Genomic DNA, 43,549 nt, shown 5'->3' with positions numbered 1-43,549 from the left:
TACTACAATCACGACCGTATCAAGCTCAAGCTGAAAGGCCTGAGCCCGGTGCAATACCGAGCCCAGGCCTTCGGGCTTTAGTTGACCGTCCAACTTCTGGGGGTCAGTTCAATGTGCCGGGATTTTTTTGCCTGTGCAAATGGGCGCCGAGGCGTTACCCGCAAATTCTTCCGCGTTATGCTGCAAGCTTCTGACAGGAGTACTCCACCATGTTGCTGCAAGCTTCCGATTCCACGTTGCTCATCGTCGACATGCAGGGCCGCCTGATGCCCGTGATCCACGACGGCGATGCGGTGCTGGCTACGGCGCACAAGCTGGCGCAGGCGGCTCGCCTGCTCGAGGTGCCGGTGGTGGCGACCGAGCATCACAGCAAGATGCTCGGCGTGACCGTGGCGCCGCTGAACGAGCTGGTGCAGTCCACGTTCCAGAAGATGCATTTCTCTTCCACGCGCGAGCGCGGCTTTGACGCCTGGCTGCCGGCTGCGCGCAAGACCGTGCTGGTGGCGGGCTGCGAGGCCCACATCTGCGTGTTGCAGACCGTCATCGGTTTGATCGATGCGGGTTACAAGGCGGTGCTGGTGTCGGATGCGGCAGGCTCGCGCAAGCCGTCCGACCACCACGCCGCGCTGCGCCGGGCACGTGCCCATGGCGCCGAGATCGTCACTTCGGAAATGGCCATTTTCGAATGGATGGACACCTGCGAGCATCCGCGCTTCCGCGACGTGTTACGTCTGGTCAAATAGTGCGCAAGCCCTGCAACACGGCCCAGGGGAACCGCAAAGATTCCCTCGCCCTTTGACACAATTCCTGGGCAAACCTCACACCGTCCCCCGGGATATTTTGCGATCCTGAAGGCTCCAAACCCATAGGGGTGTCGTGCGCTCGCGTCTTGTTCAGGGGCGGCCCCGGGTACAAGAATAGGAGCCTCATCATGAAGATCGCATCTGTTTCCAAAATCTGTGTCGCTGTTGCCATGGCTGCCACGATGGCAGGTTGCTCGTCCTGGGACAGCATGAGCCATCGCCAGAAGAGCACGGTGGGCGGTGCGGCGCTGGGTGGTGTGGCGGGCGCCGTCATCACCAACGGCGGCATCCTGGGTACCGTGGGTGGCGCAGCCATCGGCGGTGTCATCGGCGACCAGGTCGGCAAGCACTAAGCCCGCTGCGGCAAGGGCACGCCGGCCCTGGGTGGGCCGGTGCCCGGGGCAGGTATCCATGCCTGCTGCCGCCCGCGCTGAGTGTTTCGCCCATGAAAAAACCCTCGGGAAACCGAGGGTTTTTCGTTTGTGCGCGAACGTGCCGCGGGCCGCGCAGAACGTCTGCGCGGCGCGTGCGTCAGGCTTCGCTTTGCGGCATTTCGATCTTCACTTCCAACACTTCGAGGGTGTCCTGGCGTTCCAGGTGCACCTTGATGTCTTCGGGGTTGATCTTCACGTACTTGGAAATGACCGCGATGAGTTCCTGCTGCAGCTGCGGCAGGTAGTCGGGCGAGTCGCCGCGGCCCCGCTCGTGGGCCAGGATGATCTGCAACCGCTCCTTGGCGACGGAAGCGGACGATTTCTTTTGACCAAGCAGAAACGACAGGAAGGACATTGCTTACTTGCCTCCGAACAGGCGTTTCAGGAAACCCGGCTTCTCGTAGTCGGTAAAGCGCAGGGCCTTGTCTTCGCCAAGGTAACGGGCCACGACGTCCTTGTAGGCTTCGGAAACGTCGGTCTCTTTCAGGTGAATGGCGGGCAGGCCTTGGTTGGACGCCTGCAGCACGGCTTCGGATTCGGGAATGACGCCGATGAGCTTGATGCGCAGGATGTCTTCGATGTCGCCCAGCGACAGCATTTCGCCGTCGACCACGCGCTTGGGGTTGTAGCGCGTGAGCAGCAGGAATTCCTTGACCGGCTCGCCGCCGTCGACCGCGCGCTTGGACTTGGCCGCCAGGATGCCCAGGATGCGGTCAGAGTCGCGAACGGACGAGACTTCGGGGTTGGTCACCACCAGCGCGTCGTCGGCGAAGTAGGCGGCCATCAGGGCACCCGTTTCGATGCCGGCGGGCGAATCGCAGACGATGTAGTCGAAGCCCATTTCCTTCAGGTCGTTGATGACCTTTTCCACGCCTTCCTGCGTCAGCGCGTCTTTGTCGCGCGTTTGCGAGGCGGGCAGGATGAACAGGTTTTCAAGCTGCTTGTCCTTGATCAGCGCCTGGTTGAGCGTGGCTTCGCCTTGGATCACATTGACGAAGTCGTACACCACGCGACGCTCGCAGCCCATGATGAGGTCGAGATTGCGCAGGCCGACATCGAAGTCGATGACAGCGGTCTTGTGGCCCCGCATCGCGAGGCCCGCGGAAAAACTGGCGCTCGTCGTGGTTTTACCCACGCCGCCTTTGCCGGAAGTCACCACAACAATGCGTGTCATGACGATCAAACCCTTATGTTCGAATAAATCGCGTTATCGTAAAGCAAAAAGCCCATGTAAGGCTTCTTACAGAATGTGTTGCCGTCAGGCCTTGAGCGCCTCGATGCGCAGCGTGTCGCCATCCAGCCGCACCAGTGCCGGTTGGTTCTGCAGCGACTTGTCGAGCTTGTCTTCCACCACACGGTACACTCCGGCCACGGCCAGCAGCTCCGCATCCAGGTGCGTGGTGAAGATGCGCGCCGACGTATCGCCGCGCGCGCCGGCCATGGCCTTGCCGCGCAGCGGTCCGTACACGTGCACGTTGCCGTCGGCGATGACTTCGGCGCCCTGGCTGACCATGCCGATGACGACCAGGTCGGTGTGGCGCGCATAGACGCGCTGGCCGGACCGCAGGGGCTTGGTGATGACGAGCGCCGACGACGATTGCGGCGCGGCCGGCGTCGGGCTGGGCGCCGACGTGGTACTGCTGGCGGCGCGCTCGGGCAGGGGCTCGGCGGACTTGGCGGCCGCGGTGTCGGCGGACTTCTCGGCGGGCTTGTCCGCGGGCGTGTCGGCCGGCGTGGGCGCGGAGGCGATCTCGACCGCGGCGGCAGGCACCGACGGCACCGGCGTGGCGACGTCGTTGGGCGGCGCGGTGTCCACCACCGGCATCGGGCGGGCTGCGGGCGTGGACAGTTCCACGGGCGTCAGGCCCGCGGCGCGCGCAGCGGCCAGGTTGGCGCCTTCGGCGACCACGCCGATGGGGGGCAGGTTATGCCCGCGCAGCGCCGCGACCAGCGCGGTCCAATCGATTTTTTCCTCGACGCGGCTGGCGTCGATGACGACGGGTTCGTTCTCGAAGAAGCTGCCCGCATCGGCCATGCGCTTGGCCAGCGCGGCGTTCAGGCGTTCGGGGTCGGCGCTGTGCAGGACCACCCGGATGGCATAAAGGGTGGCGCTCTTGAAGTCCAGGGCTAGGGATTCAGTGTTCATCTTGAGTGGGGCTGGCGGTTCTGTGCGCCCGAAAGGGGCGCATGCGACCGGCTGCGCAATGTCGGGGATGATAACCCGCCCCGGGGCCGTTCAATCGTTCGGCCAAGGGTAAAAACCGCCCAGTTTGCGGGTGGCATCCGCCGCGGCGGCCACCACCAGCGCCGCGTGGTCGCGTTGCAGGCGCGGCGTGGGCATGGTCAGCGTGACCGCTCCGGCCAATTCACCCGTGGCATTGAAGACCGGCGCCGAGATGCCCGACAGCTCGGGCATGCGGTCGCCTTCCAGTACCACCACGCCGCTCTGGCGGATGGATTCGTAGGGCTCGCCCGGCGCGCCCCCGAACGCCGTCAGCACGCGGCCGCCCGCGCCCCGGTCCAGGGGCAGCAGGTCGCCGGCCTTGATGTGGTCGCGCACCGGCTGCGGCGAATCGACCCGGTACAGGCACAGGCGGTGTTCGCCCTGGCGCACGTGGAACGCGGCGCTTTCGCGGGTGAGGCGCGCCAGTTCCTGCAGCACCGGCATGACCACGGCTTCCAGCGAGAACGAGGCCGCGTAGACCCCATGCAAGCGTGCGATCTCGGCGCCCAGGGCGTAGTGGCCGTCGGCCGTGCGCTGCACCAGGCGGCCGTGTTCCAGCGAGGCCAGCAAGCGCAGCACCGTGCTTTTGTAGAGCTGGGTGCGTTCGGCCAGTTCGGCCAGGGTCAGTGACCGGTCGCCCGTGCGGAAAGCGGACAGCACCGACAGGGCGCGGTCCACCGCGGCGGCGCCGCCGGGCGCTGCGTGCTGGTCGGCTAACGAGGGTTGGCTGGCTTTTCTGGGCATGGCAAAGCGGCCTTTCGGGCAGGCAGGGTTGACACCCGGAATCCGGATGGGGAATAATTTATAGAACGTCGTTCTATCTTATAGAACACTAAGGAGAAAGTCAATGCCCCAGATTCTAGTCAGCGAGGTCGGCCCCCGGGATGGGTTGCAGAGCATCGCCGCCGTCATGTCCACGCCCGCCAAGCTGCGCTGGATCACCGCGCTGGCCGCGGCCGGCCTGCGCGAAATCGAGGTCTGCTCGTTCGTGCCGCCCAAGTTGCTGCCGCAGATGGCGGACGCGGCCGATGTGGTGGCGGGCGCCCGGCAACTGCCCGGCCTGGCCGTGGCGGCGCTGGCCCCGAACCTGCGCGGCGCCCGCGCGGCCTTCGAGGCGGGCGCGGTCAAGGTCACGCTGCCCGTGTCGGTCAGCGAGGCCCATTCCCTGGCCAACGTGCGCAAGACCCACGCGCAGATGCGCGACGAAGTGGCCGCCGTGGTGGCCCTGCGCAATGCGCAATTCCCCAACGTGAAACTGGAAGCCGGCCTGTCCACCGCGTTTGGCTGCACGCTGGCCGGCCAGGTGCCGCAAGCCGACACGCTGCGCCTGGCCGTCGCGATGGCGCAACTGGGCGTGGACGAAGTGGGGCTGTCCGACACCACCGGCTACGCCAACCCCGCGCAGGTCAAGCGCCTGTTCAAGGCCCTGCGCGCCGAACTCGGCGCACGCGCGGGCGGCGCCCACTTTCACAACACCCGCGGCCAGGGGCTGGCCAATGTGGTGGCCGCGCTGGAGGCCGACGTCGACACGTTCGACGCCAGCCAGGGCGGCCTTGGCGGCTGCCCGTACGCGCCCGGCGCCACCGGCAACATCGTCACCGAAGACCTGGTGTTCCTGCTCGAGTCGATGGGCCTGGATACCGGCATCGACATGAACGGCCTCCTGGCCGCGCGCGACGCGCTGCAAGAGGGGCTGCCCGGCGAACCGCTGTACGGCCACGTGCCCGACGCCGGCCTGCCCAAGGGCTTCATCTACGCGCGGGAGGCCGCATGAATCCGCAATCGCACGACGCCGCCGCACAAACCGCCACCCAAACTGGCGAGGCGCCGCTGCCGCTGGCCGGCATCCGGGTGGTGGAATTCACCCACATGGTCATGGGCCCCACCTGCGGCATGATGCTGGCCGACCTGGGCGCCGAGGTCATCAAGATCGAACCGGTGCAGGGCGACAACACGCGCCGCCTGAAGGGCTCGGGTGCGGGCTTTTTCGCCATGTTCAACCGCAACAAGAAAAGCCTGCCGGTCAACCTGCAGGACCCGCGCGGCATCGAGCTGGTGCTCAAGCTGATCGCCAGCGCCGACATCGTCAGCGAAAACTTCAAGGCCGGCACCATGGCCCGGCTGGGGCTGGACTACGCCACCCTGTCCAGGCTGAACGAACGCCTGATCTACGTCTCGCACAAAGGCTTCCTGCCCGGCCCCTACCAGCACCGCACCGCGCTGGACGAAGTGGTGCAGATGATGGGCGGCCTGGCCTACATGACCGGCCCCGAAGGCCGGCCCTTGCGTGCCGGCGCCGCGGTCAACGACATCATGGGCGGCATGTTCGGCGCCATGGGCGCCATGGCCGCGCTGCTGGAACGCGCCCGCACCGGCCGCGGCCAGGAAGTGCAAAGCGCGCTGTTCGAGAACAACGTGTTCCTGGTCGGCCATCACATGATGCAGTACGCCGTCACCGGCAAGCCCGCCGCCCCCATGCCCAGCCGCATCTCGGCCTGGGCCGTGTATGACGTCTTCACCGTCAAGGACGGCGAACAGATCTTCCTGGCCGTGGTGTCCGACACCCAATGGAAATTGTTCTGCGAGGCCTTCGGTTTCGCCGACCTGGCCCAGGATGCGCGCCTGGCCGGCAACAACGACCGCGTCGAAGCCCGTTCGTGGCTCATGCCCATGCTGCGCGAACGCATGGCGCCGCTGGCCGCCGCCGACATCGCCGCTCGCTTCGAGGCCCAGGGCCTGCCCTACGCGCCGATTGCCAAGCCGCAGGACCTGTTCGACGACCCGCACCTGACCGCCACCGGCGGCCTGGCCGACATCACCTTGCCGCAAGACGGTGCGGGCAGCGGTGCGGGCAGCGGCGGGGCAGGCAATGGTGCGGCTGGCAAACACGCCAAGGTGCCGCTGCTGCCCATCACGCTGGGCGGCCGCCGCCCCGGCGTGCGTACCGATCCCCCGGCACTGGGCGCGCAGGGCGCCCAGTTGCTGGAAACCCTGGGGCTGAGCGCGACGCAGATCGCGGCCCTGACCGAAGCCGGCGTCGTAGGGCCGGTGAACTGACCGCGACCGCCCCGGCCGCCACCAAGAATCCTTCTGGAGACAACCGCATGAATCCCTTCCCGCGCCTTCTTCCGCGCTGCCTTGCCGCGGCCGTCCTGGCCGCCGCCACCCTGGCCGGCGCCGCGCCCGCCACCGCCGCCGCCTATCCCGAGCGCCCCATCAACCTGGTCGTGCCCATGCCCCCGGGCGGCGGCACCGACGTCGTCAGCCGCCTGCTGGCCGAACGCCTGGGCGTGGCCACCGGCTGGAGCCTGGTGGTGCAGAACAAGCCCGGCGCCACCGGCAACATCGGCATGGACTACGTGGCCCGCGCCCAGCCCGACGGCTACACCGTCGGCATGGGCCAGGCCGCCAACCTCGCGATCAACCCGGCGCTCTATCCCAAGATGCCGTTCGACCCCAAGAAGGACTTCACCCTGGTCGGCCTGATCGCCGCCCAGCCCGTCGTCCTGGTCGTGCGTGCCGATTCGCCCTACAAGACCCTGGCCGACCTGGTCGACGACGCCAAGAAAAAGCCCGCCTCGTCCCTGCGCCTGGCCTCGGCCGGCAACGGCACCATCGGCCACATGTCCGGCGTCATGCTTGCCCGCCGCGCCGGCATCGAGTTCCTGCACGTCCCCTACAAAGGCGCCGGCCCCGCCGTCACGGACCTGGTAGGCGGCCAGACCGACCTCTACTTCATCACCCCCCAGACCGCCTTCCCCCTGCTCGCCGCCAACAAACTGCGCGCCCTGGCCGTCACCTCCAACACCCGCCTGGCCGCCTTGCCCGACGTCCCCACCGTCGCCGAATCCGGCTACCCCGGCTTCGAAGCCTCCGCCTGGACCGGCCTGGTCGGCCCCGCCCACATGCCCCCCGACATGGTCACCCAACTCAACGCCCGCATACAGACCGTCCTGAAAGAACCCGACCTGATCAAACGCCTGGAAGCCGAAGGCAGCCAACCCCTGGGCGGCACCCCCGCCGACTTCGAGGCCTACATGAAATCAGAAACCACCAAATGGGCCGACGTAGTCAAGGCCGCCAACATCAAGATGGACTAGGCAGGGCAACAGCAATAAGGCAGGGCGCCCGCGCTAAGCGCAGTCGAACAGACAGGGCCCCTGCCGACACACGCAAAAGCGACCCGCACACCCGCCAACGGGCCACCCCAACAAGGCGCGCTGCGCGCAAGCGCTCCGCGCACACCGCCACGACGCACGAAACCGCGTAAGTCCCGGCAAGGCCGCCCGCGCGGCCGTCCGGGACGGGCCCCGCAAACTCCCCCCTCCCACTCCGGCCCAGCAGCGCCCCAACCCTCGCAACCCGTAGCCCCTCGTGCCGGGGATCTGTGGGGCGAGCAACCTCGATGCGCCCAAGGGAATCCGTAGGGAGCCGCAGGCGGACGAGGATGACGCAGGGGCAGTCCGGAGCGAAGGCTCCGGACCGCAATCGTGGGCGCTCGCCCCACAGATCCCCGGCGCGAGGGGCGACCTACGAAGAAACAACCCTGCAACCCAACCCCCCCCAATAAAGGCCGCGCCCCGTCGCACGCCGCGACATCCCATTCCCCCGGACGACCCACAAAAAAAAAGCGCCCCACAAAGAGGCGCCTTTCTCAAAAAGAAGATCTCAGACAGAGACCCAGGCAGCAACTCAACCCTGCCCCCAGGAATCCCGCAACGTAACCACCCGATTCAACACCGGCTTCTCCACAGAAGACTCCTTCAAGTCCGCAGTGAAATACCCCAACCGCTCAAACTGCCAGGTCGCCCCAGGAACCGCCAAGGTCCCCGGCTCCAGCCACGCAGTGACGGTCTGCTTCGAATTCGGATTCAGGCAAGCCAGGAAATCCTTGTCCCCGCCATCCGGCCGCGCATCCGCAAACAACCGGTCGTACAGGTGGATCTGCGCCGGCACCGCATGCGCCGCGCTCACCCAGGTGATATTGCCCTTGACCTTCACGCTGTCCGCGCCCGGCGTACCGCTCTTGGTCTCCGGCAGGTACTCGGCCTGCACCTCGACCACCTCGCCCGCCTCGTTCTTCGTGAAGCCCGTGCAGCGCACCACGTAGCCGTACTTCAGGCGCACCGTATTGCCCGGGAACAGGCGGAAATACTTCTTCGGCGCTTCCTCGCGGAAGTCGTCACGCTCGATCCACAGCTCGCGCGACAGCGGGAATTCGCGCACGCCCGCTTCCGGATCGTGCGGATTGCGCGGCGCCGTGCAGACTTCGGTCTGGCCTTCCGGGTAATTCGTGATCACCAGCTTGATCGGGTCCAGCACCGCCACCGAACGCGCAGCGATCGGGTCCAGGTCGTCGCGCACCGCTTGTTCCAGCAGGCTGTAGTCGATACGCGAATCCGACTTCGACACCGCCGTGCGGTCGCAGAACAGGCGGATCGAGGCCGGCGTGTAGCCGCGGCGGCGCAGGCCGAAAATGGTCGGCATGCGCGGGTCGTCCCAGCCGTCCACGTGGCCTTCGCGCACCAGTTGCAGCAGCTTGCGCTTGCTGGTGACCACGTAGCTCAGGTTCAGGCGGGCGAATTCGTACTGGTGCGGCAGCGGCTGGGCCAGCTTGCCCAGCTCGGCCAGGCGCGTCAGGATCCAGTCGTAGAACGGGCGCTGGTCTTCGAACTCCAGCGTGCACACGCTGTGCGTGATGCCTTCCAGCGCGTCTTCCACCGGGTGCGCCCAGCTGTACATCGGGTAGATGCACCACTGGTTGCCCGTGCGGTGGTGGGTCGCATGGCGCACGCGGTACATGACCGGGTCGCGCAGGTTGATGTTGGGCGACGCCATGTTGATCTTGGCGCGCAGCACCAGGCTGCCGTCCGGGTGCTTGCCGTCGCGCATCTCGCGCAGCAGCGTGATCGACTCGGCGGCCGGGCGGTTGCGCCAGGGCGAGTCGGTGCCGGGTTCGGTCAGCGTGCCGCGGTTGGCGCGGATCTCTTCGGGGCTTTGCTCGTCGACATAGGCGTGGCCGGCCTCGACCAGCGCCTCGGCGAACTCATACATATAGCCGAAGTAGTCGCTGGCGAAATACAGGTTGTCGCGGCCGTCGGCCTTCCAGTCGAAACCCAGCCAGTGCACGGCCTCGATGATGGCGTCGACGTATTCCTGGTCTTCTTTCTCGGGGTTCGTGTCGTCGAAACGCAGGTGACAGACGCCGCCGAAATCGCGGGCCAGCCCGAAATTCACGCAGATGCTCTTGGCGTGGCCGATGTGCAGGTAGCCGTTGGGCTCCGGCGGAAAGCGCGTGCGGATGCGGGCCGGATCGGGCTCACCCTGCTGCTGCACGGCCGCCGGGCCAGGCTTGCCCGCCCAACGCTTGCCCTGGAAGCGGTTGGCTTGCAGGTCGTCTTCGACGATGTTGAGCAGGAAATTGGATGCAGCGGGGGTCGGCGTCGTGGCGGAGGTCATTCTTGAAAGAATAGGAAAAAGCAGCGACAAAGCGTCAATTTTGCCACGTTCCTGAGAAGGGCCATTTCCAGGGGGGCCGCAAGCGGTTTCAAACTGTCCCCCATCGTCATGTAACTGGCTCTACACTACGGGCCATCATGGATATTTCCACCCTATCTTTGGCCCGCGCGCAATTCGTGGCCAGCCTGAGCTTCCTGGCGCTGTTCCTGGCCGTGGCCCTGGCGCTTGCCTGGGTTCTGCTGTTCTTCAAGATTCGCGCCCGCGTGTCCGGGCAGGGCGGCTGGACGGCCGCCTACCGCTTCTGGGTCCGCATCTTCGCCCTGTCTTTCGTCCTCACCCTGGCCGCCTGCGTGCCGGTACTGATCCAGCTGGGCAGCCTGTGGGCGGGCCTGATGGACAAGATCGGCAACATCGCCGGCCCCTTGCTGGGCTACGGCATCCTGTCCGTCTTCATCCTCAAGTCCTGCTTCCTGGGCGTCATGCTGTTCGGCCAGCGCCGCGTGTCCGACGGCGCCCACACCCTGGCGGTGCTGATGGTGGCGGTGGGCCAGCTGGTCGCGCTGTTCTGGGTGCTGGCCTTGCAATCCTGGATGCAGACGCCTGACGGCGCCGTGCTGGTCGACGGCCGCTACCAGGTCTACGACTGGGTGGCCGTGGTGCTGAACCCATCCGTCGGCTGGCGCATGGGGGTGGTGGTCGTGGGGTCGGCGCTGGCGGCGGCCTTCCTGATGATGGGCGTGACCGCGCTGCAAGCGCTGCGCCGCCCGCTGGACGACGGCGAACGCTGCACCTTCAAGACCGGCCTGGCCATCGCGGCCCTGGCTGCCGTGCTGCAAGTGCCGGTGGCCACGGGCGCCGGGCAGATGGTGGCTCAATACCAGCCCGCCAAGGCGGCCGCCGCGGCCGGCTACTGGGAAAGCGGCACCGAGCCGCGCCTGGTGCTGTTCGGCTGGCCGGATGCCCGCGCCCATACCAACGTGGCCGACTGGACCCTGCGCAATGCCGGCGGCATGTGGCTGCACCGCAATGAAGACGGCACCTACCAGGGCCTGGACAAGTATTCCGGCATGCTGCCGCCGGTGGCGCTGACCTTCTGGTCGCTGCGGGTGGCGGCTGGCCTGGGCCTGCTGATGCTGGCCGTGTCCTGGATCACTTTCCTCTGGACCTGGCGCCGGGGCCTGGACGTGGCCGTCCTGCCGCAATGGTGGCAGCGGGTGCTGTGCGGCATGATGTTCTCGGGCGGCATCGCCGTCGTGGCCAGCTGGTGGGTGTCCGTCATCGGCCTGCAACCCTTTGCCGTGAACGGCACCGTCACGCAGTCCGAAGTACTGGGCGCGGTGTCCTCCAGCACCGTGCTGTACGGCCTGGTGGGCTACGGCCTGCTCTACGCGCTGCTGCTGGCGGCCTTTGCCGGCATGCTGTTCCACGCCGCGCGCTACGGCGTGGTGCCGGTGCGCAAACTCGCCGGAGGCACGCCATGATCGCCATGCTGGCCGCGTCGCAAGGCCTCAGCCCCGAAGATCCTTCCTTCTGGATGCCGCTGGCGTTCATGGGCCTGCTGTTCGTCGTCATTGCCGCCGGCATGGTGCTGGACGGCTTCGACCTGGGCGTGGGCATCCTGCTGCAACTGGCGCCCGAGCAAGAGCGCGGCCGCATGATGAGCCTGCTCAGCCCCTGGCGCGATGCCAACGAATTCTGGCTGCTGCTGGGCATGGGCCTGTTCGCCTCGGCGTTTCCATTCGCCTGGGGCGCGGTGCTGGGCAAGCTGTACGGGCCGCTCACCTTCATGGTGTTGGGCGTGGTGCTGCGCAGCGTGGCGTTCGAATTCCGCATCCGCGCCCGCACCGAGGCCAAGCCGCGCTGGATCTTCGCATTCTGGGCCGGGTCGCTGATCACCGCGTTCGGCCAGGGCATGCTGCTGGGGCGCATCGCCACTGGCTACCAGTCCGACGCCGGCTATGGCTGGTTCGCAATGTTCGTCGGCCTGTGCGCGGTGGCGGCCTATGTGCTGCTGGGCGCCTCGTGGCTGGTGATGCGGGTCGATGGCGACCTGCAACGCCGCGCCGCCAACTGGGCGCGCCACGCGATCCGCTGGACCGCGGTCGGCATGGTCGCCATCGCCGTCACGCTGGGCCTGGCCAACGCCGGCATCTTCTATAAATGGAGCAACATCGCCCATCTGAGCCTGGCGGCCACGGTCTGGGTGCTGATGCTGGCCGGCTTCGTGGCGGCCGAAATGCTGCTGGCCCGCCTGCCGGGCCGCGCCGACCGCTTCAGCTGGTTGCCGTTCGTGCTGTGCGTGGCGCTGTTCCTGTTGATGCTCAGCGGTCTGGCCTACAGCCTGTTCCCCTACCTGATCCTGGACGACATGACGCTGTGGGACGGCGCCGGCGCGCTCGGCTCGATGCGTCTGGTGATGGCGGGCGCGGTGGTGGGCATTCCGGTGGTGCTGGTGTTCAACATCCTGGCCTACCGCTCGGTGTTCGGCAAAGAGCGTGCGCCCGTGCCGCTGCTGCCGCCGCCGTCACCCTGACGGGCGCCGCACGCGCTACAGCACCGGCCGCGCCACCCGCTGCAGGATTTCTTCGCCGTAGGCTTCCAGCTTGCGCGCGCCCACGCCGCTGATGTGGCTCAGCGCATCCATCGATTCAGGCTGGGCCAGCGCGATTTCCCGCAGCGTGGCGTCGTGGAAGATCACGTAGGCGGGCACGCCGTGGCTCTTGGCCACTTCGCCGCGCCAGGCGCGCAGCGCCTCGAACACCGGTTGCAGCTCGGCCGGCAGGTCCACCGCCGCGGCCTTGGCCCGGGTGCCGCCGGTCTTGCTGGAACGGGCCTTCTTTTCGGATTCGCGCCGCAGCATCAACTGGCGTTCGCCCTTGAGCACTGCGCGGCTGCCTTCGGTCAGGGCCAAGGTGCCGAACCCTTCGCTGTCCACCGTCAGCAGCCCTTGCGCCAGCAATTGGCGCAGCACGCCGCGCCAGGCGGTGTCGCTCAGGTCTTCGCCCACGCCGAACACGCTCAGCGTTTCGTGGCCGTGCTGGCGGGTGCGGTCGGTGACCTTGCCGCGCAGGATGTCGATGATGTGGCCGGCGCCATAGCGCTGGCCGCGTTCTTTCCACAGGCGGTACACGGCCGACAGCACTTTTTGCGCGGCCACGGTGCCGTCCCAGGCCTGGGGCGGGTCCAGGCAGACGTCGCAGTTGCCGCAGGCGGTGATCTGCTGGCCGAAATACGCCAGTAGCCGCACCCGGCGGCATTCCACCGTTTCGCACAGGCCCAGCATGGCGTCCAGCTGCTGGCCCAGGCGGCGGCGGTAGGATTCATCGCCGGGGGATTCATCGATCATGCGGCGCTGCTGCACCACGTCTTGCAGGCCGTAGGCCAGCCAGGCCGTGGCGGGCAGGCCGTCGCGGCCGGCGCGGCCGGTTTCCTGGTAGTAGCCCTCGACCGACTTGGGCAGGTCGATGTGGGCCACGAAGCGCACGTCGGGTTTGTCGATGCCCATGCCGAACGCGATCGTGGCGACCATCACCACGCCGTCTTCGCGCAGGAAACGCGACTGGTTGGCCGCCCGCACCTGGGCGCTGAGCCCCGCGTGGTAAGGCATGGCGTCGATGCCCTGGTTGCACAGGAATTCCGCGGTTTCCTCGACCCGGGCGCGCGACAGGGCGTACACCACGCCGGATTCGCCCTCGTGCTCGGTGCGGATCATGTCCAGCAGCTGCTTGCGCACTTCGTTCTTTTCAACGATGCGGTAGCGGATGTTGGGGCGGTCGAAGCTGGAAACGAAGTGGTGCGCGTCGTCCAGCGACAGGCGGTGGGCGATCTCGGTGCGGGTCTCGGCCGTGGCGGTCGCGGTCAGGGCGATGCGCGGCACGTTGGGCCAGCGCTCGTGCAGCATCGACAGGCCCAGGTATTCCGGCCGGAAATCGTGGCCCCATTGCGATACGCAGTGGGCTTCGTCGATGGCGAACAGCGCGATGTTGCCGCGGTCGAGCAATTGCAGGCAGCGGTCGGTCAGGAGCCGTTCGGGGGCGACGTACAGCATGTCGAGTTCGCCGGCCACGAAGGCTTCTTCGACGTCGCGCGCCACCCGCCATTCCTGCGTGGAATTCAGGAACGCGGCGCGCACGCCCAGTTCGGTCAGGGCGTCGACCTGGTCCTGCATCAGGGCAATCAGCGGCGACACGATGATGCCGGTGCCTTCGCGCACCAGGGACGGAATCTGATAACAGAGCGACTTGCCGCCGCCCGTGGGCATCAGGACCAGCGCGTCGCCGCCGTCGATGACTTGCTGGACAATGGCTTCTTGGTCGCCGCGGAAGGATTCGTAACCGAAAACGCGCTGCAGGACACCTAGGGCGCGCGCGTCAGACATGGGGATAGGCCGTGAGCATCATGGCGGGGATTTTAAGCCGCAAATCCGGATGGCCGGTCCGAGGGGGATATTTCCGTCCGCCGGGCGGGCCGCGTCACCAGCTGAGCCAGGTGCCGCGCATGAAGGTATCGACCGGCATGCTGAGGTTGGCGCGCCACTCGTAATTGCCGGAAATGATGTCGCGGTCGGCGCCGACGGCCAGCTTGACCTTGGGCGCCACGAACATGCTGTGCGACAGCCCGACGCGCTGTTCGGCCAGCGCCGAGCCTTCGTGCAGCCCCGAATAGGTGCCGCTGAGCGTGCCCCAGCCGGTGATGGGCACGCCGGCCGACAGCGTATTGCGCGTCTGCGGCGCCGCGGCCACGCCGCCCGAATAATTGGACAGGTCGCCGTAGCCGGCGCCGATCTGCTCGTTGGTGTAGCCCAGGTTGACAGCATCGGCCACGTCTACGTTGTAGCCAAAGCGGTAGCGCCAGGCGCTGGACGCGTCGTACGAGCTTTGGGTGGCGCCGGCCTGGAACGTGCCGTAGTCGCCGGCCGCGTAGGTGGTGCCCATGCCGCGGGTGGTCAGGGACGGGGCGCTTTGCATCTGGCCCTCAAGCGTCAGCACGGGCGTCAAGCCATAGCGCACGGTGCCGCTGCCGACCGAGGCGCCATAGTCCACCGCGCCGGACGTGGCGGACGGGTCCATGCGGTTCAGCTTGCCCAACGACGACGAATAACCGAAGCCGCCGGCGGGCAGAGTGCTGCCCGCGCCGAGCGAATTGGAAATCTGCAGCCCGCCCACCGGGGCACTGCTGCCCCAGGCCGGGGCATTGGCGCTGATGTTGCCCACGGCCACCGTCGGGCCGCTGGTGTTGTTGTAGACCCAGTTGCGGTCGCCGCCGTAGCGCAGGCCGTCCTGTCCGCTGACCGAGGCGAACCAGGGACGGCTGGGGCGCGAAACGCCGGACACCACGACGACGGGGCCGCTGGGTATGTCCCCGCTTTGCAGGTCGAAGGTGTATTCGGGAGGATCGGCGGTGGCCTGTGCCGGGGTGCAGCCCAGCGCGGCGGTCGTGTCCTCGCCCGTCAGCGTCGAGCCCGTCCCCGGTATCAAGTCCGTGTCGGCGGCGCCGACCACGCTGGTGTCCATGGCGGGTTCGGCCGATTGCAGGTCGCAGGGGGTCGGGTCCAGCGGCACCGCCCGGGATTCGATCGACGGCGCAGGGCGCACGGGCATCGGCTGCACCGGCGAGAGCACGCCGATACCGCGCGCCACGTAGGCGGGAACCGGGGGGGAGGAGGCTGCGGACGGGCCGCCGAACGCCGGGATGAGCGGGCAGGCCAGGCCTGCCGTCAACGCCGCGTGCAACAGCCGTCTGCGCCAGATTGCAGGGGCGACCATAACGACAGTGTAGAAAGGGGACGCTGCCGCAGCTGTAAACGATCTTTAGTAAACCGGACCAGGGAATGCGGGCAGTGCCGATCATTTTAGGGCCAGTTGCCGCCGGTCCGCCATGCCTGCGCCAAGTGGGCGCCAACGCCGGCAAACATCGTGCAACAGGTATATTTCAGATGATTTCTTGCCCCTTGCCCCGGGGCGCGGACGGCTCCACTATGGCAACCATGGACACTCACCACACCAAGCTGCTGGTCGTCGACGACGACCCGGCCCTGCGTCAGTTGCTGGCCGACTACCTGAACCGCCACGGCTACGACACCCTTTTGGCGCCCGACGCCAGCGACCTGCCGTCGCGCATCACCCGCTATGCCCCTGACCTGCTGGTGCTGGACCGCATGCTGCCCGGCGGCGATGGTGCCGACGCCTGTCGCCGCCTGCGCGAACAGGGCGAAGACATCCCCGTCATCCTCTTGACCGCCCGCGACGAAGCCGTCGACCGCATCATCGGCCTGGAAGCCGGCGCCGACGACTACGTCGGCAAGCCCTTCGATCCGCGCGAGCTGCTGGCCCGCATCGAAGCCGTGCTGCGGCGCAAGCGCGGCCCGTCGGCCCTGACCAAGGACGCGCCCGTGTCGTTCGGCCCGTTCCTGTTCGATCCGTCCACCCGGCAGTTGTCGCGCGAGGGCACCGTGGTCAAGCTCACCGGCGGCGAAATCAACCTGCTCGAAGCCCTGGTGCGCAACGCCGGCAAGCCGCTGTCGCGTGAACGCCTGCTGGCGCTGGCCCGTGACGACGATGCCGGCGAGCGCAACGACCGCGCCATCGACATCGCGATCCTGCGCCTGCGCCGCGTCATCGAAGACGATCCCAAGCAACCCCGCTGGATCCAGACCGTCTGGGGCATCGGCTACCGGTTCTCGCCCTGATGCGCCTGTCCCCCGGTTTCCTGGTGCCGCGGTCGCTGCGCGCGCGGCTGATCCTGCTGATCCTCGGGTCCGTGCTGCTGACGCAGGCGGCCACGCTGGTCACGGTGTCCTACTTCCGCCACAAGTTCATGGAAGATGTGGCCATCGGCTACATCACCACCACCATCCGTACCCTGCGCGCCGCCGTGTCGCAGGTGCCCGCCGAAGACCGGGCCGATTTCGTGCGCGCCGCCTCGCAGAACCAGTGGCGCCTGTGGTCCCGGGTGTTGCCCGCCGAAGCCAAGCTGCAGCGCTTCAACGGCCGCCGGCCGCCGCCGCATTCGTCGCAGCGTCCGCCTCCGCCGCCGCCCCCGCCATCGTCCACGCAATTCCAGGGGCCGCCGCCTCCGCCCGACATGCGCGTCGACGAACGCGAGGTCGAAAACGGCCACGAACAGCGCGAACGCGAGCGTGAACGCGAAGAACACGTGCGCCGCTACAAACCCGAGCCCGACGACGTGCGCCGCGACCTGCGAGCGCTGGTGCAGCAGCTGAACGAACGCCTGAACGACGGCACCCGGGTGGCGCTGTCGCGCGGCCCGACGCCGGAAATCTTCATCTCGCTGGCGCCCAACCCGGCCAGCGAAGACGCGCCGCGCCTGCGCGAATGGCTGGTCATCCCGCTGGACCGCCTGGACCCGCCAGTGGCCACCCCCTTCATCGCCGCCTGGCTGGGCGGGCTGGGCCTGTTGCTGTTGCTGGCGGTGGGTTTCTCTTGGCACATCACCCGGCCCATCACCCGCCTGGCCGACGCCGCCGACCGCCTGGCCGCCGGCCAGCCGCAGCGGGTGGAACCCTCCGGCCCTCACGAAACCCGGGTGCTGGGCGAACGTTTCAATGCCATGCTCGACGCGTTGGCCGAGTCCGACTCGGTGCGACGCACGCTGCTGTCCGGCCTGCCGCACGACCTGAAGGGGCCGCTGTCGCGCATGTGGCTGCGCATCGAGCTGGCCGACGATTCCGCCCTGAAGGAAGGGCTGCGCACCGACCTGCAGGACATGCAGCACATGGTCGACCAGTTCATCGGCTTCGTGCGCGGTACCGACCCCGCGGCCTACCGCTACGCCTCGATGGTGCTGCCCGACTGGCTGACCGAACGCGTCAACGCCTGGCAGGGCGCCGGCACCGACATCCACCTCAAGACCACGGGCGACGACGCCGCGCTGGTGGTGCAGGGCGATGCCGTGGCGCTGGGCCGCCTGCTGGACAACCTGATCGGCAATGCCCTGAACCACGGCGCACCGCCCGTGGACGTCTGCCTGCGGCGCGAGGGCGCGTTCGCGGTGCTGGACGTGTCCGATCATGGCCCCGGCATCGTGCCCGAACGCCGCCTGGAAGCCCTGCGGCCCTTCAGCCGCCTGGACGACGCCCGTACCCGTACCGGCAGCGTCGGCCTGGGCCTGGCCCTGGCCGAGGCCATCGCCCGCGCCCACGGCGGTTCGCTCGAGCTGCTGCAGGCCGAATCCGGCGGGCTGTGCGTGCGGGTCAAGCTGCCGGTGGCCGAAGGGGTCTAGGGCCGGCCGCGGGCGACGGCCCTGTTTTCGAGACAGGCCGGTCCCGCGCGCGGCCATTACGGTACGATGCAGCATCCTGCTTCGCATCCCGTTTTTCCGCACCATGGCCATCCAGTCCGATTCGCTCTCTTCCCGACCCGACGCTCCCCGCATCGTGGCGCCCCAACCGGTGTCGCCCAACGAGGAATCGATCGAGCGCGCCCTGCGGCCCAAGGCGCTGCAAGAGTACGTCGGCCAGCAGCGCGCCCGCGAACAGCTCGAAATCTTCATTGCCGCCGCCCGCAAGCGCGGCGAAGCCCTGGACCACGTGCTGCTGTTCGGCCCGCCGGGCCTGGGCAAGACCACGCTCGCTCACATCATTGCGCATGAAATGGGCGTGCAGCTGCGCCAGACCTCCGGCCCGGTGCTGGAACGCCCCGGCGACCTGGCCGCGCTCCTGACCAACCTGGAAAAGAACGACGTTCTGTTCATCGACGAGATCCACCGCCTGTCGCCCGTGGTCGAGGAAATCCTCTACCCCGCGCTGGAAGATTTCCAGATCGACATCCTGATCGGCGAAGGTCCGGCCGCGCGCAGCGTCAAGCTGGACCTGCAACCCTTCACGCTGGTCGGCGCCACCACGCGCGCCGGCATGCTGACCAACCCGCTGCGCGACCGCTTCGGCATCGTCTCGCGGCTCGAGTTCTACAACGCCACCGACCTGGGCCACATCGTGACCCGCAGCGCCGGCCTGCTCAACGCGGGCATCACGCCCGATGGCGCCGCCGAAGTCGCGCGCCGCGCCCGCGGCACGCCGCGTATTGCCAACCGGTTGCTTCGCCGTGTGCGCGACTACGCCGAGGTCAAGGCCAGCGGAACCATCGACGCCGACGTCGCCGGCCGCGCGCTGGCCATGCTCGAAGTCGACCCGCAGGGCCTGGACCTGATGGACCGCAAGCTGCTCGAAGCCATCATCCACAAGTTCGACGGCGGCCCTGTCGGCGTGGACAGCCTGGCCGCCGCCATCGGAGAAGAGCGCGACACGATCGAAGACGTGATCGAACCCTACCTGATCCAGCATGGTTACCTGCAGCGCACGCCGCGCGGCCGCACCGCCACGCTGACCACCTGGCGCCACCTGGGCCTGACCCCGCCGGCCGGCGCGGCCAGCGGCAGCGGCGAGTTGTTCGGCAAGTAAGCGGGCGGGCAGGCAGGGCGGCGGCGCGAATACCGCCGCGGGTTTATGATCCGAGGGTTTCGATTCCGACTCTCTCCGCGATCAAAGGACCGTTTCCATGCTGCCCGAACTGCCCTCTTTCGACGATGTCGTCCGCGCCAGCGAACGCCTGGCCGGCAATGCGCACCGCACGCCCGTGCTCACTTCGACCACGGCCGACGCCATCGCCGGCGCCTCGCTGTTCTTCAAGTGCGAGAATTTCCAGCGCATGGGGGCGTTCAAGTTCCGAGGCGGCTTCAACGCGATCGCGCGCCTGACGCCGGAACAGCGCGCCGCTGGCGTGGTCACGTTCTCGTCGGGCAACCACGCGCAGGCGATTGCGCTGGCTTCCAAGCTGCAGGGCGTCAAGGCCACCATCATCATGCCGCTGGACGCCCCCGCGGCCAAGCGCGCCGCCACCGAAGGCTACGGCGGCCATATCGTCACCTACGACCGCTACACCGAAGACCGCGAAGACATCGCCCGCCGCATCCAGACCGAGACCGGCGCCACGCTGATCCCGCCCTACGACCACGAGGACGTCATCGCCGGCCAGGGCACGGCCGCGAAGGAACTGTTCGAGGAAGTCGGCGAACTGGACTACCTGTTCGTCTGCCTGGGCGGGGGCGGCCTGCTGTCCGGCTCGGCCCTGTCGGCATTCGCGCTCAGCCCGCGCTGCCTGGTCTACGGCGTCGAGCCCGAAGCCGGCAACGATGGCCAGCAATCGCTGCGCAAAGGTGAAATCGTCCGAATTCCGGCGCCCAAGACGCTGGCCGACGGCGCCGCGACCACCCACCTGGGCCACCTGACCTTCCCCCTCATCCAGAAGTACGTGCGCGATATCGTGACCGTCACGGACGACCAGTTGGTGACCACCATGAAATTCTTCGCCGAGCGCATGAAGATGGTGGTCGAACCCACGGGCTGCCTGGCGGCCGCGGCCGTGTTGCAGAACGTCGTGCCGGTGCGCGGGGCGCGCGTCGGCGTCATCATCAGCGGCGGCAACGTCGACCTTCCGGCCTACGGCAAGTTGCTGGCGGGCTGAGCCTGCCCGCGGCGCCGGGGCGCCGAATCGCCCCGGCACGGCCGCCTGCGTGCTTGCGGCCAACGCCCGTGCAGGGCAGAATCGGGCTTGAATCCTGAAGAACAGGGGCTGCTCCATGCGTATCCTTGTCATCGGCGGCACCGGCTTCATCGGCCGTCACCTCATCGCCCGGCTGTCCGGCGCGCAGCACCAGATCCTGGTGCCCACCCGCCGCTACGGCCAGGGGCGAGACCTCCAGCTTCTACCGACCGTCACCTTGCTTGACCGCGACGTGCACGACGATGCCGCGCTCGATGACCTGGCGCGCGGCTGTGACGCGGTGGTGAACCTGGTGGGCATTCTGCACGGCAAATCCGGCCGTCCGTACAGGTCGGATTTCGCCCAGGCGCACGTGCTCCTGCCCCAACGCATCGCACGGGCTTGCCGCCGCCAGGGCGTGCGCCGCCTGTTGCATGTCAGCGCCCTGGGCGCCGATTCCGCCGGCGCCAGCATGTATCAGCGCTCCAAGGGCGACGGCGAAGCCGCCATCCAGAAAGAACTGGCCGACTGGCGCGAGGGCGGCTGGACGATATTCCGCCCGTCCGTGGTGTTCGGACCCGACGACAATTTCACCAATATGTTCGCGCGGCTGGCGCGCTGGCTGCCGGTGCTGCCGCTGGCCGGTGCGCAGGCGCGCATGCAGCCGGTGTACGTGGGCGACGTGGTGTCGGCCATGGTCACCGCGCTGGGCGATTCGCACACCTGCGGCAAAGCCTACGAACTGGGCGGCCCGCAGGTCTACACCATGGGCGAGATCGCCCGCCTGTGTGCGGCCTGGGGCGGCCATCCGCGCCCGGTGATCGGCGTGCCGATGGGCGTGGGGCGCTTGCAGGCGATGCTGTTCGAATGCCTGCCCGGCAGGCCGCTGATGTCGCGCGACAACCTGGATTCCCTGCGCCGCGACAATATCTGCCTGGGGCCGATCGCCCCTGAACTGAACGTGGTGCCCACCGGCCTGGAAGCGGTGGCGCCGGGTTACCTGGCGCCCGTGCGCTAGCGGGCGGCGCGACCGGTCCGCTTGACGCCGTTCAGCGCACCAGCGACTTCAAGGCCTGCTTGATACCGTCCGACACGCCCACGCCTTCGGGCAGCGTCTTCAGGGCGGCCAGCGATTCTTTCTCGGAATAGCCCAGCGCCAACAGCGCGTTCAGGATGTCGGACTGATTGTCCGGCGTAGCGTGCGAGGCGGCGCCGATGTCCGCGCCCAGCTTGCCGCGCATTTCCAGCAGCAGGCGTTCGGCGGTTTTCTTGCCGATGCCCGGCACGCGGGTCAGGCGGCCCGATTCCTGCAAGGTAATAGCCTGGGCCAGGTCGGCCACCGACAGGCCCGACAGCACCGACAACGCCGTGCGCGCGCCGATGCCGCTGACCTTGATCAGCTCGCGGAAGGCGCTGCGTTCGCCGGCCGTGGCGAAGCCGTAGAGGATGTGGGCGTCTTCGCGCACCGTCAGGTGCGTGTACAGCGTGACGCGCGCGCCGGTTTCCGGCAGCGAGTACAGCGTGCTCATGGGCACGTCGATGTCATAGCCCAGACCGTTGACGTCCACACAGACGGTGGGCGGCAGTTTTTCGATCAGGGTTCCGGTAATGCGTCCGATCATGGGGCGATGGCCTGGCAGAAGAGGGGGCCGCGAAAGCCGCGGCGAATGCCGGGATTCTATACGGGTCCGTACGGCGCGTGGGCGCCGGGGGGGCTCAGCCAATCAGGCGGCCGTTGCGGATGCGCGTCTTGCCGCTCATGCGCAGGCTGGTGCCCAGGCGTTCGAGCTTGTCCTGCAGCGGACCCACGTGGGCGTGGCAGATGGCGCAGGCCAGCGCATCGGCCGAGTCGGGGGCGGGGGTGCCGTCCAGCGCCAGCAGGTGCTGCACCATCATCTGCACCTGTTCCTTGGCCGCGCGCCCGGTGCCCACCACCGCCTTCTTGATCTGCAATGCGGTGTATTCGTGCACCGCCAGCGAGCTGTCGGCCAGCGCGCATAGCGCCGCGCCGCGGGCCTGGCCCAGCAGCAGGGTCGAGGCGGGGTTGGTGTTCAGGAAGACGATTTCCAGCGCGGCCACGTCCGGTTGCGTGTCGCGGGCCACCTGGCGCAGGTTGTCCAGGATGACCTTCAGGCGTTCGGACAGCGTCAGCGCCGGCGGGACCACGATGGTCCCGCTGGCCACATAGCGCAGCCGCGAGCCGTCGGCATCGATCACACCGAAGCCGGTGCGGCGCAGGCCGGGATCGATGCCGAGGACGCGCATCAGTGGCGGAAGTGGCGGGTGCCGGTCAGCACCATGGCGATGCCGTGCTCGTCGGCCGCGGCGATGACTTCATCGTCACGCATGCTGCCGCCGGGCTGGATCACGCAGGTCGCGCCTGCCGCCACCACCACGTCCAGGCCGTCGCGGAACGGGAAGAACGCGTCCGACGCCACGGCCGAGCCCTTCAGGGTCAGGCCGGCGTTTTCCGCCTTGATCGACGCGATGCGGGCCGAGTCGATGCGGCTCATCTGGCCGGCGCCCACGCCCAGGGTCATGCCGCCGCCGACGAACACGATGGCGTTGGACTTGACGTACTTGGCGACCTTCCAGGCGAACGCCAGGTCGCTCATTTCCTGTTCGGTGGGCTGGCGCTTGGACACGACCTTCAGCGCTTCGCGCGGCACGTTGTAGGCGTCCGGGCTTTGCACCAGCCAGCCGCCGCCCACGCGCTTGACGTCGAAGGCGTTCTGGCCCGTGCCCATCGGCACTTCCAGCACGCGCACGTTCTTCTTGGCGGCCAGGATGGCCAGCGCGGCGCCGTCATAGGCCGGCGCCAGCAGCACTTCCAGGAACTGCGCGCTGACGGCTTCGGCCGTGGCGGCGTCCACCGGACGGTTGAAGGCGATGATGCCGCCGAAGGCCGACGTCGGGTCGGTCTTGAACGCCTGCTGGTACGCGCCCAGCGTGTTGGCCGCCACGGCTACGCCGCAGGGGTTGGCGTGCTTGACGATGACGCAGGCGGGCGCTTCGAAGCTGCGCGCGCATTCCCAGGCGGCATCGGCATCGGCGATGTTGTTGTACGAGAGTTCCTTGCCTTGCAGCTGGCGGTAGTTGCCCAGGAGGCCGGCCGAACGCTGCGCGTCGACGTAGAACGCGGCGGTCTGGTGGGGGTTCTCGCCATAGCGCAGCGCCTGTTCCTGCTTGACCTGCAGGGTCAGCGTGCCCGGCCATTCCTGGCGGGCCGGCACGGCGTCCTGCGCGGGCTCGGCTTCGGTCAGGCTGGTCAGGTAGGCGGCGATGGCGCCGTCATAGGCCGCGGTGTGGGCGTAGACCTTGGCGGCCAGCGCCAGGCGCAGGCCGTACGAGGTAGCGCCGCCGTTGTCCATTTCGGACAGCACGCGCGAGTAGTCGACCGGGTCGATCACGACCGTCACGCCACCGGCTTCGGTGCCGTGGTTCTTGGCGGCGGCGCGCAGCATCGCCGGGCCGCCGATGTCGATGTTCTCGACCGCGTCGGCGAACGTGCAGTCAGGCTTGGCGACCGTTTCACGGAACGGATACAGGTTGACCACCAGCATGTCGATGCGATCGATGCCCGCCGCCTTGATGGTGTCCATGTGCTCGGCGCTGTCGCGGCGAGCCAGGAGGCCGCCGTGAATCTTCGGGTGCAGCGTCTTGACGCGGCCGTCCAGGATCTCGGGCGAGCCGGTGTGGGCGGCCACTTCGGTGACGGTCAGGCCGGACTCGGCCAGCAGCTTGGCGGTGCCGCCGGTCGACAGCAGGCGCACGCCACGCGCGGCCAGCGCGCGGGCAAATTCAACGATGCCGGTCTTGTCGGACACCGAAAGCAGGGCGGTTTCGATTTTCATGGTGAGGGACGGGAGTGGGGCGCGTACGCCTTTCTCGCTTCAGGTCGGGATGGAAAAACGGGGAAGGGACGGGCCGGCGGGCCCGGCCTCAAGGCAACGCTATACCTGGATGTTATGAGCCAGCAGCTTCTTGCGCAGGGTGTTGCGCGTGATGCCCAGCATTTCGGATGCCCGCGACTGGTTGCCGCCCGACCGTTCCAACGCCACTTCAAGCACCGGGCGCTCCACGCAGCGCATCACCATGTCCCACATATCGTGGGGCTCGGATTCACCCAAGTCTTCGAAATAGCGCTCCAGGCTGGCGCGCACGCATTCTTCCAGGACATCTTTCTTGCTCATTTGAGTACAGATATTTTTATGTTGGTGTTGAGGCGGTTATGCCGCCAGCAGGGCTTTCGCGACAGGCGCCGGGTTGTTGCCGTCGCGAGAAATAGTGAGAAACCAGTCCGACACCGCCCGCCACTGGTCGCGGGTGTTGTCGATGAGGTTCATGCGGTCGCGGAACGAGTCCGCATCCGGCAGGCCGTCCAGATACCATCCTATGTGCTTGCGCGCCGTGCGTACGCCGGTGTGTTCGCCATAGAAGCGGTAGTGGTCGTCGAGATGTTCGAGCAGCAGTTCGCGCATTTCCCCATAGCTGGGAGGGGCCAGTGTTTCGCCCGTGCGCAGGTAGTGGTCGACTTCGCGGAAGATCCAGGGACGGCCCTGGGCCGCCCGGCCGATCATGACCGCGTCGGCGCCAGTGTAATCCAGGACGCGTTTGGCTTTTTCCGGCGAGTCGATGTCGCCGTTTGCGATCAACGGAATCTTCAGCTCGGCGCGGACGGCGCGGATAGTGTCATATTCCGCCTCTCCCGTATAGAGGTCGGCGCGCGTTCGTCCGTGCAGTGTCAGGGCGGCGATGCCGGCGTTTTCGGCCATCCGGGCCACGCGCAGGGCATTGCGGCTGTCGCGGTCCCAGCCGGTGCGGGTCTTCAGGGTGACCGGCACGCCCAGCGGCGCGCAGGCCTCGACCACGGCGTCCAGGATGCGGGCGATCAGGTCTTCGTGGCGCAGCAGGGCCGAGCCCGAAGCCACGTTGCAGACCTTTTTCACCGGGCAACCCATGTTGATGTCAATGATGCGCGCGCCCTTGTTGGCGTTGAACACCGCCGCCTCGGCCATCATGGCCGGGTCGGCGCCGGCGATCTGCACCGACACCGGGGCGATCTCGCCGTCGTGGTTCAGGCGGCGCGAGGTCTTGACGCTATCCCACAGCTTGGGGTTGCTGGCGGCCATTTCCGAGACGGCATAACCCGCCCCCAATTTCTTGCAGAGCTGTCGGAAAGGACGGTCCGTCACGCCCGCCATGGGCGCGACAAGAACGTTGTTGGGAAGGGTCCACGGGCCTATGCGCATGCTCACATTTTAACCGGCTCGATCGAACCCTCTTTTTCGTCCTGCAACAGCTTGGTAACAAGTGGACGAAAAACAGGGGCGATCAGGCGCGGAAACCCGTCAGCAGATGTTGCGCCAGCGGCGCCCGCAGGGGCGCGGCCAGGTCCAGCCCCAGCAGGGCCAGGCCACAGGCGTGCTCGACCGGCGCCAGGCCGGTGGCGAAGATGCGCGGCATCAGGTCGGTCAGGCCGGCCGTCACCACGCGGTCGAACTGGCGTGCGCGGCCGAAATCGGCCAGCGCGGCGGTGGGGCTGGCGTTCGGCTGGGCCAGCCAGCCGCCCAGCGCCTGGGCCAGCCGTGCGGCGTCGCGCAGCCCCAGGTTCAGACCCTGGCCGGCCACGGGGTGCAGCGTCTGCGCCGCATTGCCGATGGCCGCCACGCGGCCTTGTACCAGCGCGCGACGGGCGCTGAGCGCCAGGGGAAAGACGTGGCGCGGCGCGTGGCACGACAGGCGTCCCAGGCGGTCGCCGAAAGCGGCGGACAGCGCCTGCGAGAACGCGGCGTTGTCCAGCGCAGCGAGTTCGGCAGCGCGTTCGGGCGCGCTGCACCAGACCACGGAATAGGCGTCGGGAAGTTGCGGGTGCGGCAGCAGCGCCAGCGGGCCCTCGGCGGTAAAGCGTTCCCATGCCCAGCCGCGGCGCGGCAGGGTGGCGTGGGCGGTGGTGAGCAGGGCGTGCTGGCCGTAGTCGCGCCGCAGGTCGCTGGCACCGGCGCCGTCGGACTGCACGGCGATGCGGCAACTGAGCGCAGTGTCGCCCTGGCTGATGCGCACGCCGTCGCCGTCCTGGCCGTCGATCTGGGCCGGGGGGCCGGACAGCAGCGTCACGCCGCTGGCGGCCACGCGTTCTTCCAGCCTGGCGTGCAGCGCCGAATACGCGACCACGCAGCCCAGTTGGGGCACGTCGAAATCGGTGTGCTGGATGACGCTGCGGCCCAGGCGGCCGCGCTGCGACACATGAATATTGAGGATGTCCGCCGCCTTCGCGGGCCAGGCGTTCAGGGATTCCAGCAGCACCCGGCTGCCGTGGTTCATGGCCAGCACGCGGGGATCGGCCGCGGGGATGGCGGCGTCGGGCGTGACCGGTGCCGGCGATGCGCCGGCCAGCAGCGCGATGCGGGCCGGGTCCGGCGCCACGCGTGCCAGCATCAGCGCCAGCACCCGGCCCACCGGGCCGGCGCCAAGAATCGCAATATCGAAGGCGGAGATAGTCATGCCCGGATTTTACCCGTCCACTACAATCCGGGGCAGCCGGCGCGGCTTGGCGCCAGGGACCTTTCTACCGGTTGAACGACATGACGCAGCTCGAGGCTTCTTCTTCGATTTCCGCCGCCATCGCCCGCCGTCCGCGCGGCAAGGTCGCCGTCGGCCTCTTGGCCTGCCTGTTCGGCTGGCTGGGGGCGCACTGGTGGTACCTGGGCCGCCGCCACGCCTGGCTGGTGACGGCCGTGGCGCTGGTCAGCCTGTTCTGTGCGTTCCGCTACTACCCGGTCTGGTGGGACAACCCCGCCTTCTTCGTGCTGTTCATCCCCATGATCGACGGCTTCATCGAAAGCGCGGTGTTCTCGCTGATGCCCGACGAGAAATTCGACCGTCTCTACAATCCGGGCCTGCCGCCGTCCAGCAAGACGGGCTGGGGCCCGGTGCTGGTGGCGATCCTGGCCTGCCTGATCGGGGCGACGGTGTCCATGTTCGCCATCGCCATGGTGGTGGTGTACGTGTGGGTGGCCATGGGCTGGCTGGATGGCCTGACGCTCTGACGTTCTGCCGTCGCGATCCCGGCCGGCCCTATTCGCGCATCAGCGCCTCGATCTCGCTGGCCTGCACCGGCACGCCGCGCGTGATCAGCTCGCAGCCTTCGTCCGTCACCAGCGCATCGTCCTCGGTGCGGATGCCGATATTCCAGTAGGCCTCGGGCACGTCGTCGGCCGGGCGCACATAGATGCCCGGCTCGATCGTCAGCATCATGCCGGCCTGCAGCGTGCGCCAGGGGCGGTCGGCGCCATGTCCGGCGCCCGGCTCGCGGTAGTCGCCCACGTCGTGCACGTCCAGGCCCAGCCAGTGGCCGGTGCGGTGCATGTAGAAGCGGCTGTAGTCCCCCGATTCGATCACGCCATCCAGCGAGCCCTTGAGCAGTTTCAGGTCCAGCATGCCCTGCGCCAGCACGCGCACCGCGGCCTCGTGACCGTCGTTCCAGCCGCGCCCGGGCGCGGTGGCCTGCGCCGCGGCCTCTTGTGCGGCCACGGTCAGGTCGTACAGCGCGCGCTGCGGTCCGCTGTAGCGGCCGTTCACGGGAAAGGTGCGGGTGATGTCGCTGGCGTAGCTGTCGACCTCGCAGCCGGCGTCGATCAGCACCAGGTCGCCATCGCGCAGGACGGCTTCGCCGGCAGGGTAGTGCAGCACGCACGCATTGGCGCCCGCGGCCACGATGCTGTTGTAGGCCACCGCCTGCGCGCCGTGGCGGCGAAATTCATACAGCAGTTCCGCTTCCAGTTCGTATTCGCGCATGCCGGTTCGCGCCACGCGCATGGCGCGGGCGTGGGCGCCGGCCGAAATCTTGGCCGCCCGGCGCATCGCGGCGATTTCCGAGGGGTCCTTGATCAGCCGCATCTCGGCCAGGATGGGGCGGATGTCCTGTTGCCGCTGCGGCGGCGTGTGGCCGCCGCGGCTGGCCTCGCGTGCAGCGGCCAGCCAGCGGTGCAGGCGGCCGTCGGTGCGCTTGTCACCGGCCAGCGGCGCATACAGCGTCGGCTGGTCCAGCAGCAGCTTGGGCATCAGTTCGTCCAGGGCGTCCAGCGGCTGGGCGTCGTCGAACCCGAAATGCTCGGCCGCCGCCTCAGGGCCGAAGCGGTGGCCTTCCCAGATTTCATGTTCGATGTGGCGCGGGCGGCAGAAAAGCAGGGCGCGGTCGGTGGCGCCGGCCACCAGCACCAGCCAGGCGCCGGGTTCGGTGAAGCCGGTCAGGTAGAAAAAGTCGCTGTCGTGGCGATACGGGTATTCGGCGTCGCGGTTGCGGATGGCTTCGGGCGCGGTGGCCAGGATGGCGATGCCGCCTCCGTCCGCGCGCATCCGGTCCATCAGGCGCTGGCGCCGGGCGGCGAAGGGGGCGATGTCGTCGGGAGGCAGGCTCATGGGTAATGGGCGCAGGGCGCCGGCGGGAAGCTGGAATGCCATTTACTTTACTCGCCGTGCCGCCGATGCGACAGTGCGGCCGCATTCCCGCCCGCGGCGCGCGGATTCACTGGACTGTCATGCGGGCGCTGCTACAATCGCGGCTCTGTCATTGGGGAGTAGCCATCCTTTGTCCCCAAAGGAGTTAGCGTCAACAGACTTGGTGGTTCGGTACCGCGTAGCGGTTGCCAGAACTCCATGGCGCTAACGGTCTTCGTGTCGCGGCCCGCCCGCGCACGAATCAGCCAGGCGAGACCTTTGGCCGCGTAGCGTTCACCCTAGCCGGGCGAGCCGTTGCGTCGCGCCAATTGGTTTCCGCTCGTCCGGCTGCGTCTATATGTTGCTCACCCTTTTCCTGTTTTTCCTGTCCGCGGCAGTGATCTATTTCGCCTGCGAATTCTTCGTCAATGGCGTCGAATGGGTCGGACATCGCTTCCATCTGGGCGCCACCGCCACCGGCACCGTGCTGGCAGCCTTTGGCACCGCCTTGCCCGAAAGCGCCGTGACCTTCATGGCCGTGGTCTTCGGCGACACCCCCGAACAGAAAGACATCGGCGTCGGCGCCGCCATGGGCGGCCCGCTGGTGCTGGCGACCCTGGCCTACGCCGTCGTCGGCTTTGCCCTGTGGCGCGCGCGCCGCGGCCAACCCGCACAGGCCAACTGTATCAACGCGGACCAGCGCCGGCTGGCCCGCGACCAGGCCTGGTTCATGGGCATCTTCGTCTTCAAGGTCGGGCTGGGCCTGTTGGCCTTTGCCTGGAAGCCCTGGCTGGGCATCCTGTTCCTGGCCACCTACGGCCTGTACATCAAGCGCGAACTGAGCAACGACGAGGAAACCATCGACAGCGAAGACCTGGAGCCGCTCAAGCTGCGTCCGCGTGATGACAATCCGTCCATGTTCTGGGCGGCCACCCAGACCATCCTGGCGCTGGTCGTGATCGCGGGCGCCTCGCACGTGTTCGTCAACCAGATCGAATTGCTGGGCGTGGCCATGGGCGCGTCGCCGCACGTGGCGGCCTTGCTGCTGGCGCCCGTCGCCACCGAACTGCCCGAGATCATGAATGCGCTGATCTGGGTGCGCCAGGGCAAGGAACGCCTGGCGCTGGCCAACATTTCCGGCGCCATGATGATCCAGGCCACCATTCCCAGCGCGCTGGGCATCTTCATGACGCCCTGGCTGCTGGATGGCCCGCTGTTGGCGGCCGGCCTGTTCACCATGCTGTCCATCAGTCTCTTGTGGCTGCGTTTCCGCCGTTCGGTCATGAGCGTGCCGGCGCTGTCCGCGGTGGGCGGTTTCTACGCCTTGTTCGCGGCCTACCTGGGCTGGCATTTCTACGCCTGACGCAAGGTCTTGGTGCAGGGGGGATTGCAGGCCGCAAGCGGTCTGCGTCCTTTTTCACACAAAGCGGGCCTTTTCTATCCCTAAACCTTGTCCATCAGTGGAAACCCGCGTAAAATTCCGCTGTTATCCATCTCAGGAGCAGTCTTCGTGAATACCGATTCCGGCGAAAGTAGTCGATCTTGCATCGACGTCGCTGTTTAACAGGTCCACGCAGAACTCCGTCTGCCGCAGCCTGTTGAACAGGTTGCGGTTGTATCCCAAGCCCCAGGCAGCATCCGGGGCGGCAGCGCAAGCCCACGGCTTGCCGGGATTCTCCCCCAACATCATCCGCCAGAACCGCCGCTAGTCGCAGCGCCAGCGTTCGCGCACGTCTTTTTCGTGCCCGCCCGCCCAGCGCCGTGCGTGTGTGCGCGCGTATCCACGATACCGCTCCCCATTTTGCAATGGAGGTCGTTATGCGTTTCTTCGACTTGTTCCTGCGCCGCGCAGGCGTAGACCGTGCCACCGCCCTGGGCCGCCGCCGCGGCACCTCGCGCCTGACGGTCATCTGTCCGCGCGACGAGCTGGGCGCCCTGCGCAAGCAGATCTGCCTGGATTTCAGCGCCGCCGGACTCGACGTTTCGCAGGTGCAGATCGACCAGGGCACCGACCCCGGCATGGCCTCGGCCTGCATCACCGTCAATTGCCCGCCCGAACTGCGCGGCGAGCTGATGTCGCAGGCCCGTCGCCTGAGCGCCAACCCCGCCGTGCGCCACGTGCATTTCGGCGCCCAACCGCTGGCGGCCTGAATCCGCCCCTATTCACCCAGGAGAGACCATGCCCAGTGCCATAGACCCCGAGCCTCGATTGCGCCACGTGCGTGGCGCCCGCTTGCCTGTCTGACCTGTCCTCTCCTTGCGAGCCGACTGGCCGGATAGTCTCCCGGTCCGTACGGAATCCGCAGCCCTGAACCTCCGGCCAGGCCCGCCCCGCGCGCGCCCGTTCCGCCGGCCCCGGTTCTTCCGCTAGTTTCCCGTTCCGCTTCACGCACTCCCGGCGCGCCCATCGACGCGATCCGGACACCGGCAACATCGCCCCGGTGCCTGCGCACGCCTGTACGTGGCGGATTCGGCCTGTCTTGCACAGGTCGTGGCCCCGTGCTGCCTGCGATCCGGCCCGGCTGCCTGTCGTCCGTGTCTCCCAGAACAACACCAAGAACACGAGCACTCCGATGTTTAAATTCCTCAAGACCTTTTTCTCTTCCGCCGCCGGGCTGCGGCGGTCGGGGCGCCACTTCCGGCGTTCCCCCATGCTTGAAGGCACCGGCCAGGCGGTGGCCGCTACCGCCTCCGACGCGTCGCGTCGTGCCAACCGCCGCATGCTGGATGTGTCCCGCATGGACTTCGATGCGCTTTTTTCCCTGTTTCGCAGTGGCCGGGGCGGCCTGTCGGAAGTCCAGGCCGACGAGGCCCGGGCGCGCTACGGCGCCAACGAGGTCGATCACGAAAAGCCGCTGACCTGGTATGCCCACCTGTGGCAATCCTTCCGCAATCCCTTCAACCTGCTCCTGACGGGCCTGGCCAGCCTCTCCTGGGTCACCGACGTCTACATGGCCGAACCCGATGACCAGTCCTGGAAGGGCGTCATCATCATCGGCTCGATGGTGGTGATCTCGACGTTGCTGCGCTTTGTGCAGGAACGGCGCTCGAATCGCGCTGCCGAAACCCTGAAGGCGATGGTGCAGAACACGGCCACCGTGTTGCGCAGCGACGCGGCCGGCATGGCCGAGGGCGATGCCCGGCGCTTTTTCGGCGCCACGCTGCACGCATCCGGTTCGCGCCAGATCGAAGTGCCGCTGGCCGAACTGGTGCCAGGCGACGTGGTGCTGCTGTCCGCGGGCGACATGATCCCGGCCGACTGCCGCATCCTGGGCGCCAAGGACCTGTTCATCGCGCAGGCGGCCTTGACCGGTGAATCGCTGCCGGTCGAAAAGTACGCCGTGCAGCGTGTCGACACCGCCAACGCGCTCGAACTCGAGAACATGGCCTTCATGGGCACCAATGTCGTCAGCGGGTCCGGCAGCGCCCTGGTGGTGGCGACTGGCGCCGGCACCTATTTTGGCCAGTTGGCGGGCCGCGTGACGCAGACCTCGCGCCTGCCCACGCAGTTCCAGCAGGGCATCAACCGCGTGAGCTGGGTGCTGATCCGCTTCATGCTGGTGATGGCGCCGATCGTGCTGCTGATCAACGGCTTCACCAAGGGAGACTGGCTGGAAGCGCTGCTGTTCGCGCTGGCGATCGCCGTGGGCCTGACCCCGGAAATGCTGCCCATGATCGTCACGGCCACCCTGGCCAAGGGGGCGGTACGGATGTCGCGGCGCAAGGTGGTGGTCAAGCGGCTGGATGCCATCCAGAACCTGGGCGCCATGAACGTGCTGTGCACCGACAAGACCGGCACGCTGACGCAGGACCGCATCGTGCTCGAGCGCCACACCGATGTGTATGGCGCCACCAGCGACGACGTGCTGGCCTATGCCTACCTGAACAGCTACTACCAGACCGGCCTGAAGAATCTGCTGGATGTCGCCGTGCTGCGCCATGCCGAGGTCGAGCGCAAGCTGGACCTGGCCGCGCGCTATCGCAAGATCGACGAGATTCCGTTCGATTTCTCGCGCCGCCGCATGTCGGTGGTGGTCAGCGAAACCGAAAACGGCCGCGAACACCACGAGCTGATCTGCAAGGGCGCGCTGGAGGAAATGCTGTCGGTCTGCACCCGCTTGCGCGTGGGCAACGACGTGCACCTGCTGACGGACGCGCGGCGCGCGGACATTCGCCGGGTCACTGCCGACCTGAACCGCGACGGGTTGCGGGTCATTGCGGTGGGCGTGCGCGAACTGCCGCCCACGCAGCAAGCCTATGGCGTGGCCGATGAATCCGACCTGGTGCTGGTGGGCTATATCGCCTTCCTGGATCCCCCCAAGGAATCCACGGGTCCGGCGCTGGCCGCGCTGCGCGATTCCGGCATCGAAGTGAAGGTGCTGACCGGCGACGTCGAACTGGTGACGCAGAAAGTGTGCCGCGAAGTGGGGTTCGAAGTTCGCAAGGTCTACCTGGGCGACCAGATCGAGGCCATGGACGATACCCAGCTGGCCCTGGCCGTGCGCGAGGCCAACGTCTTCGCCCGCCTGACCCCGGCGCACAAGGAGCGCATCGTCCATATGCTGCGGACCCAGGGCAATACCGTGGGCTTCATGGGCGACGGCATCAACGACGCGCCGGCCCTGCGGGCTGCCGACGTGGGCATCTCGGTGGACTCGGCGGTCGATATTTCGAAGGAAGCCGCCGACATCATCCTGCTGGAAAAAAGCCTGATGGTGCTGGAGGATGGCGTGATCGAAGGCCGCAAGACCTTCTGCAACATGCTCAAGTACCTGAAGATGACCGCCAGCTCGAATTTCGGCAATGTCTTCTCGGTGCTGGTGGCCAGCGCCTTCCTGCCGTTCCTGCCGATGCTGCCGATCCACCTGCTGCTGCAGAATTTGATGTACGACATATCCCAGACGGCGATTCCGTTCGACAATGTCGACGAAGAGCTCCTGAAAAAGCCGCAGCAATGGGACCCGGCCGGCCTGGGCCGTTTCATGGTGTTCTTCGGCCCCATCAGTTCCATTTTCGACATCGCCACGTACGCACTCATGTGGTACGTCTTCCAGGCCAATGCGCCTGAGCACCAGACGTTGTTCCAGTCGGGCTGGTTCGTCGAAGGACTGTTGTCGCAGACGCTCATCGTGCATATGATCCGCACACGCAAGATCCCGTTCCTGCAAAGCCGTGCCGCCTGGCCCCTGATGGCCATGACGGCCATGGTCGTCGGGCTGGGGCTGTTCCTGCCGTTCTCGCCGCTGGCGGGGTACTTTCAGCTGCAGGCGCTGCCCTGGTCCTACTTCCCGTGGCTGGCAGGGATCCTGTTGAGCTACTGCGTCCTGACGCAACTGCTCAAGGGCATCTGGGTCCGCCGCTACGGCTGGCAATAGTCAAACCGAACCACCTGGCGGCGGGCAGGGCGCCCGCCGCGCACTCAGGAGATAGCTATGAAAATCACGACTGTTGCCAAGACGCTGATGGCGGGCGCGGCAGGGTTTCCCTTGATGGCGTACGCGGGGGGCGATGGCCCCGGCGTACAGCTGTATGGCGTGGTCGATGCGGGCATCGCCACCACGCACACGTCGGGCCAGGGCAGCCACAGCGGCCTGCTCAATGGCGGACTGACCGATTCCCTCTGGGGCCTGCGCGGCAGCGAAGACCTGGGCGACGGCTGGAGCACGCGCTTCCAGCTGGAAAGCGGCTTCGACCCATCCAGCGGCAAGCGCGCCGACGACGACCGCCTGTTCAACTATGGCGCCTGGGTCGGGCTGGCACACGAGGCCTATGGCGATCTGCGCCTGGGCCGCCAGTACACCGTCGGCAAGACCTACGGCAATGCGCTGGAACTCGCTTCCTGGAAGGAAATGGGCATGGGCGCCACCTTCAAGGCGTCCGACAACTACCAGTTCAGCAACCTGGTCAATTACTACACGCCGACCTGGCAGGGTTTCCAGGCGGGCATCGGCTATTCGTTCGACGCCGACGGCCGCGACCGCTTCCAGACCGCCGCCAACAACCGGGCGATCAGCCTGGGCCTGAAGTACGAGGACGGTCCGCTTCTGGCGGTTGCGACCTGGGACCAGATGCGCCTGGCCGAACCGCCGGCCGGCAACAGCGGGCGGCCCCAGGCCGTGCAGCTGGGCGCGTCCTACGACTTCGAGGTCGTCAAGGTATCGCTGGCCTGGTCGCGCCAGCGCAATGGCTATGTCGGCCTGGACGGCGGCGATCCCGACAACCTGGGCCAGAACCTGGGGCCGGCGGCGTTCGCGCGCGGCGGCACGGTCAACGCCTGGCTGCTGGGCGCCAGCGTGCCGGTCGGGCATGGCGCCGTGGTGGTGCAGTGGTCGCTGGCCAACCCCGACTGGAAATGGGACGACGGCGCGAAGGCGCGCAACGCGCAGCTGGTGACGCTGGGATACACCTACGACCTGTCGCCGCGCACCACGCTCTATGCGTTCGCCGGCTACACGTCCAACTACACCCTGGATAACCAGTTCGATCCGGGCCATTCCCACACGTCGCGTTTTGGCACGGGGATTTCGCACCGCTTCTGAGCCGGACGGGGGCCGCCCGGGTCTACTACAATCGACCCGGTTGCGCGTTTTAGGCCCAGGCGGCTCCCCCCGCCGGCAATTTCCGGATGACACGCATGGACAGTCTCGAATGGCTCATACCCTGGGAGTTCTCTCCCACGCTGGTGGCCTCCTTCCTGGTGGCCATCGTGCTGTTCGTGCGCGGTCAACGCGTCCACCACGTCTCGGCTGCACGGCGCGTGCTGTTCTGGGCGGGCATGGTGCTGCTGTACCTGTCCATGCACACTCGCCTGGACTACTACGCCGAGCGCATGTTCTTCATCCACCGCATCCAGCACCTGGTGTTGCACCACCTGGGGCCGTTGCTGGTCATGGCGGCGTTTCCCGGACAGGTCATGCGGGCAGGGCTGCCGATGTCCTGGCGCCTGCGGTTGCGTGATTTCCTGCGCACGGGCGCGGGCCGCGCCACCGTCACGGTGCTGACCCACAAGATTTTCGTGCCGACCCTGTTCGTGTTCCTGGTGCTGGTCTGGCTGATTCCGTCGGTGCAGTTCTATTCCATGCTCGACTGGCGCCTGTACCGCGTGATGAACTGGTCCGTGGTGATCAGCGGCTTCATGTACTGGAACCTGATCCTGGACCGCCGCCCCAGTCCGCCTGCCGCGATGACGCCGGGCGGCCGCGTCATTTCTCCCATCCTGACCATGCTGCCGCAGATGGTGGCGGGGGCGGTCATCGCCTTCACGGAAAGCGATATCTATCCCTTGTTCGAATTGTGCGGCCGTGCGATTGCGATGTCCGCGCAAACCGACCAGACCATCGGCGGCCTGACCATGTGGATACCGGCCGCGCTGGTCGAAGTGATCGGCCTGATGGTCGCGTTGGGCACGCTGATGCGCCTGTCGTCCAAGGGACGCCTGCGCAAGGCTGATCGCGATGCCATGGCGAAGGCCCGGGCCCGCGCCCGCGCGGCATCCGTCTAGAGCCTGGCCGCGGGGCTGTCCAGAAGTCTTTGCGGGAAATCGCGCCGCGGCGCTTGCCGCGGCAGCCGGATCAATCCGTCAGCAGGCCGTGGTACTTGCGGCCCAGCGCCACCGTGGCCTGGAACATGCCCGCTTTGTTGCCGCAGTCGTAGCGCGTGCCTTCGTAGCGGTGCGCATACACGGCGCGTTCGCGCATCATCGAGGCGATGCCGTCGGTCAGCTGGATTTCGTTGCCGGCGCCCATCTTGGTCGAGCGCAGGTGGTCGAAGATGGCGGCTTCGAGTACGTAGCGGCCCACCACCGCCAACGTCGAGGGCGCGGCCTCGGGGTCGGGCTTTTCCACGATGTGGGTCACACGCTCGGTGCGGCCGTCGGCGCGCGTGTCGCTTTCCTTGGTGGCGACAATACCGTATTTGCGAGTGTCTATTCGCGGCACGTCCTGAACGCCCAGCACGCTGGCGTTCTGGGCGATGGCGACGTCCACCAGTTGTTTGAGTGCGGGAGTATCGGCATCGATCAGGTCGTCGGCCAGCAGCACGGCGAAGGGCTCGTCGCCGACAGCGGGAGCGGCTGACAGCACGGCGTGGCCCAGACCCAGTGGCGCTGATTGACGGATATAGAGGCAATTGACGTGGGCAGGTAGAATGCCCCGCACCATGGCCAGAAGCTCGTGCTTGCCTTTGCTTTCGAGGTCGGACTCGAGCTCGGGGGCGGAATCGAAATGGTCTTCGATGGCGCGTTTGTTGCGCCCGGTGACGAAGATAAGGTCTGTAATGCCCGCAGCCACGGCTTCTTCGACGGCGTATTGAATCAGCGGCTTGTCGACCACGGGCAGCATTTCCTTGGGCATCGCCTTGGTGGCGGGCAGGAAACGCGTGCCCATGCCGGCGACGGGGAAAACGGCTTTACGGACGGGACGCATTGAAACCTCTTAGGGGGTAACGATGAAACATTTTAAGCGCATCGCTATCATAGGCTTATGAACCGCAGGAAAATGCCATCCATTTGCTCGATTGCGCAACGGGGCGCGATCGCTGGAATCTGCCTCGCCCTGGTCGCGCCCACCTTGCCGGTGGCCGCCTGGGCCCAGCCCGTGGGCCTGCCCACCATGGGCGCCGCGTCCGCCGCGGATCTATCGCCCATGCTCGAGCGCAGCCTGGGCGAAGCCATCATGTCGCAAGGCCGGCGCGATCCCACCTACATCGACGACCCCGAACTCAGTCAGTACCTCACCAGCATGGGGCGCAAGCTGGCGTCCTTTTCGCCGGGGGCGGTGCCCGACGTCGAAATGTTCGGCGTGCGCGATCCCGAGATCAACGCGTTCGCCATGCCGGGCGGCTTCATCGGCGTCAATACCGGGCTGATCGTGTCTTCGGGCAGCGAGTCCGAACTGGCGGCGGTGCTGGCGCACGAAATCGGCCACGTGGTGCAGCGGCACATCGCCCGCGGCATGACGCAGCAGAACCAGAACAGCATGGTCATGCTGGCCAGCCTGGCCGGCGCGCTGCTGGCCGCGCTGGCTGGCGGCGGGGGCAACCTGGCCATGGGCGTGGCCGCCTTCGGCCAGGCTGCGGCCATCAACCGCCAGCTGGGTTTTTCACGCGATGCCGAACGCGAGGCCGACCGGGCGGGCTTCACCATGCTGACCAAGGCCGGCTTCGATGCCCAGGGCATGGCGCAGATGTTCTCGCGCCTGATGAACGCCTCGCGACTGAACGAAGGCGCGGGCGGCGGCTCGTGGGCCAGCACCCACCCGCTGTCCATCGAGCGTATGTCCGATGTGCAGAACCGCGTGCGCTCGCTGCCGCCGTCGCGCCATGTCGACAGCGACGACTTCTGGTACGTGCGCGCCAAGATGCGCGTTGTACAGGGGCGCGACGCGGTCAGCCTGCGCTCGGCGACCCAGCAATTGCAGGACGAGGCCCAGGCCCTGTCCGGCGTGCGCCGCTCGGCCGCCTACTACGGGCTGTCGTTGCAGGCCTTCCAGCGCAACAGTCTGGACGACGCCGAGCGCTTCCTGGGACAGGCCTCGGCCGATGGCCGCGATTCGCCCCAGATGGCCAAGCTGGCCGTCGACATCGCCCTGGCCCGCAAGGATTACCGGCGCGCCCAGGACCTGGCCCAGGCCGCCATCCGGCGCTGGCCCGAGCAGCGGGCGCTGGGGCTGGCTTATGCCACGGCTTTGCAAAGCAATGGCCGCCATGCCGAGGCGCAGGAGTACCTGCGCGCCAAGATCAAGCAGTGGGGGTCTGACGAACCCAGCCTCTATCAGATGCTGGCGCAAAGCGAAGAGCGCACCGGCAAGCCGGTGCAGGCGCGCCGCGACCTGGCCCGCTACTACGTCATGACCGGCGCGTTCGCTGCGGCCGAGTCGCAGCTGCAGCAGGCGCGCGGCATGTCGACCGACTTCTACGAGCAGTCGCAGATCGACGTGCAGATCAAGGAAGTGAAAGACAAGCTGGCTGAAGAACGCCAGCTGCTGGAACGTTTCAAGTCGGGTTGATCGGGGCGCACGGCGCCGGCATGGCGCCAGCGCCTGTGGCCTTACAGCCCGGTCTCGAAGAAGCGGCCCAGCCGCTGCGGCAGCCAGCCCAGGTGCGCGGGGAACGCGCCCGTCGGAAAGCCGGCATGGCCGCCATCGGTGGGCTGGTGCAGCAGGATGCTGGACGAGCATTCGTCCGGCTTGGGCAGGGCGCTGGCCGGAATGAACGGATCGTTCAGCGCATTGAGCACCAGCGTCGGCACGGAAATCTGCGGCAGCCACGGCTTGCTGGACGCGCGCGTCCAATAATCCAGTGCATTGCGGAACCCGTGCATCGGCGCGGTGTAGGCGTCATCGAAATCACGCAGGTCGCGCGCATGGGCAATGCGCATGACGTCGATGGCGCCAGGGTAGCGGTGGGCCTTTTCCAGCACCTTGTGCTTGAGCGTCTTGAGGAAATGGCCCGTGTACACCTTGCGGTTGAAGAACCCGGTGGACAGCGTCTTGCCGCAGGCCACCAGATCCAGCGGCACCGAAACCCCCGCGCAGGCGGTCAGCCAGGCGGTGTCTTCGTGGTGCTCACCCAGGTATTTCAGCAGCGCATTGCCGCCCAGCGACACGCCCACGGCGTGCCAGCGCGCGTGCGGAATGCGGTCGCGCACCGTCTTGAGCAGGAAGCCGACTTCGGCGGAGTCGCCGGAGTAATAGGCCCGCGCCAGCCGGTTGGGCACGCCGGAGCAGCCGCGAAAGTGCGCGATGACGACAATCCAGCCGCGTGCGCGAAAGTGATGCGCGATGGACTGCGCGTAGCGGCTGTTGCTGCCGCCTTCCAAACCGTGGAACAGCAGCAGGGCCGGGGTGTCGGCCGTTTGCGGCAGGGATTTCCAGTCGGCGTCGGTCATCCAGCGGGCAGCGGCGGTCTTGCCGTTGGCCACGGGCAACTGGCCGCTGACCGGCGCGCCATCGGCGGCCTTGTGCGGGAACAGGCCGGGGCCGGTCCAGTCGAAATCGACGAAATCGGTGTCGGGCGTTTCAACGCGGTCGCGCACGAAGGCAATACGGTGGTACTGCGCGAACAGCGCGGCGTAGACCGTCTGGGCATCGCCTCCGGGCAGCCAGGAGGGAACAGGGCAGGGCGTTGAATCGAAACGAGCAGCAGCCAACAAATCCACCCGCCTCAGTGCAGCATGTCGGGTACGTCGTGCAAATCGAGCACCCCGGCTTCCGTGGGCGCCGACGAGGCATGGTGCATGACCATGCGCCATCCGGTGGGACCCTTGTGGTAGATGTTGGTGGCGTAGCAGTTGGCGAACTGCGTGCCTTCCCGCGTGCGCACGGCGACCTGCTCGACCAGCACGTGCACCGCGCACATCATGCTCAGCATGACCAGCGGGCGCAGCGGGCGGATGTGCAGGGGGCCATTGGCCAGCACATGCTGCCAGGACTCGTGCACCGCCGAGTGACCCACGATGCGCAGGCCCCCCGGGTGGATGCAGACGACTTCCTCGTCGTCCGCCCACACTTGCATCAGGCGGACGGAGTCCCCCTGCTCAAGGGCTTCGTAGAACGCGTGTTCTGCTTCTTCGGGCGTGGCGAACATGATGGCGGGAATGGTTTGGCGGTTGCGGCGAAGGCTCAGTGGTGGCCGTGCAGCACGGTGCCGGGCTTGAGCCGGTATTCCGCGCCACAGTAGGCACAGCGCGCCGAGCCGTTGCGAGCGACGTCCAGGAAGACGCGCGGGTGCATGCTCCACAGCGGGGCCTTGGGACCCGGACAGAAGACGGGCAGGTCTTCGGCGCCGACTTCGATGACTTCGTGGGGGTGCGGGACGGCGGCCGGGGCAGCAGCGGTCATGGAATTTCCTGAATAAAAATACCGGTGATCGGTAGGTTGGGGCAGTAATGCCGCCCTGGCGGGCAGGGCGGCGCGAATCAGACTTTGCTCAGCCAGTGATGGTACTTCGGGTTGCGGCCATTCACCATGTCAAAAAACGCTTTCTGGAGCTTCTCGGTGATGGGACCGCGCCGGCCCGAGCCGATCTGGCGGTTGTCGACCTCGCGGATCGGCGTGACTTCGGCAGCGGTGCCGGTGAAGAACGCTTCGTCGGCAATGTAGACGTCGTCGCGGGTCAGGCGTTTGGTAACAATGCGCAAGCCGAAGTCGGCGGCCAGCGCGTGGATGGTCGAGCGGGTGATGCCGGTCAGGGCCGAGGCGATCTCGGGCTCGCAGAGCACGCCGTCCTTGACGATGAACAGGTTCTCGCCGGAGCCTTCGGCCACGAAGCCTTCGGTGTCCAGCAGCAGGGCTTCGTCGTAGCCGTCCTGCAGGGCTTCGGTGTTGGCGAGGATCGAGTTGGCGTAGGTGGTGGCCACCTTGGCGCGCGGCATCGTCACGTTGACGTGCTGGCGGGCGAACGACGACACCTTGACCCGGATGCCCTGAGACAGCGCTTCTTCGCCCAGGTAGGCGCCCCAGGGCCAGGCGGCGATCGCCACGTGCACCTTGGCACCCTTGGGCGACACGCCCATTTTTTCGGGGCCGTAGAACACCAGCGGACGCAGGTAGGCGGATTCGAGCTTGTTTTCGCGCACCACCATCCGCTGGGCTTCGTTGATCGTGTCGCGATCGAAGGGCATCGGGATCTGGTAGATGTGCGCCGAATTGAAGAGCCGGTTGGTGTGGTCTTCAAGGCGGAAGATCGCCGTGCCGATCTCGGCATGGTAGGCGCGCACGCCTTCGAAGACCGACAGGCCGTAGTGCAGGGAGTGTGTCAGGACGTGCGTGGTCGCGTCGCGCCAGGGCACGAGTTTGCCGTCATACCAGATGAAGCCATCGCGGTCAGCCATCGACATGGTCTGCTCCCCTCTCAATGTGAGGGCCGTATTGTATCAAGCGGCGAGGTTACAATAGGCCCCTATTCGCGCACCGGCGTGGTGCCTTCGGGCCGCCGCGGCCCCGGCGGGCGAGCAGGTTGTCGTGAGTTTCCTTCCATAGAGTTCCCATGTCGTCCTGTCCGAATACCCAGGGGCCTGCCGTTGTCCTCTGAGTCCGCGTTTCCCGAAACCGAAGACCCGCGGGTGGTCCGCCAGGAGCGCGTCGCCGCGTTCCGGGCCGGGGTGCACGCCATCGTGCCGGCCCTGATCGCCACCGCGACCTGGGGCCTGGTGACCGGCGTGGCCATGGTCAAGTCCGGCCTCACCGAGTCCATGGCGCTGGCCATGACCCTGCTGCTGTACGCCGGCTCGGCCCAGCTCACGTCCCTGCCCCTGATCGCCACCGGCGCGCCGCTCTGGCTGATCTTCGCCGCGGGCTGCGTGGTGAACCTGCGCTTCCTGATCTTCGGCGCGGCGTTGCAACCCTATTTCCGCCACCTGTCCTGGCCCAAGCGTCTGGGGTTGGGGTACTTCACCACGGACATGGGTTTCGTGCTGTTCATGCCCCGTTTTGGTGATGCGGCCGAGCGCGGCACCCGTGAGCAGCTCTGGTATTTCATCGGCGCCATCGCCCCCGGCTGGCTCGTCTGGCAGTCTTCGTCCATTGTCGGCATCTACCTGGGCACCATGGTGCCGGCCGGCTGGTCGCTGGACTTCGCGGCGGTGCTGGCCCTGTTGGCCATCACGGTGCCGCTGGCCAATTCCAAGCCCATGCTGGTCTCGATGCTGGCGGCCGGCGTGGTTGCCTGGACCGGCCAGGTGCTGCCGCTGCGCCTGGGTCTGGCGGCGGCGGTCATTGCCGGCGTCGTGGCCGGCATGTGGGCCGAACGCTTCTTCAAGGCGCGCGCATGACCCTCTGGCCGTCCGAGATCTACGTCTATTCCGCCATTCTGCTGCTGGCGCTGTGCAGCGTGCTGACGCGCGCCGGCTTCATGCTGTTTGGCGACTACATTCCTTTGCCCGACGGTGTGCGCCGGGCCCTGCGCTATGCGCCGGCCGCCGCGCTGACCGCCATCGTGGTGCCGGACCTGCTGCCCTGGAAGGCCGGGCTAGGTCCGATTTTCGACTACAAGCTGGTGGCCGGCATCGTGGCCATCCTGGTGTTCCTGCGCACCCGCAGCGCGGTGCTGGTCATCGTCGTCGGCATGGTGGTCCTGTGGGGGCTGCGCTGGCTGGCGGGCTGACGGCCGCCGATTGCACAGGGTGTGTCCACCTGCTGGACACATGTGACGCGCGCCAGGGCTGCCTGGGCGGGCTGGCGGGGCATTCGCGGGGCCTTCCTGACACGCGCTTGCGCGTGTGGTAGGCCGGCTGCGCTAAAATCAACTTATCCACAGCAATCCGGGCCTGGTACTGCCCCTCATAAGTATCGAAACCAGAATGCGCCACCTGGCCTGCAAGGCAGGGTGCAGATTGCCCGCGACGCGCCCGCGCGTCAGGGTGGTTTGCACGTGGCCGCGCGAGCGTGGCGCGCGTTCCGGTTGTCCTGATGCGTATGCATGTGCAGTGCTCGCAGCACTCTCGTTTTGTTCTTTTTCACTGGTCCCGGTATCTGCCAAACCCTGATGACTGAATCCACTCAATCCGCAGCACCCACCGCCGCAGCGCCCGCGCCTACGCCCACGTTCTCCGACTTCGGGCTGCATCCCCTGCTGTTGCAATCCATCGCCGAAACCGGCTACACCACGCCCACCCCGATCCAGGCGCAAGCCATTCCCGTCGTGGTCGAAGGGCGCGACGTCATGGGCGCCGCCCAGACCGGCACCGGCAAGACC

Annotated in this window: 42 protein-coding genes and 1 riboswitch (1 of these 43 running past the window's edge); of the genes, 23 read left to right on the top strand and 19 right to left on the bottom strand. The window is 67.3% G+C overall.

Features of this window, described 5'->3' with window-relative positions; all coding sequences use genetic code 11:
* From HV798_RS21845 to HV798_RS21835, 3 genes are all read left to right on the top strand, one after another.
* Window positions 1–81 (top strand): IS3 family transposase (locus HV798_RS21845; protein WP_175167171.1); only part of this gene is annotated, 81 nt, incomplete at its 5' end.
* Window positions 82–209: 128 nt separating this feature from the next.
* The gene (locus HV798_RS21840; RefSeq protein WP_025136802.1) at window positions 210–743 is read left to right on the top strand and encodes an isochorismatase family protein; all 534 of its coding nucleotides are present in this window, start codon (window positions 210–212) and stop codon (window positions 741–743) included.
* A 188-nt stretch (window positions 744–931) separates the two neighbouring features.
* Window positions 932–1,156 (top strand): glycine zipper 2TM domain-containing protein, encoded by a 225-nt coding sequence (locus HV798_RS21835; RefSeq protein ID WP_025136803.1) that lies wholly within the window; start codon window positions 932–934, stop codon window positions 1,154–1,156.
* A 178-nt stretch (window positions 1,157–1,334) separates the two neighbouring features.
* Here the strand turns inward: HV798_RS21835 and minE are convergent, their stop codons facing one another.
* The 4 genes from minE to HV798_RS21815 all read right to left on the bottom strand — a co-directional run bounded on the left by minE (window position 1,335) and on the right by HV798_RS21815 (window position 4,205).
* A complete protein-coding gene (gene minE / locus HV798_RS21830; RefSeq protein ID WP_025136804.1) occupies window positions 1,335–1,592 on the bottom strand; it encodes a cell division topological specificity factor MinE in 258 nt (85 codons plus the stop codon).
* A 3-nt stretch (window positions 1,593–1,595) separates the two neighbouring features.
* Window positions 1,596–2,411, bottom strand: coding sequence for a septum site-determining protein MinD (minD, locus tag HV798_RS21825; protein ID WP_025136805.1), 816 nt, complete (start codon window positions 2,409–2,411; stop codon window positions 1,596–1,598).
* 84 nt (window positions 2,412–2,495) lie between these two features.
* Window positions 2,496–3,383 (bottom strand): septum site-determining protein MinC, encoded by an 888-nt coding sequence (minC, locus tag HV798_RS21820; RefSeq protein WP_175190805.1) that lies wholly within the window; start codon window positions 3,381–3,383, stop codon window positions 2,496–2,498.
* Window positions 3,384–3,473: 90 nt separating this feature from the next.
* Complete coding sequence (locus HV798_RS21815) at window positions 3,474–4,205, bottom strand: IclR family transcriptional regulator (RefSeq protein WP_175190806.1); 732 nt, start codon at window positions 4,203–4,205, stop codon at window positions 3,474–3,476.
* Window positions 4,206–4,308: 103 nt separating this feature from the next.
* Here HV798_RS21815 and HV798_RS21810 point away from each other — a divergent pair, with 103 nt between their 5' ends.
* Genes HV798_RS21810 through HV798_RS21800 form a run of 3 tightly spaced genes read left to right on the top strand, consistent with a single transcriptional unit; the run spans window position 4,309 to window position 7,561 of the window.
* Window positions 4,309–5,235 (top strand): hydroxymethylglutaryl-CoA lyase, encoded by a 927-nt coding sequence (locus HV798_RS21810; protein WP_175190807.1) that lies wholly within the window; start codon window positions 4,309–4,311, stop codon window positions 5,233–5,235.
* Entirely contained in the window at window positions 5,232–6,518 is a 1,287-nt protein-coding gene (locus HV798_RS21805) for a CaiB/BaiF CoA transferase family protein (RefSeq protein ID WP_175190808.1), read from the top strand. The genes HV798_RS21810 and HV798_RS21805 overlap by 4 nt, the downstream gene beginning before the upstream one ends.
* Window positions 6,519–6,565: 47 nt before the next feature.
* Window positions 6,566–7,561, top strand: a complete 996-nt coding sequence (locus tag HV798_RS21800; RefSeq protein WP_175190809.1) for a Bug family tripartite tricarboxylate transporter substrate binding protein — start codon at window positions 6,566–6,568, stop codon at window positions 7,559–7,561.
* A gap of 592 nt (window positions 7,562–8,153) precedes the next feature.
* Here the strand turns inward: HV798_RS21800 and HV798_RS21795 are convergent.
* Window positions 8,154–9,920 (bottom strand): glutamine--tRNA ligase/YqeY domain fusion protein, encoded by a 1,767-nt coding sequence (locus tag HV798_RS21795; RefSeq protein WP_175190810.1) that lies wholly within the window; start codon window positions 9,918–9,920, stop codon window positions 8,154–8,156.
* Between the two features lie 137 nt (window positions 9,921–10,057).
* Here HV798_RS21795 and HV798_RS21790 point away from each other — a divergent pair, with 137 nt between their 5' ends.
* Together HV798_RS21790 and HV798_RS21785 are read left to right on the top strand one after the other, a co-directional pair.
* Window positions 10,058–11,401, top strand: coding sequence for a cytochrome ubiquinol oxidase subunit I (locus HV798_RS21790; RefSeq protein WP_175190811.1), 1,344 nt, complete (start codon window positions 10,058–10,060; stop codon window positions 11,399–11,401).
* Window positions 11,398–12,453, top strand: a complete 1,056-nt coding sequence (locus tag HV798_RS21785) for a cytochrome d ubiquinol oxidase subunit II (RefSeq protein ID WP_025136811.1) — start codon at window positions 11,398–11,400, stop codon at window positions 12,451–12,453. The genes HV798_RS21790 and HV798_RS21785 overlap by 4 nt, the downstream gene beginning before the upstream one ends.
* 15 nt (window positions 12,454–12,468) lie before the next feature.
* Here HV798_RS21785 and recQ read toward each other — a convergent pair whose 3' ends face one another.
* Together recQ and HV798_RS21775 are read right to left on the bottom strand one after the other, a co-directional pair.
* On the bottom strand, window positions 12,469–14,298 hold the full coding sequence (gene recQ / locus HV798_RS21780) for a DNA helicase RecQ (protein ID WP_175190812.1): 1,830 nt from the start codon (window positions 14,296–14,298) through the stop codon (window positions 12,469–12,471).
* Between the two features lie 94 nt (window positions 14,299–14,392).
* Window positions 14,393–15,685 (bottom strand): fimbrial protein, encoded by a 1,293-nt coding sequence (locus tag HV798_RS21775; RefSeq protein WP_246289016.1) that lies wholly within the window; start codon window positions 15,683–15,685, stop codon window positions 14,393–14,395.
* A 221-nt stretch (window positions 15,686–15,906) separates the two neighbouring features.
* Between HV798_RS21775 and HV798_RS21770 the strand changes: the two genes are divergently transcribed.
* The 5 genes from HV798_RS21770 (at window position 15,907) to HV798_RS21750 (ending at window position 21,437) form a co-directional block, all read left to right on the top strand.
* Window positions 15,907–16,608: a response regulator gene (locus HV798_RS21770; RefSeq protein WP_025136814.1), complete on the top strand. Its 702-nt coding sequence runs from the start codon at window positions 15,907–15,909 to the stop codon at window positions 16,606–16,608.
* Window positions 16,608–18,161, top strand: a complete 1,554-nt coding sequence (locus HV798_RS21765; RefSeq protein ID WP_175190813.1) for a sensor histidine kinase — start codon at window positions 16,608–16,610, stop codon at window positions 18,159–18,161. The genes HV798_RS21770 and HV798_RS21765 overlap by 1 nt, the downstream gene beginning before the upstream one ends.
* A 103-nt stretch (window positions 18,162–18,264) precedes the next feature.
* A complete protein-coding gene (ruvB, locus tag HV798_RS21760) occupies window positions 18,265–19,338 on the top strand; it encodes a Holliday junction branch migration DNA helicase RuvB (protein ID WP_025136816.1) in 1,074 nt (357 codons plus the stop codon).
* Window positions 19,339–19,435: 97 nt separating this feature from the next.
* Complete coding sequence (locus HV798_RS21755) at window positions 19,436–20,401, top strand: threo-3-hydroxy-L-aspartate ammonia-lyase (protein WP_175190814.1); 966 nt, start codon at window positions 19,436–19,438, stop codon at window positions 20,399–20,401.
* A gap of 115 nt (window positions 20,402–20,516) precedes the next feature.
* On the top strand, window positions 20,517–21,437 hold the full coding sequence (locus HV798_RS21750; RefSeq protein WP_175190815.1) for a complex I NDUFA9 subunit family protein: 921 nt from the start codon (window positions 20,517–20,519) through the stop codon (window positions 21,435–21,437).
* 31 nt (window positions 21,438–21,468) lie between these two features.
* Here the strand turns inward: HV798_RS21750 and ruvA are convergent, their stop codons facing one another.
* From ruvA to HV798_RS21720, 6 genes are all read right to left on the bottom strand, one after another.
* Complete coding sequence (gene ruvA, locus HV798_RS21745; RefSeq protein ID WP_025136819.1) at window positions 21,469–22,041, bottom strand: Holliday junction branch migration protein RuvA; 573 nt, start codon at window positions 22,039–22,041, stop codon at window positions 21,469–21,471.
* Between the two features lie 94 nt (window positions 22,042–22,135).
* Window positions 22,136–22,684 carry a crossover junction endodeoxyribonuclease RuvC gene (gene ruvC / locus HV798_RS21740; protein WP_175190816.1) on the bottom strand — a complete coding sequence of 183 codons (549 nt, stop codon included), beginning with the start codon at window positions 22,682–22,684 and terminating at the stop codon, window positions 22,136–22,138.
* A complete protein-coding gene (purH, locus tag HV798_RS21735) occupies window positions 22,684–24,273 on the bottom strand; it encodes a bifunctional phosphoribosylaminoimidazolecarboxamide formyltransferase/IMP cyclohydrolase (RefSeq protein WP_025136821.1) in 1,590 nt (529 codons plus the stop codon). The genes ruvC and purH overlap by 1 nt, the downstream gene beginning before the upstream one ends.
* Before the next feature lie 99 nt (window positions 24,274–24,372).
* Entirely contained in the window at window positions 24,373–24,612 is a 240-nt protein-coding gene (locus HV798_RS21730; RefSeq protein ID WP_006217670.1) for a helix-turn-helix domain-containing protein, read from the bottom strand.
* Window positions 24,613–24,648: 36 nt separating this feature from the next.
* Window positions 24,649–25,671 carry a tRNA dihydrouridine synthase DusB gene (gene dusB, locus HV798_RS21725; protein ID WP_175191109.1) on the bottom strand — a complete coding sequence of 341 codons (1,023 nt, stop codon included), beginning with the start codon at window positions 25,669–25,671 and terminating at the stop codon, window positions 24,649–24,651.
* An 82-nt stretch (window positions 25,672–25,753) separates the two neighbouring features.
* Entirely contained in the window at window positions 25,754–26,923 is a 1,170-nt protein-coding gene (locus HV798_RS21720; protein ID WP_175190817.1) for a UbiH/UbiF/VisC/COQ6 family ubiquinone biosynthesis hydroxylase, read from the bottom strand.
* Between the two features lie 80 nt (window positions 26,924–27,003).
* Between HV798_RS21720 and HV798_RS21715 the strand changes: the two genes are divergently transcribed.
* Entirely contained in the window at window positions 27,004–27,468 is a 465-nt protein-coding gene (locus tag HV798_RS21715) for a TM2 domain-containing protein (RefSeq protein WP_175190818.1), read from the top strand.
* A 28-nt stretch (window positions 27,469–27,496) separates the two neighbouring features.
* Here HV798_RS21715 and HV798_RS21710 read toward each other — a convergent pair whose 3' ends face one another.
* A complete protein-coding gene (locus HV798_RS21710; RefSeq protein ID WP_175190819.1) occupies window positions 27,497–28,840 on the bottom strand; it encodes an aminopeptidase P N-terminal domain-containing protein in 1,344 nt (447 codons plus the stop codon).
* 134 nt (window positions 28,841–28,974) lie between these two features.
* A riboswitch (yybP-ykoY riboswitch) is annotated at window positions 28,975–29,137 on the top strand.
* A 79-nt stretch (window positions 29,138–29,216) separates the two neighbouring features.
* Here HV798_RS21710 and HV798_RS21705 point away from each other — a divergent pair.
* From HV798_RS21705 to HV798_RS21685, 5 genes are all read left to right on the top strand, one after another.
* Window positions 29,217–30,221, top strand: a complete 1,005-nt coding sequence (locus tag HV798_RS21705; protein WP_175190820.1) for a sodium:calcium antiporter — start codon at window positions 29,217–29,219, stop codon at window positions 30,219–30,221.
* A 455-nt stretch (window positions 30,222–30,676) separates the two neighbouring features.
* A complete protein-coding gene (locus HV798_RS21700; protein ID WP_029953673.1) occupies window positions 30,677–31,009 on the top strand; it encodes a hypothetical protein in 333 nt (110 codons plus the stop codon).
* Window positions 31,010–31,431: 422 nt separating this feature from the next.
* Window positions 31,432–34,233: a magnesium-translocating P-type ATPase gene (mgtA, locus tag HV798_RS21695; RefSeq protein ID WP_175216499.1), complete on the top strand. Its 2,802-nt coding sequence runs from the start codon at window positions 31,432–31,434 to the stop codon at window positions 34,231–34,233.
* A 57-nt stretch (window positions 34,234–34,290) separates the two neighbouring features.
* Window positions 34,291–35,397, top strand: coding sequence for a porin (locus HV798_RS21690; protein ID WP_175190822.1), 1,107 nt, complete (start codon window positions 34,291–34,293; stop codon window positions 35,395–35,397).
* Between the two features lie 86 nt (window positions 35,398–35,483).
* Complete coding sequence (locus HV798_RS21685; RefSeq protein WP_175190823.1) at window positions 35,484–36,359, top strand: cytochrome c oxidase assembly protein; 876 nt, start codon at window positions 35,484–35,486, stop codon at window positions 36,357–36,359.
* 70 nt (window positions 36,360–36,429) lie between these two features.
* On the opposite strand, the gene galU is transcribed toward HV798_RS21685, so the two are convergent.
* Window positions 36,430–37,281 carry a UTP--glucose-1-phosphate uridylyltransferase GalU gene (gene galU, locus HV798_RS21680; protein ID WP_175190824.1) on the bottom strand — a complete coding sequence of 284 codons (852 nt, stop codon included), beginning with the start codon at window positions 37,279–37,281 and terminating at the stop codon, window positions 36,430–36,432.
* Window positions 37,282–37,338: 57 nt separating this feature from the next.
* Between galU and HV798_RS21675 the strand changes: the two genes are divergently transcribed.
* On the top strand, window positions 37,339–38,862 hold the full coding sequence (locus HV798_RS21675) for a M48 family metalloprotease (protein WP_175190825.1): 1,524 nt from the start codon (window positions 37,339–37,341) through the stop codon (window positions 38,860–38,862).
* Between the two features lie 41 nt (window positions 38,863–38,903).
* Here HV798_RS21675 and HV798_RS21670 read toward each other — a convergent pair whose 3' ends face one another.
* The 4 genes from HV798_RS21670 to HV798_RS21655 form a co-directional block, all read right to left on the bottom strand.
* Window positions 38,904–40,004 carry a YheT family hydrolase gene (locus tag HV798_RS21670; protein ID WP_025136833.1) on the bottom strand — a complete coding sequence of 367 codons (1,101 nt, stop codon included), beginning with the start codon at window positions 40,002–40,004 and terminating at the stop codon, window positions 38,904–38,906.
* Between the two features lie 14 nt (window positions 40,005–40,018).
* Window positions 40,019–40,441 carry a YybH family protein gene (locus HV798_RS21665; protein WP_175190826.1) on the bottom strand — a complete coding sequence of 141 codons (423 nt, stop codon included), beginning with the start codon at window positions 40,439–40,441 and terminating at the stop codon, window positions 40,019–40,021.
* A gap of 35 nt (window positions 40,442–40,476) precedes the next feature.
* On the bottom strand, window positions 40,477–40,695 hold the full coding sequence (locus HV798_RS21660) for a zinc-finger domain-containing protein (protein ID WP_175190827.1): 219 nt from the start codon (window positions 40,693–40,695) through the stop codon (window positions 40,477–40,479).
* Window positions 40,696–40,772: 77 nt separating this feature from the next.
* Window positions 40,773–41,693, bottom strand: a complete 921-nt coding sequence (locus HV798_RS21655; RefSeq protein ID WP_025136836.1) for a branched-chain amino acid transaminase — start codon at window positions 41,691–41,693, stop codon at window positions 40,773–40,775.
* 183 nt (window positions 41,694–41,876) lie between these two features.
* Here HV798_RS21655 and HV798_RS21650 point away from each other — a divergent pair, with 183 nt between their 5' ends.
* From HV798_RS21650 to HV798_RS21640, 3 genes are all read left to right on the top strand, one after another.
* Entirely contained in the window at window positions 41,877–42,626 is a 750-nt protein-coding gene (locus HV798_RS21650) for an AzlC family ABC transporter permease (RefSeq protein WP_025136837.1), read from the top strand.
* Window positions 42,623–42,958, top strand: a complete 336-nt coding sequence (locus HV798_RS21645) for an AzlD domain-containing protein (protein WP_025136838.1) — start codon at window positions 42,623–42,625, stop codon at window positions 42,956–42,958. Before HV798_RS21650 ends, HV798_RS21645 begins: the two co-directional genes overlap by 4 nt.
* A 381-nt stretch (window positions 42,959–43,339) precedes the next feature.
* Window positions 43,340–43,549: the beginning of a DEAD/DEAH box helicase gene (locus HV798_RS21640; RefSeq protein WP_175190828.1), read on the top strand. The gene runs 1,287 nt beyond the window's last position; the window shows 210 of its 1,497 coding nt (coding positions 1–210); it begins with the start codon at window positions 43,340–43,342; its stop codon lies off the right edge, out of view.

The sequence above is a fragment of the Achromobacter deleyi genome (genome assembly GCF_902859705.1).
GTDB classification, from domain to species: domain Bacteria; phylum Pseudomonadota; class Gammaproteobacteria; order Burkholderiales; family Burkholderiaceae_B; genus Achromobacter; species Achromobacter deleyi.
Note: the sequence above shows the minus strand (reverse complement) of the source record. Positions and strands in the feature narration are given on the sequence as shown.

Coding starts and splice junctions, on each gene's coding strand:
- HV798_RS21770 (WP_025136814.1), top strand. CDS start 15,907: ATGGACACTCACCACACCAAGCTGCTGGTCGTCGACGACGACCCGGCC.
- HV798_RS21705 (WP_175190820.1), top strand. CDS start 29,217: ATGTTGCTCACCCTTTTCCTGTTTTTCCTGTCCGCGGCAGTGATCTAT.
- HV798_RS21765 (WP_175190813.1), top strand. CDS start 16,608: ATGCGCCTGTCCCCCGGTTTCCTGGTGCCGCGGTCGCTGCGCGCGCGG.
- HV798_RS21775 (WP_246289016.1), bottom strand. CDS start 15,685: ATGGTCGCCCCTGCAATCTGGCGCAGACGGCTGTTGCACGCGGCGTTG.
- HV798_RS21685 (WP_175190823.1), top strand. CDS start 35,484: ATGACACGCATGGACAGTCTCGAATGGCTCATACCCTGGGAGTTCTCT.
- purH (WP_025136821.1), bottom strand. CDS start 24,273: ATGAAAATCGAAACCGCCCTGCTTTCGGTGTCCGACAAGACCGGCATC.
- HV798_RS21815 (WP_175190806.1), bottom strand. CDS start 4,205: ATGCCCAGAAAAGCCAGCCAACCCTCGTTAGCCGACCAGCACGCAGCG.
- ruvB (WP_025136816.1), top strand. CDS start 18,265: ATGGCCATCCAGTCCGATTCGCTCTCTTCCCGACCCGACGCTCCCCGC.
- galU (WP_175190824.1), bottom strand. CDS start 37,281: ATGCGTCCCGTCCGTAAAGCCGTTTTCCCCGTCGCCGGCATGGGCACG.
- HV798_RS21840 (WP_025136802.1), top strand. CDS start 210: ATGTTGCTGCAAGCTTCCGATTCCACGTTGCTCATCGTCGACATGCAG.
- ruvA (WP_025136819.1), bottom strand. CDS start 22,041: ATGATCGGACGCATTACCGGAACCCTGATCGAAAAACTGCCGCCCACC.
- HV798_RS21660 (WP_175190827.1), bottom strand. CDS start 40,695: ATGACCGCTGCTGCCCCGGCCGCCGTCCCGCACCCCCACGAAGTCATC.
- HV798_RS21730 (WP_006217670.1), bottom strand. CDS start 24,612: ATGAGCAAGAAAGATGTCCTGGAAGAATGCGTGCGCGCCAGCCTGGAG.
- HV798_RS21785 (WP_025136811.1), top strand. CDS start 11,398: ATGATCGCCATGCTGGCCGCGTCGCAAGGCCTCAGCCCCGAAGATCCT.
- HV798_RS21700 (WP_029953673.1), top strand. CDS start 30,677: ATGCGTTTCTTCGACTTGTTCCTGCGCCGCGCAGGCGTAGACCGTGCC.
- recQ (WP_175190812.1), bottom strand. CDS start 14,298: ATGTCTGACGCGCGCGCCCTAGGTGTCCTGCAGCGCGTTTTCGGTTAC.
- HV798_RS21690 (WP_175190822.1), top strand. CDS start 34,291: ATGAAAATCACGACTGTTGCCAAGACGCTGATGGCGGGCGCGGCAGGG.
- HV798_RS21805 (WP_175190808.1), top strand. CDS start 5,232: ATGAATCCGCAATCGCACGACGCCGCCGCACAAACCGCCACCCAAACT.
- HV798_RS21795 (WP_175190810.1), bottom strand. CDS start 9,920: ATGACCTCCGCCACGACGCCGACCCCCGCTGCATCCAATTTCCTGCTC.
- mgtA (WP_175216499.1), top strand. CDS start 31,432: ATGTTTAAATTCCTCAAGACCTTTTTCTCTTCCGCCGCCGGGCTGCGG.
- HV798_RS21800 (WP_175190809.1), top strand. CDS start 6,566: ATGAATCCCTTCCCGCGCCTTCTTCCGCGCTGCCTTGCCGCGGCCGTC.
- HV798_RS21715 (WP_175190818.1), top strand. CDS start 27,004: ATGACGCAGCTCGAGGCTTCTTCTTCGATTTCCGCCGCCATCGCCCGC.
- HV798_RS21665 (WP_175190826.1), bottom strand. CDS start 40,441: ATGTTCGCCACGCCCGAAGAAGCAGAACACGCGTTCTACGAAGCCCTT.
- HV798_RS21835 (WP_025136803.1), top strand. CDS start 932: ATGAAGATCGCATCTGTTTCCAAAATCTGTGTCGCTGTTGCCATGGCT.
- HV798_RS21655 (WP_025136836.1), bottom strand. CDS start 41,693: ATGTCGATGGCTGACCGCGATGGCTTCATCTGGTATGACGGCAAACTC.
- HV798_RS21645 (WP_025136838.1), top strand. CDS start 42,623: ATGACCCTCTGGCCGTCCGAGATCTACGTCTATTCCGCCATTCTGCTG.
- HV798_RS21675 (WP_175190825.1), top strand. CDS start 37,339: ATGAACCGCAGGAAAATGCCATCCATTTGCTCGATTGCGCAACGGGGC.
- HV798_RS21710 (WP_175190819.1), bottom strand. CDS start 28,840: ATGAGCCTGCCTCCCGACGACATCGCCCCCTTCGCCGCCCGGCGCCAG.
- minE (WP_025136804.1), bottom strand. CDS start 1,592: ATGTCCTTCCTGTCGTTTCTGCTTGGTCAAAAGAAATCGTCCGCTTCC.
- HV798_RS21750 (WP_175190815.1), top strand. CDS start 20,517: ATGCGTATCCTTGTCATCGGCGGCACCGGCTTCATCGGCCGTCACCTC.
- HV798_RS21755 (WP_175190814.1), top strand. CDS start 19,436: ATGCTGCCCGAACTGCCCTCTTTCGACGATGTCGTCCGCGCCAGCGAA.
- minC (WP_175190805.1), bottom strand. CDS start 3,383: ATGAACACTGAATCCCTAGCCCTGGACTTCAAGAGCGCCACCCTTTAT.
- HV798_RS21810 (WP_175190807.1), top strand. CDS start 4,309: ATGCCCCAGATTCTAGTCAGCGAGGTCGGCCCCCGGGATGGGTTGCAG.
- HV798_RS21790 (WP_175190811.1), top strand. CDS start 10,058: ATGGATATTTCCACCCTATCTTTGGCCCGCGCGCAATTCGTGGCCAGC.
- HV798_RS21720 (WP_175190817.1), bottom strand. CDS start 26,923: ATGACTATCTCCGCCTTCGATATTGCGATTCTTGGCGCCGGCCCGGTG.
- ruvC (WP_175190816.1), bottom strand. CDS start 22,684: ATGCGCGTCCTCGGCATCGATCCCGGCCTGCGCCGCACCGGCTTCGGT.
- dusB (WP_175191109.1), bottom strand. CDS start 25,671: ATGCGCATAGGCCCGTGGACCCTTCCCAACAACGTTCTTGTCGCGCCC.
- minD (WP_025136805.1), bottom strand. CDS start 2,411: ATGACACGCATTGTTGTGGTGACTTCCGGCAAAGGCGGCGTGGGTAAA.